This is a genomic window from Nicoletella semolina, from assembly GCF_004345745.1.
GTDB classification, from domain to species: Bacteria; Pseudomonadota; Gammaproteobacteria; order Enterobacterales; family Pasteurellaceae; genus Nicoletella; species Nicoletella semolina.
On record NZ_SLXJ01000007.1, the window covers coordinates 57672 to 106875 of the forward strand.

Genomic DNA, 49204 nt, shown 5'->3' on the forward strand with positions numbered 1-49204 from the left:
AACTGGGGAAATATGCGACTGAGTTGGGTTATGACAGCCTGTCTGCGGTTACGCCATTCTATTATAAATTCAGCTTCCCTGAGATTAAAAATTTCTACGAAACGATAATTCGTGAAACTGGAAATAAGATGATCGTGTATTCTATTCCGTTTTTAACAGGGGTAAATATTGGCGTTAATCAATTTGCTGAATTGTTTGAAAATGAGAAAATCATCGGTGTGAAATTCACGGCTGGTGATTTTTATCTATTAGAACGTTTGCGTAAAGCATTCCCTAACCATCTCATTTATGCTGGATTTGATGAAATGATGTTACCTGCAAGTGTATTAGGGATTGATGGTGCGATTGGTTCAACATTTAATGTAAACGGTGTTCGTGCTCGTCAGATTTTTGAACTTGCTCAACAAGGTAAAATTAAAGAAGCACTTGAAATCCAAAATGTTACCAATGATCTGATTGAAGGTATTTTAGGTAACGGCTTATATCAAACCATTAAAGGTTTGTTAGAAGAAGAAGGCGTAAATGCAGGCTACTGCCGTGAGCCGATGACTAAAGATTTAACACCAGCACAAAAACAAATAGTGAAGGAATTAAAAGCAAAATTCCTTTCTTAGTGAAAATTTTTCTGACTTTTCCCCACCTTTGGGTGGGGATATTCAAATAATAATGAAAAAACTAATGCTGGTGTTGCTGTTAGGAAGCATATTAGAAATAAAACCGCCTACATAGACGGTTTTATTTTATTCATCTCAAAAAACTAATTTAGCACCCAAACTCGTCCAAAATGTTTCATTAAACCAGCTTGATGTCCAGCTTTTTCCCCAATGCCTTGGTATATATCGAAATGCTGACCTTTTACTGCACCTCCAACATCGAGTGCAACCATCAAGCGTAATTCGTGTCGTCCTCTCCAGTTTCCATTATGATCGATGAGCGGCATTTCGACTAACAATACACTACCTGATGGGACAATATTTCTGTCAGAAGCAACTGATGCAAGTGCAACTAATGGTACGCCAGCAGATCCTTTTACATCAAACGTTGCATCAGGTCGGAAATAAACAAATGATTGGTTACGCTCTAATAAACCTTGTAGCTTATTTGGGTTGCGTTCAGCCCATTGTCGAATAGCTTGGACAGACATTTTTTCTTTTTCTATTTCTCCTGCCTCAACTAATAAACGCCCAATAGAAGTATAGCTGTAACCATTTTTATCCCCATAAGCAAAGTGGCGTAAATTGCCGTCGCCAATATGGACAAATCCGCTACCTTGTACTTCCATTAAGAAATTATCAAGTAGCGAGTTACTATAGGCGAGTTCTAATCCTCGCCCATTCAATGCCCCTTGATAGATCTCAGATCGAGAATACTTTTTATTTCCCTGAGGGATTGCATAAATAGGATAACGAAACTCGCCCTGAGGTGTTGTTCTTGCTTCAATAATGGGAACAAAATAACCTGTCATCATTACGTTTTGATAGCCATCTTGTCCTCTCATTTGATTTAGCTGTACGCCATAGCGGGTCAATTCTTGAAGACGACCGCCAGCCGCAAGCCAAGAGGTAATTTTCCCATAAGTTACGGCATATTGATTTGCAAGACGAGTAGAGTAGTGACGAACATTATCTAATTGCGTTAAGAAATCTTGTTGATTAATAATTTGACCTGATTTTGCAATATATGATGTCGCAACCGTTGGCATTGATTGAGGGATAAATTGCCTGCCCGTGTAACTTGCTCCAAATTTTGTTAAGTCGTAACTGTTTTGTGAGGTGTTATTACAACTTGTAATGAATGCAATTGCCGAGAGTAGGGTAGTTTTTTGATAAATTTTCCATTTTTTAGACATTTTCCAAGCCGAAAAAGACATATTTTATATTCCCAATGATGAAGTAAAAACATAAAGACTAACAAACTTTTAATCAAAGCGATATAGGCAAGTAAATAATTTAAAATCAATTTATAGATTGGGCGTGGTTTAAGCGATATTTCTTAAACTTAGCGTAAATGTCCCGCTCGTTGCTATATAACATATTATGTTATTGAGTATAATGCTTTATACTGTGTCTTTTACATACGGAGATTATTATGATTATTGGTATTGTGGGTTGTGGTGGAATTGCTTATGCACACGCGTATGCGATGTCCCATATAAAACAAATTACAGGATTAGCATTGTATGGTAGAGCAGAGAGTATGCTTAAATTAAGTGAATCTGTTTCTTTACCAACTACTTTATGTGATAGCTTAGAACAACTTGCAGAGATATGCGATGCTTTTGTGATATGTACGCCAAACCATTTACACGTTGAACTTGCAAAACAGGTGTTAGCCCATAAAAAAATCCCGTTACTTTGTGAAAAGCCGTTGTCTACCACTTTAGGATCAGCCAATCAATTGGTAGAAATAGCACCGCCAAAAAGTATTATTTCCTTTAACTATCGCTATAACCGTGTAGTTCAAAGAATACTGCAACTGATTGAAAACAATAATTTAGGTAAATTAGTCTTTTTTTCAGTCGATTTTAATCGGAATTCCGCTCTAACACGTCATCACCTCACTTGGAAAGAGTCTTCTCACCAACATAAAAGTAGTGGTGCATTAGGGGATTTATCTTGCCATCTTTTAGATTTATTCTGCCTATTCAGCCAAAGTCAAATAGCTCTTAATAATTTAACTATTGTCAAAGGAACAAGAGTGAAAAGTAAAGAGGGCGTAAATATACAGGTAGATGATAATGGTTATATCTTAGGAACAGCAAATAATGGTACTTTTTTTCGAATTCACGCCAGCAAATCTGAGGCAGAAGAGGATCTTGGGCTGTATCTTAATTTAATCTTTGAAAAAGGGGAAATTAGGTATTCTATTAAAGAAGAAAAAGTTATTCGCTTACTCACCTTTGATCATACCGATGTTGTTACGATTACGTTAGATGAGGAAGCAATACTTACGGATCCACCTAAAGAATTGCCATTTTGGGCGGATTCATTCATATATCTTTACAAAGATTGGGTTGAGGTTCTCACTAATTCTACACCGAGTAAATCATTACCTTATATTTCACAAGGATTACATATTCAAGAGATCATGGAAAAATTCTAGTTAGACTAAGTGAATAATAAAATGTAGTTAAAAAGCAAAAAGGCTGGGGAATCCCAGCCTTTAAAAATTATTGAGTTGATTGAATTGCCGTAAGTGCGATAGTGTAAACAATATCATCAACCAACGCACCACGAGATAAGTCATTCACTGGCTTACGCATACCTTGTAGCATTGGACCAATGGAGATTAAATCTGCTGAGCGTTGTACCGCTTTATAAGTGGTATTACCTGTATTTAAATCTGGGAAAATAAACACAGTGGCTTTTCCTGCAACTGGTGAGTTTGGTGCTTTAGAGCGAGCCACATCTTCCATAATTGCCGCATCGTACTGTAATGGACCATCAATAATTAAATCTGGGCGTTTTTCTTTTGCTAAACGAGTAGCTTCAGCTACTTTTTCAACATCTGCACCAGAACCTGATGTCCCTGTTGAGTACGAAATCATTGCAACACGAGGATCGATACCGAATGATTTAGCCGAATCTGCAGATTGAATCGCAATTTCAGCTAACTGTTCTGCTGTTGGATCAGGATTTACCGCACAGTCTCCATATACAAGCACTTGATCTGGCAGTAGCATAAAGAACACAGACGAAATAATTGAATTACCTGGTGCGGTCTTAATGATTTGCATTGGGGGACGGATAGTATTTGCCGTGGTATGTACAGCACCAGATACCAAGCCATCAACCTCATTGGCTTCTAGCATCATTGTGCCAAGCACAACTGTATCTAATAATTGCTCACGAGCAACCACTTCAGTCATTCCTTTATTTTTACGCAATTCAACCAAACGAGCGACATAGTTTTCACGCACATCCGCAGGATCAATAATGGTAATGCCAGCTCCCAATACAACGCCTTGAGCTTCTGCAACACGATGAACATCAGCTGGCGGAGCAAGTAACACACATTCAGCAATACCACGTTCGGCACAAAGTGCAGCTGCTTTGATTGTACGAGGCTCATCGCCTTCTGGTAAAACAATACGTTTTTTCGCTTGGCGAGCTAATTCAGTTAATTGATAACGGAATGCTGCAGGAGAAAGTCGGCGAGCTCTAACCGCACCTTTTGAAATTGTTTCGATAAAGCCTTCATAAAACTGCTCTGACACATAATGTTTGATCGCATCAATGCGTTCTTTATCATCAATTGGTACTTCCAAACTGAAGCTTTGAAGACTCAATGAAGTTTGCCAAGTATTGCCCTCTACACGGAAAATTGGCAATCCTGTTTCAAATGCTTGTTGGCATAATTTTGAAATTTGAGCATCAATTTTATAACCACCTGTCAGTAACAATGCACCAATTTCCACTCCATTCATCGCAGCTAACGCTGCCGCAACAATAACATCAGGACGATCGGCAGAAGCCACCAACAGGCTGCCCGCTTTGAAATGATCGACCATATTTGGTAGACTTCTCGCACAGAAAGTAATGCTACGAATACGGCGTTTATACACTTCACCTTCATTAATGATTGCAGCGTGTAGATGTTTAACTAAATCAATTGCACGAGTAGCAATTAAGTCTGATTTCCAAGGGATACACGCCAGCAGTTTGATTGGACCTTTGGTGAATAAATTTTCAATTTCTGCAATATTATTTGTACTATGCTGGAAAGAGTCAAAAATCTCAGTGAGATCTGGGCGAGTACGACCAGACTCATCAACTGGGGCATTAAATTTATTGATGACGGCACCTAATAAATTTGGATTGTTTTTTCCGCCGAACTGAGAAGCTGCTGCATCAATACGTTCTTTCAATTGCGATGGTTTATCCGCAGCAGGGGCGGCAACAAGAATAATTTCTGCATCAAGTGTTTGAGCTATTTCATAGTTAATGCTACTCGCATAAGAATTTTTACGAGTGGGAATTAACCCTTCAATAACTACTATATCGCAGTTTTTAGCAAGTTGCTGATGACGCTCAACGACTTTCTCCAGCAATACATCTGTTTGATTTTGACCAATTAAGGCTTCTGCAACGCTCAACATAAATGGCTCACCAACTTCCGTTATTTGAGAAGTACGAATGATAGTTGTTGAACGATCTAAGTTATCTTCTCCACTAATTGGTTGAGCGATCGGTTTTAAAAAACCAACTTTAGCCCCTTTTTGTTCCAAAGAATGCACTAAGCCAAGGCTGACACTGGTTAAACCGACACCAGTGCTAATTGGAATTAAAATAATTGTTCTGGACATTGTAAAATTTCCAAATAAAAGATAAATACAACAAGCGGTGCATATTGAGAAAATTTTTGCAAAATTTTGACTAAAAACTACCGCTTGTAAAAGCTAAAAACCTGCCAGTTGGCAGGTTCTTCATTAAAGAACAAGACGAGCAGTATCTTGTGCAATGACTAATTCTTCATTTGTTGGGATAACAAATGCTGGGAAACGTGAATCTTCCGCTGTGATTTTTCCAGATTTACCAAAACGTGCTGCAAGGTTTGCTTGCTCATCAACCTGAATACCAAATAATTTTAGATGTTTTAAAGTTAATTCACGCACTGGACCCGCATTTTCACCAATACCGCCAGTAAAGGTAATTGCATCTAGATCGCCAATGATTGCCATATATGAACCAATATATTTTGCTAAGCGATAAGCGAAGCTATCCATTGCACGTTTAGCTGCAGGATCGGAAGCATAATTGTCTTCTGCAAAGCGACAGTCACTAGTAACCTCAGTTAAACCTAATAAACCTGATTTTTTGACTAAAATATCTTCGATCTCTTTTACTGATTTACCGCAAGAATTGTGCAAATGGAAAATGATTGCGGGATCTAAATCGCCTGAACGGGTTCCCATTACTAAGCCTTCTAACGGGGTAAAGCCCATTGATGTGTCAATAGATTGCCCATTTTTAATAGCTGCAACAGAAGCTCCATTCCCTAAATGGCAGTTGATTATATTGGTTTTTTCTACGGGTTTACCCAAAATTTTTGCAGCTTCCTGAGTAATATATAAATGACTTGTACCATGGAAACCATAGCGACGAATGCCTTCTTGTTTATAAAGTGAGTAGGGGAGAGCATATAAATACGCTTGTTCTGGCATTGTTTGATGGAAGGCTGTATCAAAGACAGCTACATTTTTATCTTTTAAATGAGGGAATGTTTTAAGTGCTTCTTGGATACCAAGCAAATTTGCAGGATTATGAAGTGGAGCAAATGATGCAACATCACTAATGCCTTTAATTACTTCATCAGTAATAACAACAGATTGCGTATATTTTTCACCACCGTGTACCACACGATGACCAATCGCTGAAATATTATCTTTTAATTCTTGTGTAAGAACATTTGAAACAATGAAATTAAGTGCCTCGCTGTGTGCGGCACCATTTCCTAAGTCTGCACTGCCTTTTTCGCCATTCAGCTTCCACTTAATACGAGCGTCAGGTAGACTCAACGCTTCAGCTAAACCAGAGAGATATTCATCACCATTTTGAGGATCAATGATAGCAAATTTTAATGAAGAACTACCGCAATTAAGGATAAGAATTAAATTTTTGGACATAATCAAGCACCTTGAGGGTTAAAAAATAGACGATGCGTAAATCCACGCATTTCTTGCTAAGGATACACTTTTCGAGCGATAAAATAAATTCTTTATTGGAGAAAAAAGAAGCTATTCATTAAAAAAGTTGAAAAATTATCAAAAATTTTGATCTAGATAAGAAACTGAAGAAATCAGACTCGTAGGATTTATTTACAATGAAAAATATGAAGCAAACGAGTGGTGAATTTCAGCAAAAATTTTGCAAAAAACTGCCTAAAATTCACCGCTATCTATTAAAGACCTATAAAGACCTATTGTCCCAATGATTTTTGGATTTTTTTATCGGTGTTATATTGAGACAAGCTATAAATAGCCCAAATGGTCGCAGGAAGCCAGCCGATAATAGTGATCTGTAGAACAAGACACAAAATGCCTGATAATGGACGATTAATTGTAAAAAAAGTTAACCAAGGCAAAATAAAAGCAATTAATAATCTCATAAAAATCTCCAAATAATATCTGCACAAACAATTTATAATAATACAACGCTGAAATCAATTTTATTTTAATAATTTCGCATAATGCATATTATGTTAAATATAATTTTATAAACTAAGACTACATAACGATATATAATCAATGTTACAACGCTGACATTATGGCTGCATCAATAACGTTTTATTTGGCTCAAATGGCTCTTCTCGAACAAATTTTGGAACAAGGTAACCTGAAGTGATTTGCTGTAACTCTTTATAAATCGAAAATGCTTTTTGTTCATCAACCAGAAAATGATGTGCCCCTTCCACTTTATCTAAAGCGTGTAAATAATAAGGCAGAATGCCGTAATCAAATAGCTTATCACTTAGCTGTTTCAGTGTTTGAGCATTATCATTCACGCCTTTGAGTAATACGGATTGATTCAATACTACCACACCAGCTTGCTTTAATTCTATCATTTTTTGCTTAAAATAAGCATCAATTTCGTTAGCATGGTTAATGTGCGTAATAAATACAATATTCAGCGATGATTTTTCAAAAATTGTACATAATTTGTGTGTAACCCGATTTGGAATAACAACAGGCAGACGGCTATGGATACGCAAGGTTTTTATGTGCGAAATTTGTTCAAGCTGTGCGACTAACCAATCTAATTCTTCATCTTTTGCCATTAATGGGTCACCGCCAGAAAAAATGACCTCTTCTAGTTCTGGGTGTGATGCAATATACGATAAACTCTGTTGCCAAACAGTTTTACCATTTTTGATTTCATTGTAGGGAAAATGGCGGCGAAAGCAGTAACGACAATTAATCGCACAGCTATTTTTTACCATAAATAATAAGCGATTATGATATTTATGGAGGATATTCGGTGCTGGAGAATGCTGTTCTTCTAAGGGATCTTTTGTAAAGCCTTCAGCTTGTATGAATTCATCTTTAGCTGACATTGCCTGCAGTACAAGCGGGTCATTGCGTGATTTTTTTTGCATTTTTTCAGCAAACGGGCGAGGTACTCGCATAGAAAATAATTGGCGAGCTAAAATATCTTGCTCAAACGCTGAAACATCAAGTTCAAGATACTCTAGTAGTGCTTTTGGATCAGTAAATGCCTCGGCTAAATCTTGTAACCACTCTGCTCTTTCGCTACTTTCTAATCCTTTATCGTTTACTTGTTTTTCTCTGCCTTCTAGTTTTTCGTCATTTCTTACCATATTAATAGATTTTATCCTTTCTTTTTCAAACGAAAAAATTATACCTAAAAAGTAAAAAGTTGCTTAAAGATATTTTTTCAAATTGTGTGAATTGATGTATCATACCCATCTTTTTTATATACCTGCCTTATGGCAATTAATCTATTTGTTGAGGATAAAATGGCTAATTACAGCACTAATGATTTCAAACCTGGTTTAAAATTTATTCAAGATGGCGAGCCTTGCGTCATTGTTGAAAACGAATTCGTAAAACCTGGGAAAGGGCAAGCATTCACTCGGACTAAAATTCGTAAACTTATTTCAGGTAAAGTCTTAGAAATTAACTTTAAATCAGGCTCTTCTGTGGAAGCGGCTGATGTCGTAGATTACAACTATACCTACTCTTATAAAGACGAAGATTTTTGGTATTTTATGCACCCAGAAACCTTTGAGCAGATTTCTGTAGACGAAAAAGCACTAGGTGATAATGCTAAATGGTTGGTTGATCAAGCTGAGTGTATTGTTACATTATGGAATGGTTCTGCCATTGCGGTAACACCACCAAATTTTGTTGAATTAGAAGTAACCGAAACTGATCCTGGTTTGAAAGGTGATACTGCAGGAACAGGGGGTAAACCTGCAACATTAAGCACAGGTGCAGTTGTTCGTGTACCATTGTTTGTGCAAATTGGCGAGGTTATTCGTGTAGATACACGTTCTGGTGAATACGTTTCTCGTGTTAAATAATTGATTTTTTGTTGTAAACAGATAAATGAATAAATATTGCCTGAAAGAGAACTTTATCGTGAAAATATTCTCTCAATGAGGTACAATTTTGATAATTTTTATTACAACGATAACAGAGGAAGTATTATGTCAGTTAGTATTCTTGATGAACTTGAAGGTAAAATCAAACAAGCTGTTGAAACAATTCAACTTTTACAGCTTGAGGTGGAAGAATTAAAAGAAAAGAATGGTGAGGCAAATCGCCAAAATGATTCTCTGCGTAAAGAATATGAACAACTAAAAACAGAACATCAAGCATTCCAAGATCGATTACGTTCGTTATTAGGTCAAATTGATAACGTTTAAATCTAATAAACGGCTAATGTCTTAGCCGTTTTTTCATTAAATATATTTCTGTATATATTCCATACTTAAATTATAGAGCTGTTTACATTACAGATATGGCGAAACTTTATTTCTATTATTCATCGATGAATGCGGGGAAATCCACTACCCTGCTCCAATCTTCCTATAACTATCAAGAACGAGGAATGAATACGTTAGTTTACACCGCCGCAATTGATGATCGTTATGGCGTGGGTAAAGTAACGTCTCGCATCGGCATTTCACAAAATGCTCAATTATTTCGAGTAGAAACAGATTTATTTAGCGAAATCTCTGCTATTGCCTCAGAAAAATCGTTACACTGTATTCTTATTGACGAAGCACAATTTCTAACGAAAGAACAAGTCTATCAACTAACTGAAGTTGTAGACAAACATCATATTCCCGTACTTTGCTATGGGCTACGAACTGATTTCCAAGCTGAACTTTTTGAAGGCAGCCATTATTTGCTAGCTTGGGCTGATCAGCTCGAAGAGCTAAAAACTATCTGTTATTGTGGGCGTAAAGCAAATTTTGTTATTCGCACTAACGAAAATGGCGAGGCTGTCAAAGCGGGCGATCAAATCCAAATTGGTGGAAATGATACCTACCTTTCAGTTTGTCGCACGCACTATAAAGAAAAACTCAATTTATAACGTTCTTTTCGTTCAATTTGACGTACAGCATAGAGATGAATCATGCATAATTATAAGTACGATAGACAAAAGCCGTAACTAAAATGGTCAGCATAATAAGAATCTGTATTAGTCGCTTTTTTGTTAATTTTTCTATAGACATCAGTAAAACCTACTTAAAAATTTAATTCCTAAATACACCTAAAACTGCTAGACTTTGAGTTAAGTCAAATTTTATAGCGTATGTCAACTTTTATGAAAATTGTATCGGATTTAAAAACAAATGGAAGAACAGTTTGCACTATACACTGTCAAAATTGTAGCATTAGTCAATTATGTTTGCCGTTTACCCTTAATGAACACGAACTTATGCAATTAGACAACATTATTGAGCGTAAGAAACCTGTTCAGAAATCGCAAATTATTTTCAAATCGGGTGATGAATTAAATGCTATTTATGCTGTTCGTTCTGGAACGATTAAAAGTTATACTTTAAGCGAAAGTGGTGAGGAACAAATTACCGCTTTTCATTTGCCAGGCGATGTTATTGGGTTTGACGCTATTATGGATATGAGGCATATCAGCTTTGCTCAAGCTCTTGAAACAGCAATGATTTGTGAAATTCCATTTGATATCTTAGATGATCTTGCGGGGAAAATGCCTAAAATCCGCCATCAAATTATGCGTCTAATGAGTAACGAAATTAAAAGCGATCAAGAGATGATTCTTTTGCTGTCTAAGATGAATGCAGAAGAAAAACTAGCCGCATTTATTTATAATTTATCTCAACGCTACGCTGCTAGAGGATTCTCTGCTCGTGAATTCCGTTTAACAATGACAAGAGGCGACATTGGTAACTATCTTGGTCTTACCATCGAAACCATTAGCCGTCTTTTAGGGCGTTTTCAAAAAAGTAATATGATTTCGGTACAAGGAAAATATATTACAATCAACGATATGAATGAGCTTAGCGAGATAGCTGGTGTAACTAAATCTACCAGCCCTATCGCTTATACGAACGCAGAGTAATTCATATACAAAACACACAATGACATTTTAAGCGGTCGATTTGCATAAAAAATTTGTTAATCGACCGCTTAAATTTTTGACAATATGCCTTTAGAACAATTTCTCTTTTCTCCCTCTATTTATACCGATTTACCGATGTAGCTGTTCAAACGTATTGAAATAAGTGGGAAATGTTTTGGCAGTACATTTTGGATCTAAAATAGTTACTGGAGTATTAGATAATGCAACCAGTGAGAAACACATTGCTATTCGATGATCGTTATACGTTTCGATTTCTGCGTGTTGAAATTTGTCTAAGTCAAGCGGCTGAATTCGGATAAAATCTTCGCCTTCTTCAACTTCTGCCCCCACTTTTCGCAGCTCTGTTGCCATTGCACTCAAGCGATCTGTTTCCTTTACTCGCCAATTGTAAATATTGCGAATGACTGTTTCTCCCTCTGCAAATAAAGCTGTTGTGGCAATCGTCATCGCCGCATCAGGAATATGATTCATATCCATATCAATCCCTTTTAAACTACCCTGCTCTGCTTGAATAAAATCCTCTCCCCAAGTGATTTTTGCCCCCATTTTTTCTAACACATCAGCAAACAAGCGGTCTCCTTGAATAGAATTTTTACCAATCCCTGTTACCTTTACCTTCCCTTTTATCGCTCCAGCCGCAAGAAAATAGGAAGCAGATGAAGCATCACCCTCCACTAAATATTTTTCAGGGGAGATATAACATTGATTTCCCCTAACAAAAAAAGTTTGATAATTTTTGTTTTCTACTTCAATCCCAAAATCTTTCATCATCGCCAGCGTAATATCAATATAAGGCTTAGAGACTAACTCACCTATGATTTCTATTTCCATATCTCCATTAGCAAGTGGGGCGGACATTAATAATGCGGTTAAAAATTGACTTGAAATAGAACCATCAATTTTCACTTTACCGCCATTTAGTCCTGTATTACGAATAGCAATCGGCGGATAACCTTCATTTTCTAAGTATTCAATATTTGCCCCAATTTGGCGAAGTGCATCAACTAAATGCTTAATTGGGCGTTCCTTCATTCGAGGTTCACCTGTCAAAACCACTTCTGCCTCGCACTCCCCTTTTAGACACAACGCCGCTGCTAATGGACGCATTGCCGTTCCTGCATTTCCTAAAAAAATGGACAGCCCATCTTGTAATTGAAATGCACCGCCCATTCCTTCCACTTCACAAACTGTTTTATCTTCTGACAAGCGATAATTTACCCCAAGATGTTTTAACGCATTCAACATATGGCGAATGTCATCACTCTCCAATAAATTTGTTACTTTCGTTGTGCCTTGTGCCAATGCCGCCAGCAGCAAAGCTCGATTTGATAAACTTTTTGAACCTGGTAAATTAATTTCGCCCTCTATATGAGTAATGGGCTGTAACGTGATTTTATTCATTGTACATAACCTTTAAATTTAAATGAGAGCATACTATCACAACCTTTTTTTCTCCGCATCAATGACTTAACTCATCAGCAATCACTTCGGCTTGTTTTAGTACAAATTCCACCGCTTCTAGCTGTTTGTCAGGTGGATATTTGAAGAGTCTTAACGCTCGGCGTATTTCAATTCGCATTTTGGCACGCACGGATTCTTTAAATTGCCAGTCAATGGTAATCGCCTCAAGCCACAAGGCTTGATGACGGCTGTTTTTCACTTTTTCTAAAAACTGCTCCGACAAAATCTCAATATTCGGCTGATCTCGGTTAAGCAACGCAAATAAATCCACTGCACCATCTGCTTTTACCGCTTGATTCAGCAATGCCACCAATTTAATCTGGCGGTCGGCAGGGTTAGCGGTCGAATTTGGCTCACGTTTTGCAAGCATTGCGTCCCTACCGATCAGGTTGAATTAATATCTAAGTCAGCACCTTAATCAATGCTTTAAAGAATCGATCGTTTTCCTCTGGCAAGCCAATACTGACTCGTAAATGGTTTGGCATTCCATAACCTGCAATTGGTCGGACAATCACGCCTTCACGCAACAATGCATCATAAATTGGCGTGGCTGGGCATTTAAAATCGATGGTGATGAAATTGCCTTTCGATGGGATATATTCTAGCCCTTGAGCTTGGCAGAATGTTTCGTAGCGAGCCATTTCCAAGCGGTTGTTTTCGGCGACTTTTTCGATAAAAGCATCGTCATTCATCACCGCCACCGCTGCCGTAAGAGCAAGGCTATTGCAGTTAAATGGCTGACGAACTCGGTTAAGCAATTCGGCTATTTCTGGGTTAGATACCGCATAACCTATGCGAAGCCCTGCCAATCCATAAGCCTTTGATAATGAGCGAGAAACAATTAAATTTGGATATTTTTGCAAAAGTTTGAAAGAATCTAACCGCTCATTTGCTTGGGTAAATTCAGTATAAGCCTCATCTAGCACCACAATCACGTTGTTTGGCACATTGGCAAGGAAGAGATCTATTTCGCTCTCTGTAAGGAAATTACCTGTTGGATTATTTGGGTTAGCAATAAAAATAAGTTTAGTTTTTTCATTGATTGCAGCCAAAAAAGCATCAAGATCGTGTCCCCAATTTTTCGCAGGAACTTCACGAGCAGTCGCATTAATTGCTTTGGTTACTAATGGATAAACAATGAAAGCGTATTGTGAATAGATAATTTCGTCTTTCTCGCTGACGAAAGTGTGGGCGAATAGTTCGAGTAAATCGTTTGAGCCGTTGCCAAGCGTAATTTGATTAGGCTGAACACCAAATCTACGAGAAATCGTGGATTTCAGTTCGAAACCGTTGGCATCTGGGTAGCGAGTAAGTTCATTCAGTTGTTGAATGATGGCTTGTTTGGCACTGTCTGGGAAACCAAATGGATTTTCATTTGAGGCAAGTTTTATAATATTTTGAATGCCAAGCTCTCGTTCGAGTTCTTCGATAGGCTTTCCTGCTTGATAGGGAGAAAGCGATTTGACGCCTTCACTAACAAGTTGGCTAAATTGCATATAGGTTGCTCCTAAAATAATAATACTATTTAACGTAAACGCTAGGTTTGGCGTCCTTATTGATTTTGTGCAAACTTATCCATAAAGGCAATTAACGCTTGTACACCTTCTATTGGCATTGCGTTGTAAATAGACGCACGCATTCCGCCTAACACTTTATGCCCTTTCAAGGCTTGTAAGCCACAAGCGGTCGCTTCTGCCACAAATTTTGCATCAAGCTCATCATTTCCTGTACTGAAAGTGACGTTCATTAATGAACGATTTTGCCTTGTAACGCGGTTATGGTAAAAATGGCTTTGATCAAGATAGTCATACAGCAATTTTGCTTTCTGTTGGTTACGCTGTTCAATGGTTTTTATTCCGCCTTCTGCAAGCCAATATTTAAACACGAGCGAGCAGAGATACCAAGCAAACGTAGGCGGTGTATTAATCATTGAATCACTTTGAGCTTGCACGGCATAATTCCAAATTGATGGCGTATCTTGACGAGCATTGCCAATCAAATCTTCACGCACGATAACGATTGTTATCCCAGAAGGACCGATATTTTTTTGCGCACCTGCATAAATTAAACCAAATTGGCTAATGTCAATTTCTCGAGAAAGAATATTAGATGACATATCCGCAACGAGTACCGCATTCCCAACATTCGGTACATCAAATAACTCAATGCCACTGATTGTCTCATTTGGGCAATAATGCACATAATCATAATTTTCAGCGATATCACTAAAATCTAAATTAACAATCCCCTGCTCTGCCCCTTGCGTTAAAAGATTAACTTCATCAATTGTACAGAAATTGCGTGCTTCTTTTGCCGCCGTTGCCGACCAGTGTCCACTGGTAAGATAAAGGGCCCTCCCTTTTTTTCCAATTAAATTCATCGGAATTGCCGCAAATTGTCCTCTCGCACCACCTTGCAGAAACAATATTTTGTAATTATCGGGTATCTGATATAAAGACCGAAAATTGCGATCTGCTTGAGCAGCCAATTCAACAAATGGCTTTCCTCGATGGCTTACCTCCATAACCGATGAGCCTAATCCCTGCCAGTTAAGCAATTCAGATTGTGCCTGTTCAAGTACCTGAGGGGGTAACATTGCAGGTCCTGCACTAAAATTATAGGTTTGTGTCATTGCATTTGCCTCATTGTGATTTTTTATTGTTGTAAAAATAATGGTGAATGAATAGAAATCTAACTAGCGATCATTATTGCTTCAATATCTGCAATTTCTTTTGGTGCTGCACTGGTTAGATTTTTGTTGCCGTACTCGGTGATTAACAGATTATCTTCAATTCGAATACCAATGCCTTTATATTGTTCTGGCACATCAGCATCTCGTGGAATATACAATCCAGGTTCAACCGTAAGAACCATACCAATTTCCAATGGGCGATCTCTATCCGAACCATATTCGCCCACATCGTGTACATCTAGTCCTAGCCAATGCCCGAGTCCGTGCATATAAAACGCTTTATAAGCTTTTTCGTCAATTAATGTTTGCACATCGCCTTTAAGAATCCCTAGATTTACTAAACCTTCAGTCATTATTGCAACCGCTTTATCGTTGGCTATTTTTATCGAACTTTGTGGTACAAGCAGTTTGGTTGCCTCTTTCGACGCACTTAAAACTAATTGATATAACTCTCGTTGTGGCTGACTAAATTTTCCATTTATGGGAAATGTGCGTGTAATATCGCCTGCATACATTGCAAATTCGGCTCCAGCGTCAATCAGTACTAAATCGCCATCACGCAACACTTGGTCATTTTCATTGTAGTGCAGAATACACGCATTCTCACCGCCTGCAACAATCTGATTATAAGAGGCAAAACGAGCACCAAAACGTGAAAATTCGTGCTGAATTTCCCCTTCAATTTCCATTTCGTAGCGGTTTGGACGAGTTTGTTTCATTGCACGAAGATGAGCTAGTGCTGAAATTTGACACGCCTGCTGAATAAGTGCTATCTCTTGTTCTGATTTAAACAATCGCATTTCTGATAAAATAGGCTGCCAATCAATAAGATGAACAGGCGATGTTTGACGATTATCTCGCATAGTATCAAACGTTTTAAATACAATCTCATCACCCCAAGTTTGCAATCCTCTTGCATAATAACAAGCGGTCAGATTAGCCACTTTTTTTGCAAATATTGTTTGAATGTCAGTGATATCATAGGCTTCATCAACATTCAATTGCCTAGGTGCTTGCTCAACCCCTAATCGGCGACCATTCCACGTTTCCATTAAAGGATCTTTTTTACGTAAAAATAATACCGTTTCACATTGCCCTGTCCGCTTTATCAGTAATAATGCAGATTGTGGCTCGGCAAAACCTGTGAGATACCAAAAGTAACTATCAGGACGAAAGAGGTAGTCACAATCATTGTTACGACGTTTTTCAGTTTCAGTAAAGACGATAAGTGCTGAATTATCCTGCATTTGTTCAAATAAACGTGAACGGCGTGCAGAAAATTCAGACAGTGGCATTTTTTGTAAGTAAGCGAGATCCATAAATTTTCCTTTTGAACAAAAATTGTTACGATTTTAACATAAAAGCATAGACAAGCGAGTACAACACAAGCAGAATAATTCAATAATTTAGCGAGGAGATAATAATGATTACGATAGACACATTATGCCAGCTTGTGGCGAAATTGCGTGATCCAAATGGTGGCTGCCCTTGGGATATTGCTCAAACATTCGATTCAATGCTGCCACACTTATTAGAAGAAACATACGAAGTTGCTGAAGCGATACATACTCAAAATGCCTCTGCTCTGCGTGAAGAACTTGGCGACTTACTCTTGCAAGTCATCTTCTTAAGTCAGTTAGCACAAGAAGAAGGCGATTTTACCTTTCAGGACGTATTAGAGGATCTACATACGAAATTGATTGATCGTCACCCGCACGTGTTTGGTGACAAAAAAGCCAGTAATAGCGAAGAGGCTTTAGCTAATTGGGAAGCTCAAAAAGCCGCACAAAAAGCAAAATCTGGACAATCGTCTATTTTAGATGATTTGCCTTTTGCATTGCCTGCTTTGACACGAGCAAATAAATTACAAAAACGTTGTGCTAAAGTCGGCTTTGATTGGCAAGAGCCACAAGCTGTATTTAATAAAGTTGCGGAAGAATTAGACGAAGTGGCTCAAGAGATGAAACAAACGCCTGTTGAGAGAGAAAAATTAGAGGAAGAATTAGGAGATTTATTTTTTGCAAGTGTGAATTTGTGCAGGCACTATAAAATTGATGCCGAAAGTTGCTTACGTCAAGCAAATGTAAAATTTGAAAATCGTTTCCGTCAGATAGAAAAAAAGGTTGCAACCCAAGGAAAAACCTTATCTGAATGTACACTTGCCGAGTTAGATTTATATTGGGAACAGATAAAAAATGTGGAAAAAAATAGCAAAGTTGGATAGAGTATTGTCGATTTTTGTTTATTTATGTAAATGGCTGAGTAAGGAGTCATAATGCAAAAAATTTTACTTGTTGATGATGATATTGAATTAACTGAACTGCTTGCTGAGTTACTTTCATTAGAAGGATTTGATGTTCATACCGTACATAATGGCGAAGAAGCTCTCAATGAACTAGAGCATCAGAGTTACGATCTAATTTTGCTTGATGTGATGATGCCTGTACTAAATGGTATTGAGACGCTCAAACAAGTTCGTAAAAAATACTGTACACCTATTCTGATGTTAAGTGCAAGAGACGATGAAATCGATAGAATATTGGGTTTAGAATTAGGTGCTGACGACTACCTACCAAAGCCTTTCAATGATCGTGAGTTAGTCGCTCGCATTAAAGCGATTTTACGACGCACTAAAATAGGTAAAGTGATCGTTGAGACCACGGAATCTGAAGATGATCACAAACCACTTTATTTTGGTGGCGTTGAATTACATTCAGGTCGCCAGCAGGCGATTTTTGAGGAGAGAGATTTAGATCTCACAGGAACGGAATTTGCATTGTTGCAAATGCTTGTTCGCCACGCAGGTCAGATTCTTTCTCGAGAATTGCTCAGTTTCGAAATTTTAGGTAAACAACTCACCCCTTATGATCGTGCAATTGATATGCATATTTCAAATCTGCGTAAAAAACTACCTGAACGCAACGATAACTTACCTTGGTTTAAAACATTGCGTGGTCGTGGTTATTTATTGGTTACAGAAAAATAATCTCAGCCTCTCTTTATCACATAATCCCCCAATAAGGGGGATTTTCGTTTGTCTGTTAAGTATTTATCTATCAAATTATGAGAAAACGATTTAATCAATTAAAAACGCTCCGTAACTATTTAGCTTACCAAATATTTGTTTCTTTCTTTGGGACAATTGCAATTGTCCTTGGTATCGCCTTGCTGCTCCCTAATTTTGACACACGATCATTTAATTCCATTGAAGATGATCAACGTTTTTTCTTTACAAACGAAAGTCTTTATACACAACAAGAATATAACCTTGATGAAGTTTTTCAGCGTAATCTTTCAGTTACTACACTAAATGGTTTTGAGGTCATTTTACTTGAAAAGCAAACAGGATTAGTGAGCGGAATCAGCGGTAATCAGTTAAAAGCTTTACAAGCTTTTATATTTAAAGCGGATAATCCTTATGCCCCTTTGCAACGCCGTTTTGATGCGATTGAAATTTATGGTCCTTTTCTAGTTGAGTCCTCTACCAATCACTACTTACAATACTTTATCAAAAAGGTTGATCCACAACGTGAATTTATTAACTCGATGTTTGATTCACCATGGCTGATGTTATTAATTCTATTACTCGTTAGCACCCCTCTACTCCTTTGGTTATCGTGGCGGATTGCAAAACCTGTTAAAGCCCTACGTTTGACTGCAAATGCGGTCGCAACAGGGAATTTAACAATCAATCCCGATCTCGAAACTCGAGGGATTAATGAATTGCGAGAAGTCGGCAAAAGTTTTAATCGAATGATTACCTCTCTTGAAAAATTAACAAGTTATCAGCAAGGCTTGTTATCAAATATTTCTCACGAACTAAAAACACCACTGACACGAATGCAGCTAGCCGTTTCACTACTTCGCCGTCGCAATGGTGAATCAAACGAACTTATTCGTATTGAAAATGAAATTCAAAAATTAGATACGATGATTCACGATTTATTAATACTCTCACGCCAACAAGTAAATCAACATTTAGAAAGAGAAATTTTTAGTATTAATAAAATTTGGGAAGATGTATTGGAAGATGCAAAGTTTGAATTAGAACAAAATAATATTCACTTTTATATTCAGCAGCGTATTTCCTATCCTGAACGCCATTTTATTAATGGCAACGTTGGATTGCTCGCCAGTGCAGTTGAAAACGTCATTCGTAATGCTCAAAAGTATGCTTATCAATGTGTAAAAGTAATGATGTATATTGATAAATCAGAATTATTAATACTGATTGATGATGACGGTATTGGCGTTCCTGAAGATCAATATGAAGAAATTTTCCGCCCATTTTATCGAGTAGAAGCCGATAGAGCGAGACAGACAGGGGGAACAGGACTAGGACTTGCTATTGTGTTAAATGCAGTAAAACAACATAAAGGTACTGCAATCGCAGAAAAAAGCCCTCTTGGTGGACTAAGAATTAAGCTACAGCTTCCACTGTGGGTTGAATAACGCTTGGTTAATCCACATAGGTAATACAAGCAGTCAGAATCCGCTTAAAATTTGCAAATGGTTTCAATACATATAGCAAGGAAAAATGATGGAAAAAAATAGACTTACCAATTTAGAGTTAGAACAGATCTTAAATACAAAACTTAACAGCCAAGCGATCAGTGATTACGCACCAAATGGTTTACAAGTGGAGGGAAAGCGTGAAATACGACACATTGTAACGGGAGTAACTGCAAGTCTACCTCTTATTCAATATGCCATTGAGCAAAAAGCTGATGCAATTTTGGTACACCATGGCTATTTTTGGAAAAACGAAAATCCGTGCATTCGTGGAATGAAAGGAAAACGCATTCAGCAATTAATCAAGAATGAGATCAACTTATTTGCCTATCACCTCCCTTTGGATATACACCCCGAATTAGGTAATAATGCTCAATTGGCACAGCAGATAGGCGTTAAAAATCTACAAAATTTAGAAGATAAATCTCTTTCTATTCCTATCTATGGCGAGCTAGATACTCCAATTTCGGCTCAAGAACTCGCACTCCGTTTGGAAAAATGTTTACGCCGTCAGCCTATTTTATGCCACGAATTTATTAAGGACTTTCCTCAAAAGCCGATTAAAACAGTGGGAATTTGCACAGGCGGTGGACAAAACTACATTGATTTAGCAGCTCTAAAAGGGCTTGATGCGTTTATTAGCGGAGAAATTTCCGAACAAACTACGCATTCTGCGAGGGAGCAAGGTATTTACTACTTCGCTTGCGGTCATCACGCTACTGAACGAGATGGCGTCAAAGCATTGGGAGAATGGATTTCAGATCATTATCCTGTTACGGTTGAATTTATGGACATTGATAATCCTGCATAAAATACGCTTGAATTAGATTAAACTAAAAAAGAAAAAGTAGGGACACGATGCTTCTGTCCCTCGTTTAGAATATCATTAAATAGCTTCGAGTAGGGCTAATACAACAATCCCCTCTTTAGTTCTTAAATAGTGTAGCTGGTAATTCTCTACACTATATATAAATTCGCTATTCTCTAGGGCTTGAGTATTATCATCATTGCTTTTTGCTAATTGTGGCAGTAATTCGATTATCGTTTGCTGAAGTGTTGGGGCTTTTTTCTTTAAACGATTAAAGCTATCCAACGCATTTTTATAGAATACAATAGCTGATTTTCGCCACGTTGTGCCTGTCGTACTATCTTCTAACTCGACATTTCTACGAGCGAGTGCGTCTCGTGTTTGATCCGCTTCTGCCCAATTTTTTTCTTCTCTCGCTTGATTACGCCGAGCAATTAATGCCTCAATTTCTGCAATTTCTGCACTGTCTACCGCTCCCTGTAAAAATTTGTCTGGTTCTTGAGTGAGCAAACCTAATACCTCTGCAAGCTGCTTTAAACGAGTGGCAAGGTAATTCGCCTGATTTAGATCACTTTGCTTTAATTTATTGATTTCACGAGCTAATTCAAACAGCACTGCCAATGCTGCTGGCGTATTAAAATCATCATTCATTGCCGCTTTAAATGCTTGCACATAGTTATCCTCTGGCACTATCGATAATGAGAAATCGCAACCTCGTAACGCTGTATAAAGACGAGTGAGTGCAGAACGTGCTAAATCTAAATTTTCGACACTGTAATCCAACAAACTGCGGTAATGTGCTGTAAGAAAAAAGTAACGTAAACTCTCAGCATCATATAACCCTAACATATGGCGAATACTGAAATAATTGCCTAAAGATTTAGACATTTTTTCTTTATCAAGCGTTAGCATACCTGTATGTAGCCAGTAATTAACATAGTTTTTACCGTTGGCACAGCAAGACTGGGCAATTTCATTTTCGTGATGCGGAAACATCAAATCGGAACCGCCACCGTGAAGATCAAAATGGTGTCCCAATTCCTTACTATTCATCGCAGAACACTCAATATGCCACCCTGGGCGACCTTTCCCCCAAGGCGAGTCCCAGCTTGGTTCATTTTCTTTTGACATTTTCCATAACACAAAATCCATTGGGTTACGTTTTACACTCTTCACCTCAACACGACTTCCTGCTTGAAGTTGTTCTAAATTTTGACGAGAAAGCCCGCCATATTCAGGATAAGACTCAACACTAAACATCACATCACCATCTTCTGCAATATAAGCGTGTCCATTGTCAATCAGCTTTTGAACAAGATCGACAATATCTGGAATATGCTGAGTTGCACGAGGCTCAACATCAGGGCGTAAAATATTCAACGAATCAAAATCTTTGTGCATTTCTGCAATCATTTTTTCAACTAATTGCTCACAACTTTCATTATTTTTTAATGCACGTTTGATAATTTTATCGTCCACATCAGTAATATTACGCACATAACGCACGTTATAACCTAAATAACGCAAGTATCGAACAATCACATCAAATGATACAAAGGTTCTCCCGTGTCCAAAATGACACAAATCATATACAGTTACCCCACAGACATACATTCCCACTTGCTTAGGATTGAGCGGTTTAAATTCTTGCTTTTCACGTTTTAGGGTATTGTAAATCTTAAGCATAGTATCCTCTGTTCACTGAATTAAAATTGGTTGCAATATAACAAAAAATAAAAAGAGTTTGCAGAAAAAATGGATTATCTCACCGCTTGTTATCTCTTTTATTTCTTTGGATTTAGAATTTTGTCATTATTTGCTTTGGCACGATAAAAATAGCTGGCACCACAACAATTGCCATCAGCCAAAAACTGGCTTCTGGAAAATGAGGGTAAATTAAACCTGATAAAAAGGTAAATAATGCCATAAACACACAACTGGCGGAACCAAAATAAAGTGCTTGTAATTTAGCTATATGCTCTGCTAGCTGCGTTGCAATGTAACGAATCATTGCATAATGCCCCATTCCATACGAAATAGCGTGTAGAAGTTGTATGATGACTAACAATTTAAAATCACTTGTTGAGGACAGCATTACCCAACGTATAATCGTTCCAACTGCACAAACTAAAAATAATGAATGCAATTTCCACATTTTAAACATTCGATTAGCGATAAAGAAGAAAAATATTTCAGCACACACAGCAACACCCCAAAGCAAACTAGCTTCTTGGGTAGATGTGCCAGCATCTTTCCAATAAATTGTGCTATAGGCGTAATAAGCAGCGTGAGAGGATTGAATGAGCGAAATCGCAATCATCATTTTCAATGTTGTCGGCTGTTTAAATAACTGCCAATAACTCACTGTATTTGTTAGCTCTGATTTTGCTGAAGATGAAAATGTTTGTGAAGGGTTTAATGTTGTCCCAATACCCAAAAAAACTAGCCAGCCAGTAATAATCAAAATCACACTCGCTTCACCAAACCACCCAATAAGATAACCTGTGCTAACGCTTCCCACGACAAATGCAAGAGAGCCAAATAAACGTGTTTTTCCATAATCTAATCCGATCTGTTTTTGCCAAGTCGAGGAAATCGCATCAATAAGTGGCATTGCTCCGCCATTAAAAATATGAAATAACGCAATAGTTGGTAGTAATATCCAGCTATTTTCAACGCCCCACATCATTATCACTAGAATTAGAATGGTCAGCCAAGTTAAAATACGGCTTATAGGAATAAATTGAAAATGTGAAACTCGCTGTGAAAACAACATTGCCCCAATGAAACGAAATATATAGCCAAGGGCAATAATTAACCCTATAAGTTCTGCATTATATCCGTGATGATTTAGCCAAATAGGAAAGAAAGGTAGTAACACCCCATAAGCACAATAAAAACCAAAAAATTGAAAAGAAGACCATTGAAAAGGGGTCAGCTTTATCATAATGATACCTCCATTTCTTCTGCTCGAAGAATAGCTGCCTGCATTGCCTGCTCAACCATTTCAGTTAATTTATATTGCTCAAAAACAGCTATAGCTTTAGCCGTTGTTCCTCCTTTTGAGGTAACATTTTCTCGTAAAGTTGTAAAAGAATGCTCTTTATTCACGGCGACCATTTTTGCAGTCCCTAATGCTACAGATTGCACTAATAAACGGGCATCAGCCTCACTTATGCCTATCTTAATTGCGGCTTGCTGCATCGCTTCCATAAAGTAAAAAAAGTAGGCAGGGCTTGAGCCTGTCAAGGCGATAATCTGATTAATTTTTGCTTCCTCATCAAGCCAATAATATCGCCCTACTGCAGAAAAAAGCTGTTCTACAAATTGACAAGCGGTCTGATCAAGCCCTTTTTTTGCAAAAATTCCTGTCATTCCTTCACCAATTAGTGCTGGCGTATTTGGCATTGTACGAATAATTATCTTTGCAGTTGGTAAGAGAGACTCTAAACGTGCGATCGAGATGCCTGCCGCAATCGAAATCACCCATTTTTGTGAAAAGTCAAGTTGTGAAAAATCGCTACAAACTTCTGCTATCATCTGTGGCTTGACCGCAAGCACAACCACATCAGCCTGCTCTACAGCTTGACGATTTGACAATCCAACCATAACACCTAATTTTGCGAAGTCAGCGCGGCGTTGTAAGTTATTTTTATTGTTTGCAATAATTTTCTGTGCTGGATAACCACTACGAATTAACCCTGAAATTATCGCAAAAGCCATATTCCCTGCCCCAATAAAAGCAATGGTTTTGTGTGGCATAATGTCTACCTTTAAATAAGAACTAAAAACCTCGTTGCATTCTACCGTATCCAAGGTTTATTTATAAATTATTTTTACCCTTCAAAAGGGTCTACCCCTAACAATCGGTATTAAACCAACTAATTAGAGGTAGGCAGTTTTTCTTGATATAAATCAAAAAAAGAAGGGATTTAATACACTGAAATCCCTTACTAGTTTAATTACTCTGCAATTGCGTTATTGAATTGCTGAGCGAGAGGTATTTTTTTCAATTTTTATCGCATTTTTACCTTGAGGTAGTATCTCAATTCCCATTGGTGGATTTTCTAGAGCAATAGCCAGTACTTCATCAATCGTTTCCACTGCATAAATGGTCAAGGCCTGTTTTGCATTATCAGGGATATCCTCCAGATCTTTTTCATTTTCTTTTGGAATAATAACTGTTGAAATGCCTCCTCGGTGAGCTGCTAAGAGTTTCTCTTTCAATCCGCCAATCGGCAAAACTTTCCCTCGCAAGCTGATCTCACCTGTCATTGCAACCTCCTTACGCACAGGATTGCCCGTCAAGCTGGAGATTAATGCTGTACACATTGCAATACCTGCACTCGGTCCATCTTTTGGTGTTGCTCCGTCAGGAACGTGAACGTGAATATCCCGTTTTTCGTAAAAATCAATATCAATGCCTAATTTTTCTGCACGAGAACGCACTACAACCATTGCCGCTTGAATAGACTCTTTCATTACATCGCCAAGGGAACCTGTGTAAGAGAATTTCCCTTTACCTACAACAGAAGCCGTTTCGATCGTAAGCAGATCACCTCCGACTTCAGTCCACGCTAACCCTGTAACTTCACCAATGCGGTTTTGGCTATCCATTTTTCCATAATCAAAACGGCGTACACCAAGATAATCGTGTAAATTTTCATCATTCACGATAATAGATTTTAATTTTTTATCGACCACTAATGCTTTTACTGCTTTGCGGCAGATTTTAGCAATTTCTCTTTCCAGATTACGCACACCAGCTTCTCGGGTATAGTAACGGATAATCGCTTGTACCGCAGAATCTTCAATGCTCAATTCCCCCACTTTTAAGCCATTGCTTTCTTGCTGTTTTGCGATCAAATGCTCTTTAGCGATGTGCATTTTTTCATCTTCAGTGTAACCAGAGAGACGAATAACTTCCATTCTATCCAATAATGCAGGCGGCATATTCATTGAATTTGAAGTTGCCACAAACATCACATCTGAAAGATCATAATCTACTTCTAAATAATGGTCATTAAAGGCTTTATTTTGTTCTGGGTCTAACACTTCTAACAATGCTGATGCAGGATCCCCTCGCATATCCTGTGCCATCTTATCGATTTCATCTAGCAAGAAAAGCGGATTTTTTACACCAGCCTTTGCCATTTTCATCATTAGTTGTCCTGGCATTGCTCCAATGTAAGTGCGACGATGCCCTCGAATTTCAGCCTCATCACGCACACCACCTAATGCCATTCTGACATAGCTACGCCCTGTGGCATTGGCAATAGATTGTCCAAGCGAAGTTTTGCCAACTCCTGGAGGACCGACTAAGCAAAGAATTGGACCCTTGAGTTTATTTAAACGACTTTGTACAGCAAGGTATTCTAAAATACGTTCTTTTACCCTTTCTAGCCCGTAATGATCAGCGTCTAGTATTGCCTGTGCTTTTTGCAAATCTTTTTTAACAACAGACCGCTTATGCCAAGGTAGTTGTAAAACCCAATCAATATAGGTACGAATAACTGCCGCTTCAGAAGACCCTTGTGGCATTGTTTTGAGTTTTCTAAACTCGCCATCTATTTTTTCTTTTACTTCTTTAGGCAATTTGACCACTTCAATTTTTGCTTTAAGCTTTTCTAATTCAGCTTCTTCAACTTCTTCACCACCTAGCTCTTTTTTAATCGCTTTGATTTGCTCGTTTAAATAGTAATCACGTTGATTTTTTTCCATTTGTTGTTTAACACGACCACGAATTCGATTTTCCGTTTCTAAGGTATCTAACTCCGTTGCCATAGTGAGCAATAAGGTTTCAAATCGAGCTTTCAGATTGGTCTGCTCCAGTAACGCTTGTTTTTCTTTCACTGGTGCAATTAAATTGGCAGCAATAGTATCAGCCAAACGTTCCTCAAAAGTGATTTTCCGCAATTTAGGTAAAATCTCTGCTGGAATTTTTTTATTATTTTTCACATAATTTTCAAATTCGATGAGCGTTGTTTTCGCTAACACGGCTAATTCAGAGTCCTCATTCCTATAATCCGATATAAGAGGTATGGCTTTCACCCAAAAGCCCGACTCATCGTCACTAATTTGATCTATTTTTGCCCTGATTTGTCCTTCAACCAGCACTTTTACTGTCCCGTCTGGTAAATTTAGCATTTGAATAATATTAGCAACAACACCAACATCATAAATATCATCAATTGATGGATCTTCTTTATTTGGATCTTTTTGCGTAACTAAAAAAAGCTGCTTATTCATCTCCATTGCAGCCCGCAATGCCTCAATTGACTTATCTCGCCCTACAAATAATGGCATCACCATAAACGGGAATACGACGACATCTCGTAGTGGTAGTAACGGTAATTCAAGCGTTTTCTTTCTTCTTGCCATTTTAATTGTTCTCCTAATTATGATTCCCTAATTGCAATGGTATCCACTTGGCAGACTGTATTTATTGCTGTACTTTATTACAGAGTCCTCCAATTATGGGGGCTGATTTTTGAAATACAAGGAAAAAATACGAGATAAAGAAAAGCATTCAAAATATATGCAATAAATGCTATATTTGCCGACCATCTAGATGGTTAAAACCAGCAAATAATTAAAATAAACAACAGAAGAACAAACAGAAAATGGCAAACTACTCCGATATTACACTCGCCATCGCAGGCACTTGCCAAGCGGCCGCTTTAGTGCAAAATTTTGCAAAAAAAGGCACCACCGACAGAGAAATGCTTAAACAATCTCTTTCCAGCTTACTCATCACCCAACCTGATTCCACTCTTGGTGTTTTTGACCATCAGATTCAACATTTACAACTTGGCTTAGAGACAACGCTCACCCAATTTGGCGGCGTAAAAGGTAAATTTGACGCAGAAATTGGACGTTACTGGATAGGAATTTTAGTTTTAAGCCAAAAACTTGAAAAAACACCTGCGGCTAAAAATACACTTGCACAACGCCTTGAGCAACTCAAGCGTCAGCTTCCACTTTATGATAATGAAATCCTTCACGAGCAAATGATCGCCAACATTGCGTCCATTTACAGTGATATTATTAGCCCTTTGGGTCGCCGCATTCAAGTGATCGGCAATCAAGATAATCTAGCTCGTATTGAAATTCAAAATCGAATTCGAGCCGCTCTTTTAGCAGGTATTCGTTCAGGTATTCTTTGGCAACAAGTGGGTGGTTCTCGCTGGCAATTTCTCTTCTCACGTAAGAAAATTTTCATTCAGACTCAGCAATTTTACCGTTCACTCTAGCTTTATTGCTCAGGCTACGACTATTTACGCTAATTTTTATATCATTTATTTGGAGAACTTTAATGGAACTAATAGCACTTACCGCACTTTCCCCTATTGATGGACGTTATCAAGACAAAACAACATCACTTCGTGCCATTTTCAGCGAGTTTGGTCTACTCAAATTCCGAGTTACGGTGGAAGTACGTTGGCTACAAAAGTTAGCCTCACACACACAAATCCAAGAAGTTCCAGCTTTATCTGAAATAGCAAACGATTATTTAGATCAGATCATTGAAAATTTTTCTATTGATGATGCTCAGCGTATCAAGACGATTGAGCGAACAACCAACCACGATGTGAAGGCGGTGGAATATTATCTTAAAGAAAAATGTGAAACATTACCTGAACTACAAGCAATCAACGAATTTATTCATTTTGCTTGCACATCTGAAGATATTAATAACACCTCACATGCGTTAATGCTTCAAACCGTGCGTCATCAAGTACTTTTACCCGAATGGAAAAAAATTATTGATGCGGTTACTGATCTCGCAAAACGTTATCAACATATCCCTCTCCTTTCTCGCACACACGGTCAACCAGCCAGCCCAACCACGGTAGGGAAAGAGATGGCAAATGTTGTGTATCGTTTACAACGTCAATATAAACAACTCGAAAATCTTGAGGTTTTGGCTAAAATTAATGGTGCAGTGGGGAACTATAATGCACATTTATCCGCTTATCCTAATGTAGACTGGCATACATTTAGCCGTGAATTTATTGAGTCTTTAGGGGTGAGTTGGAATCCATATACTACACAAATAGAACCTCATGATTATATTGCTGAGTTCTTTGATTGTGTTGCTCGTTTTAATACGGTGTTAATTGATTTTGATCGCGATATGTGGGGCTATATCGCTCTTAACCATTTCAAACAACGCACCGTTGCAGGCGAAATTGGCTCCAGTACAATGCCACACAAAGTCAATCCTATCGACTTTGAAAATTCAGAAGGTAATTTAGGTTTAGCTAATGCTGTAATGAATCATTTGAGTGCAAAATTACCGATTTCTCGCTGGCAACGAGATCTCACTGACAGTACGGTTTTACGCAATTTAGGTGTTGGATTAGGCTACTCTCTCATCGCCTACGCTGCTACATTAAAGGGCATTAGTAAACTAGAGGTCAATGAACAACATCTGCTTGATGAGCTTAACCAAAATTGGGAAGTGCTGGCAGAACCGATTCAAACAGTGATGCGTCGCTACGGCATTGAAAAACCATACGAAAAGCTAAAAGAATTAACTCGAGGTAAACAAGTAACCCCACTAGCAATGCGTGAATTTATTGAACAGCTAAATATTCCAGCCGAAGAAAAAACACGCTTAATAGCAATGACCCCAGTAAATTACATCGGTTATGCAGCAGAATTGGTCGAAAAACTGTAATATTTTTCTCTAAACAGACCGCTTACAGCGGTCTGTTTCTTTGAATATCGATTGGATTTCGGTGTTTTAGGGATTAGTGCGATCGATCCTGACGGTTCGTTACTTGATTATGACCACCACGAAGTACAAGTAAAGCGAGCGTTAATGCAAAGTTCTCGGCAGGTGCTGCTCGCTACTGATCACTTTAAATTTTCTCGCAAAGCCATCGCACGTTTGTGTGATATAAAAGAAGTCGATTAGCTATTTACAGATAAAGAATTACCATTAGAATTACAACAACACATTGCATTTTCACCGTTAAAAGTCTATTTTTGCCATCAATAATGAAAATATCTATCAAAAATAATCAACTAACTGATAAAAAATGGTTTGCCTACGCTCAACTAATGCGTATGGATAAGCCCATTGGTATACTATTGCTACTGTGGCCAACATTGTGGGCAATATTTAGTGCTGCTGATGGTATCCCTCCTCTCTCTGTTTTCACTATCTTTATTTTGGGTGTGATCGTTATGCGAGCTGCTGGTTGTGTCATCAATGATTACGCTGATCGACATATTGATGGTCAAGTTAGACGAACCATATTTCGCCCCTTAGCAACGGGACGTATCAGCCCAAAAGAAGCAAAAATATTATTCATTACTCTCATAGCCATTGCCATTCTGTTAGTGCTACAACTCAATCTTTATACCATAGGATTGTCTATTATTGCAGTCTTACTTACAATGATTTACCCTTTTATGAAGCGTTATACTCATCTGCCACAATTCGTATTGGGTATGGCATTTAGTTGTTCTATACCAATGGCTTTTGGTGCGATTCAACAATCATTACCACTTGAATGTTGGATACTCTTTTTTGCTAATCTCACTTGGACTGTTGCCTACGACACACAATATGCTATGGTCGACCGTGATGATGATTTACTCATAGGTGTGAAATCAACTGCCATTTTATTCGCACAATACGACAATAAAATTATTGCATTACTGCAACTTTCAACATTATTTCTACTGCTTATCTTTGGTCAATTAAAACAGTTTAGTCTTCCTTATTTCATTGTTCTAGGTATCACCGCATCGTTATTTATTTATCAATGCTACCTCACCAAGCAAAGAAACCGACAATCTTGCTTCAACGCATTCCTAAATAATAATTATGTTGGAATGAGTATACTCATTGCAATCCTTGTCGGTATTTATAATTAGTCAAATTTAACAAAATACTGAAAATAACAACATTCTATTCATTTTGCCAGTATAACGAAATTGGTAGACATGATGGATTCAGAATCCCTTGGTAAATAATTATATCGGTTCAACTCCAACCTCAGCCGCCATAGTATCACTTTGTCAAATCCCCTTCGCTCCATATGTTACCTAATACAATCCCTCTGCAATAACAGAGGGATTGATATAAACTAAACTTTGCAATTTATAATCATCAATAAACAGCTATAGTGTATAAATCATAGGGACAATAAAGATCGCTGCAATAGCCGCAATAATGCCATAAATGATCATTGGAATCACAGTTTGCTTAATAATTGAGCCTTCTTTATTTGTAATATTAAGTACAGAACACACTGCAACAATATTATTAATGCAGACCATATTCCCCATTGCACCACCAACAGACTGTAAAGCAAGGATAAGACTAACTGATAAACCTGTTGTTTCCGCAGTTGAAAGCTGAACACTACCAAATGTTAAATTTGATACCGTGTTAGAGCCTGAGAAGAATGCTCCTACAGCCCCTAAATAAGAAGCAAAAATTGTCCAGTATTCCCCTGTTGCTTGAGCAAAACTCTGTCCAATAATTTTCACCATTGAGTTATCGCCGCCAATCAGCATTAAATTCACCATAATTAATGCACCCAATAATGCAAGGAATGGTTTTTTCGTTTGAGAGAAGCTGGTTGCAAAAATATCTTTTGTTTTCGCACCAGATACAGCAAACACTGGAATAGCGATCAATACGGTAACAACAAATGGAATAAGGGCTGGTACATAGAGCAATTTATAGCTTGTACCTACTGATGTACCAAGAATATTTTTTAGGCTGAAAATTAAACCTTGGCTGATTTCAAAGTTCGCAAATGACCCTAAAGACGATGATACCCACTCGGTGGCATTATTCATCATTGCTTTAAATGGCAGTTGTTGGATACGAGTAATAATTAAAATAGCAATTAACAATCCTGTTGGGAATAATGCTTTGGCTACTTCACCTACTGTTACCGCTTTTTGATCCAAAGTATTTTCTACTTTAGCTAAACCAATTCCTTTATTTGCGACCAACACAGAAATAAATAAGCCAATCGCGCCACCAACTAATGATGGGAATTCATAGTTTACTTGTGCAATCAATAAGTAAGGCACGACACACGCAAAAATACTGATATAAATAAACACAATATTTTGACGAATCTCTCTCCATGAGACAATAAAACGTAATGCCATCACTGGAATAATCAATGCAGCAATTGAGTGAATAAATGCAGTAATTGAACCAATTTCAAGAATTTGTTCTTCTGCTAATTTCATTGGTCCAAAACCGAACCAAGTTGGCGTACCAACTGCACCGAAAGACACAGGAACAGAGTTCATAATTAAGGCTAATACTGCTACTTTTAGTGGATTGAAACCTAGCCCAACTAAAATTGGAGCAGCGATTGCGGCAGGTGTACCAAAACCACTCGCTCCCTCAATCATAAATGCAAACGCCCAACCGATAATCATAATTTGGGCGACTGGGTTTGGGTTAATATTCCCAAGCCATTTACGCAACGTATTGGTCGCACCAGAAACTTCAGAGAAACGATTAAATAGAATTGCACCAAAAATGACAGTGATTGGTGTTAATACTGCGCCTAAACCTGATACAATATTTGCCATAACGAGGGTAAAGTCACTACCAAAATAGGTTAACTGTAGTACCAAAATAAGTGCAGCAATAAAGGGTAATGCCACATAAGATGGCAAAGCATTACGTTTTACCATTAAATAAATAAGTAAAACGATTGGAAAAATACTTAAAAATAAAGCCATAGAAAACCTCTTGGAAGCAGGAAACTGAATTAAAGTTAAAATAAAAATTAAATGTGGAGTGAATTGTAGTGCGAAAATAAAATCAGAAAAGAGAAATGTTGAAGTTTTGTGAATTTTATCACATTTTTTTAGAACAATAGCTCAAAAATAAAACGATTTGCTGGTTAAATCTTCCATCAAGATCATCTTTATTTTTTGAGTAAATAATCTTGCTAGCGGTCTTCTTTTAATCTTTTCTTGCAAAAATTTAAATTCAGTTATTAATGATCAATAACACTAAAAAATTTTAACACGATTTCAATACTTTAAAATGACAACGATATTTATTTTTTTCGTCAATTTCAGACCATTTTTCACTTTCCAATCGCCACTGACTTTCATCAAAATCGAAAAAAGTATCTCCTTCAATATTCGCTTGAATTTCCGTGAGATAGAGTTTATTTGCCATTGGCAATACCTGCTTAAATAACTCTCCACCGCCAATAACAACAATTTCTGCAGATTCTTCTACATCTGTTTTTGCAAATTTTTCCGCTAATTCAACCGCTTGTTCTAAACTTGCTGCACTGCTTGCTCCATCAACAGAAAAACCTGTGCGAGAAAGAATAATATTTGGACGCTGTGGCAGTAAACGCCCAATAGACTCATAGGTTTTACGTCCCATAATAACAGGCTTTCTAACCGTATTCGCTCTAAACCACGCTAAATCAGTCGGCAAATGCCACGGCATCTGGTTATCTCGCCCAATCACTTTATTTAACGTTCGTGCCACAATTAAACTTATTTGCACTATACAACCCTCTTTGCTTACTTTATTTTGAAAATAGAATGATTTTAGCAGATAATGATATCTAATATCCTCCACTATACTGAAAATTATGTCAAAAACTCGTGTAATTAAACTCGGCACAAGCACCCTCACCAATGGTTCAAAAAGCCTTAGCCGTCCAGATATGTTAGAAATTGTCAAACAAGTTGCTAAATTACACCAACAAGGTGAACGCATTATTATTGTTAGCTCTGGAGCAGTTGCTGCAGGGCGAGATTACCTAGAGCATCGGGAACTACCTGCAACTTTAGCTAGCAAACAGCTTCTTGCAGCCGTAGGGCAAAGTCAGCTAATCCAAGTATGGGAAAGTTTATTTTCGATTTATGGCATTAAAATCGGACAAATGCTAATTACTCGAGCAGATATTGAGAACAAAGAACATTTTCTTAACGCTAGAGATACTCTAACTGCTCTGCTTGATCAAGGCATTATTCCAATCATCAATGAAAATGATGCGGTTGCCACCGCTGAATTTCGTATTGGAGACAATGATAACCTTTCAGCATTGGTCGCTATTTTGGCACAAGCCGAACAGCTCATCTTATTGACCGATCAAAAAGCCTTATTCGATAGCGATCCACGCAAAAATCCAAATGCAAAACAAATTCCTATTGTTGAAAAAATCACGCCAGCGATTCATCAAATGGCAGGAGGAAGTGGCACGCTATTAGGTACTGGTGGAATGAGTACCAAAATAGCCGCAGCCGATATTGCCACACGTTCAGGCGTTGAAACATTTATTGCCTCTGGAAACCACCCAAATATCATCATAGAACTGGCACAAGGTTTGGAAATAGGCACACGTTTTCTCGCACAAGCAGATAAATTGGAAGCGAAAAAACAATGGCTATTTGGTGCTCCACCTGCTGGCAAAATGGTCATTGATAAAGGTGCAGAAAATGCACTTCTGCATCAACAAAAATCGCTGCTACCTGCAGGTATTTTACAAATTGTCGGTCAGTTTACTCGTGGTGAGGTAGTAAAAATCCTAAACCTCGAAGGAAAAGTGTTGGCACTAGGAATCACACGTTACAACAACGATGCTCTAGATCTGATTAAAGGCAAAAAATCAAATGAAATTGAAACGATTTTAGGTTATGAATTTGGTGCAGTCGCCGTTCACCGTAATGAAATGGTGGTGTATTAATGGAATTCAGTTGGGAAATACTTTCACTACTCTTTTTGGTCGCATTGTTTGCAGGATTTATTGATTCAATTGCAGGAGGCGGAGGTTTAATTACGATTCCAACTCTACTCTCGCTTGGATTGTCCCCTGCGATTGCTCTTGGTACAAATAAACTACAGGCTTGCGGTGGCTCATTTGCTGCCTCGCTCTATTTTATACGCAAAAAAATCGTCAGCCCCAAACAAATCTGGCTATTCATTTTATTAACCTTTATTGGTGCAGCACTGGGGACAATTTCAGTGCAAATTTTAGAAACGGAAATATTAAATGCAATTCTCCCCTTCTTGATACTTTGCATTGCACTCTATTTTTTATTTAGTCCACGTCTGAAAGACGAAGATAGCCGACAACGAATCAATGACTCGACATTTGCATTTGGTATTGCATTCAGTATTGGTTTTTATGATGGTTTATTCGGTCCTGCCACAGGTTCATTTTTTACCCTTGCTTTTCTGCTGCTACTCGGCTACAACTTAACAAAAAGTGTCGCTCACGCTAAAGTATTGAATTTCACATCAAATCTAGCCTCGCTGCTTTTTTTCATTTTGGGCGGAGCAATTATATGGAAAATCGGATTAATTATGATGGCGGGACAACTGATTGGTGGTTCTTTGGGAGCAAAAATGGTGGTAACAAAAGGTAAAAAAATCATTCGTCCATTGATTGTTACCATATCACTCCTAATGACTGCTAAAATGTTCTTTCAGCAAGGTTATTTCTCATTCTAGGCAATTTTATTTACTTATGAACCAACAAAAACGTATTGAAATTCTCACACGGTTACGCAACGCAAATCCGCACCCAACCACAGAACTACAGTATAGTTCTCCGTTTGAGCTACTAATTGCTGTCATTTTATCAGCTCAAGCGACTGATGTTGGGGTAAATAAAGCAACAGCAAAACTTTACCCTATCGCTAACACTCCACAAGCAATCCTTGATTTAGGCGTTGATGGATTAAAAGAATATATCAAAACCATTGGTTTATTTAATAGTAAGGCGGAAAATATTATTAAGACCTGCCGTGATCTGATTGAAAAACATAATGGCGAAGTGCCTCAAACACGAGAAGAGTTAGAAGCCCTTGCAGGCGTCGGACGAAAAACAGCAAATGTTGTCCTTAATACCGCTTTTGGACACCCCACAATAGCTGTTGATACGCATATTTTTCGAGTTGCAAATCGTACTAATTTTGCTGCAGGGAAAGATGTTGTAAAGGTGGAAGAAAAATTATTAAAAGTGGTGCCGAATGAATTTAAAGTTGATGTCCATCATTGGTTAATCTTACACGGACGCTATACCTGTATCGCCAGAAAACCCCGCTGTGGCTCTTGTATCATCGAAGATTTATGTGAATATAAAGAAAAAACAGAGCTATAAACGCTCTGTGATCAACCTAAAAATAAGCCATTAATTTTTTTAAGCGGTCAAAATATAACATTTTTTTGCAAAAATAGCAGTATTTCTGACCGCTTGAACACATTACCGCATTTTTCTATTTAAACTTCTTTCGTTACTTCTAATTGAGACTGAATGCGAGCAAGCTCTTCATCACGCAAAACTCTACGAAGAATTTTACCCACATTACTTTTTGGTAATTCATCTCTAAACTCAATCTCTTTCGGAATTTTATAACCCGTTAAATGTTTTTTGCAGTGCTGGCGAATTTCTTCACGGGTTAAAGTTTCATCTTTTTTCGTTACATAAAGCTTAACACTCTCTCCAGATACTTCACTTGGCATACCAACAACAACAGCCTCATTCACCTTCGGATTTAATGCCACTACATCTTCAATCTCATTAGGATAAACATTAAATCCAGAGACAATAATCATATCTTTCTTACGATCTACAATGCGAAGATTGAGATCATGCCCCATTTCCACAATATCGCCTGTCGCCAACCAACCGTCTTTGATCGTCTCTGCGGTCTCTTCAGGTCGTTGCCAATAACCGCTCATCACTTGTGGACCCTTAACCCATAGCTCACCACGTTCACCAATAGGTAAATCATTACCTGCCTCATCAACAATACGAATATCGGTATTTGGCATCGGTACACCAATAGATCCTGAATATTCTGTTACATCGTTACGAGTTGCTGCAATCAAGGGAGAACATTCTGTCATTCCGTAACCCTCAATAATATGATTACCTGTTACCTCGTGCCAACGACTTGCAACCGAACGTTGGATCGCCGCACCACCGCCAACTGACAGTCTCAACTTTGAAAAATCAACCTCTTTAAATTGGTTATTATTTAATAGTGCATTAAATAGGGTATTGACCCCTGTAATTGCCATTACTTGATATTTTTTTAACTCTTTAACAAAACTCGGAATATCTCTTGGATTGGTAATCAACAACCCTGTTAGCCCCAATTCAATAAATAATAGGCAATTTACCGTTAAGGCAAAAATGTGATACAAAGGCAAAGCGATAACACCAATACGCTCATTTTGCCCTTTAATTAACGGATAGGCGACCCATTTTGCTTGAAAAATATTCGCAATAATATTCTGATGACTTAGCATCGCTCCTTTCGCTACCCCTGTTGTACCACCAGTATATTGCAAAAAGGCTAAATCTTCACGATTGACCGTAGGTTTAACATATTGGCGTTGTTTACCAACACTCAAGGCTTCACGAAAGCTAACAGCGTGAGGCAGTTTATATTTTGGTACTAACTTTTTAACATATTTGACCACAAAATTCACCAAAGTCCGTTTACCAAATGCTAGCTGATCGCCCATTCGAGTTAAAATAACGTGTTCTACTGCTGTATTAAAGACTATTTTTTCTAAAGTAGCGGCAAAATTAGAAACGATAACAATCGCTTTCGCACCGCTATCATTTAACTGGTTTTCCAATTCTCGAGGAGTATAAAGCGGATTGACATTAACAACTATAAGCCCTGCTCGCAACGCACCAAATAATGCAATTGGGTATTGTAATAAGTTTGGCATCATCAATGCAATGCGATCACCTTTCTCAAGATGAAGCTCATTTTGTAAATAAGCAGCAAAAGCACGGCTACGCTCCTCTAACTTACGATAAGTTAATACCTGTCCCATATTAATATAGGCAGGAATATCAGGATTACGCTGTACTGCTTGCTCAAACATCTCAACGAGAGAATCATATTGATCAACATTCAGTGTACGTTTTGCTCCCTCTGGATAATTATCAAACCAAATCTTTTCCATTCTGCACTCCTAAATTCTATATAAAAATTGCGGTATATATGCCTGCTGTGAAGTATGATTTAAAAATAGTTTTATACCTGCAAATGTGAATAATGTTGTAATAACTATTGCCATTGCAGTGATCAGCTCATTGGTGATAAAAGATGAAAAAATAAAAGTGGAAGCTAACAAGGAAAATAAGGGTATACCATATAGTAGAAAAACACTGTTCAATACACTTTTTTCTGCAAGACCAATCGCAATTTTATCGCCAACATTAAGTGTCTCATTTACCTCAAGGTAAAATTCAGGAACGAATTTTTCCCCAGAGAGTGCAGATAGTGATTTTGTGCCACAACTGCCATTTGCACTACAGCCGCCACAAGCCGATTTTGCATAACATTGAACCTTAGCAATACCATCACGATACTCAACTACAACAGCCTGCTCAACCATCATTTTACATTTCTCCTACTACCCTCTACGAGCGGTGGCTTTTTTTTAAAATTTTTGCACTCTTTTTACAATCAATATTCTGACAATATCGCACTTAATAAATGAAATCAAAGAAAAAACCATAAGAAAGGCTAGAATTATCTTCTAGCCTTTGTTTATTGACAAGTCATTAATTAAACTTACAAATAGAATTTTTCAACAAAGTTTAATTTTTCATCTAATTTCAACACTAATGGCTGACCTGTTGGAATTTCAAAATCCATAATATCTTCATCAGAAATACCAATAATATGTTTTGCTAATGCACGCAATGAGTTACCGTGTGCAGTTACTAAAACACGCTTGCCTGATAACAATGCAGGAGCGATTTGATCTTCCCAAAATGGCAATACACGCTCTAAAGTTACTTTAAGATTTTCACCATCTGGCACAACATCAGCAGGCAAATGTGCATAACGTCGGTCATTATGTGCAGAGTTTGGATCATTTGGATCAAGTAATGGCGGTAATGTATCGTAAGAACGACGCCAAATATGTACTTGTTCATCACCATACTTCTCTGCAGTCGCTTTTTTATCTAACCCTTGTAATTCACCGTAATGACGCTCATTTAAACGCCAATTCTTCACTTGAGGAATCCATAATTGGTTAGACTCTTCAAGCACAATGTTACAAGTTTTAATCGCACGAGTGAGTACAGAAGTAAATGCAATATCAAATTCGTAGCCAGCTTCAAGCAATTTTTTACCTGCTGCTTTAGCTTCTTCAACACCACGCTCTGTTAAATTTACATCACGCCAACCTGTAAATAAATTCTTTGCATTCCATTCACTAAAACCGTGGCGAATAAATACCAATTCCATATGTTCTCCCTAGAAGTTAATAAATAAATCAGGTGCTTTATAACAAAAAAGCAAGAATATTAAAAGTTAAACCTTCATTTACATTTATTTAGATAGCATTTTTACTCTTCTAACATCTCAAGCAATTCTTTTGGTTGCACATAACCTGCAATTAATTCCCCTTGCTCAGTGACAATATTTGGCGTCCCTGTTACTCCAAATTTGATCCCCAATTCATAATGTTTTTTTACTAAATTTGGTGTTTTAAGTGTTTTAGGTACATTACCATTTTCTGCTTCATTTAAAGCAAAAACTCTATCTTGGGCATTCCAAATTGCTTCCATCTGCCCTGCAACTTTAGAGCTTGGTCCTGAGCGTGGAAACGCAAGATAACGAATAGTAATACCCAAGTCATTGTACTGTTTAATTTTTGTATGAAGCAAATGACAGTAATGGCAAGTAATATCCATAAATACCGTAACAACGTGCTTTTCATTTTTAGCAGGGTAAATAATCATCTCATTACGCAAGCCATTCAATTCTTCCATCAATGCTTGATTAGTGAGATCAACCGCTTTTCCGTCTTTTAACTCAAAAATCTTTCCTTGCACAATATAACGACCATCTTCGCTAATTTGCAAAACGCCTTGATCGGAAATCGCTGTTTTAAAATTGGCTAAAGGTGAATCTGAAATTCTAACATTAGTTGCCCCAATTTTTTCAAGTTGTTTTTTCAAAGCAGCATCATCAGCATTTGCTACACCACCAAATAAAGCCAATACAGTTACAAGGGGTAAGTTACGTTTAAATTTTTGCATTTTTTTCCTTATTATTGCAGTTTAAGTTTTGTTTCGATAAATTTTGCTCGGTTTAAAAAAGATTTTCGTTCTTTTCCTTCCATTCCAGATCCTGTTGGTAATTTCACTGTCATCGGATTTACTGGGTGTCCGTTTATATGGAATTCATAATGTAAATGTGGTCCAGTTGAACGTCCTGTATTACCCGAATAAGCAATGCGATCGCCTTTTTTAATAGCTTGCCCAACTTTAACCAGCGAACGGCTCAAGTGCATATAAACGGTTGTATATTGCGTACCATGTCGTATTTTTAAATAACGTCCTGCCCCATTTGCTTGATAAGCGATATGAATCACAACACCATCAGCAGGTGCAATCACAGGCGTACCTACAGGCAGAGCAAAATCAACTCCTTTATGAGGAGCAATACGCCTCGTTACAGGGTGTTTACGCCGTGGGTTAAAAGGCGATGATATTTTAGCTTTTGATAACAATGGATAACGAGAAAATCCCTTCCCTAGGGTTTCACCTAGACGATTATAGTATTGCCCATTTTTAGCTTGAATAGCATAATAGCTCTTATTTCCTGTAATAATATGAATTGCTTCCACATTCCCCAAATCTGTTACTTTACCATCAACATACTCACGCTTAACAAGAATCGCAAATTTATCGCCAGACTTCAATTTATTCATTGCAACTTGCCATTGTAGTCCTCTCGTTAATTGCTGAATCTGCCGGTTTGAAAGCCCAACTGCTTTTAAACTGGCAGATAAACTCCCTTTAATCGTTCCTTGAAGCACATCATCTCGCCACTCACTTTTTTTGACAATCGTCTCAACGGCAAATTTATTATCGGCTTTTCTCTCGAAAATTTTCTCTTCTTTTTCCGAAACAAGCCAATTTATATACTCCAAATTTCCATTAGGATCTAAAACCCAATAAAATTGCTGACCTGCCTGTAATTTTTTTAATTCAGGGAATTGCTGCTCTAATGCAGATGAATACACTACAGAAATACCCGATTGAGAAAGCACATCTTTTAACTTATCACCTTGAACAACAACATAACTAAATTGGTTTTGGATACGAATCGCTTCATCAACCACTTCTAAAAAAGTACTTAAGGCATCTTCTGCTTCTGCAGATAAACTAGATAAATCAACCTCTTCAGCCTCATCATCAGAACCGAATAACTCGTCTTCATAAGAAGTCGCTTCCTCGTTAATTCCAACATTACCTGCATTCGTATTCTTTAGATTTTCCTGATCTGATTTTAAAGAAGATTTATCTATATTTTGTGCTATTTTGAAGGTAAGAAGATAGGATTGAACACTATCTAAGGAAATTTTTGCAATTGATAAAATTTTTGAATTTGAATCAGAGTGAAGAGGCGATATTAGCGTAATATTACTCTCTGTAACCTGTGAACCATATATCTCATTTTTAGCTTTATACACAAGAAAAGCACCGACAAAAATAGACAACAAGGCAACAAAAAAAATCATTCTTTTTAGGCGATTTCTTCTGCGTCTTCGATCCCGAGCAAAAATAATATGTTGCAAAATATATCCTTAAATCCTTTATCTATTATCGCAGATTCCATACTGAAAGTGGTAGACAAATGAAAAACAAAAAAATTCCTGTTTTCCCTTGTCAATTCTCAAAAAAAACGCTAATTTCTTCTTAGTGTCTATAACATATTATTTATAAAATGACTGAAACTCATTCTAACGCAATACTAGAGCCACTTGTTCGCCTAGATAATATTCAACTCTGTTTTAACGAAAAAATAGTCTTAGATAATATTAATCTAAAAATCTACCCCAATTCAATTACCACGATTGTAGGACCAAATGGAGGTGGAAAATCAACCATACTCAAGGTACTTCTTAAACTAATAAAACCAAATCAAGGCAGTGTTTATCATCAAAAAGGCTTAAAAATAGGTTATGTACCACAAAAATTACACCTTGATTATTCGATGCCGATCACTGTCAAAAAATTTCTCTCTTTGAAACCAAATACAACTGAATCTAGAATTGATGAAATATTATCACTTTTTACTATTAAGTCTCTTTCGAGCAATCCAATGCAAAAATTGTCGGGCGGAGAACTCCAACGAGTTTTATTAGCTAGAGCTATTCTAGATCAACCGCAGCTACTCGTATTAGATGAACCAATGCAAGGAGTGGATATTACAGGGCAGAGCGAACTCTATCAACTATTAAATCACACTCGCCATTGGCTAAACTGTGCTATTTTAATGGTTTCACACGATTTAAATATTGTAATGGCAAATACGGATGAAGTACTATGTGTTAATCGGCATATTTGTTGTGCAGGCACACCCGAATCGATTTCTAGTGAACCGAATTTTATTCATTTCTTTGGTGATCAATTTGCAAAGCATGTTGCATTTTATACCCACCAACACAATCACCACCACGATTTAAGCGGTCAGATTTGCCGTGGAAGATGCAATCATTAAAGATGATATTATAAAGAGGTTGTAAAAAAGTTATGTTCGATATTCTCTTTCCTGCTTGGCTTGCAGGCACGTTACTTGCTTTTATCACCGCACCACTAGGTGCATTTGTCGTGTGGCGTAAAATGGCATATTTTGGTGACACTCTTGCCCATTCAGCTTTACTCGGCGTTGCATTAGGCATATTTCTACAGATTGATCCTTACCTCTCCGTAATTGGAATCACTATTCTTCTTGCTTTGGCTTTAGTTTGGATTGAACAACGTTCAAGTCATAGCGTCGATACTATCTTGGGTATCATTGCTCACTGTAGCCTATCTTTAGGCATCATCACGCTGAGCTTATTAGACAACGTCAGAGTTGATTTGATGTCTTATTTGTTTGGCGATCTTCTTGCAATTGGATTTAGCGATGTCGCATTAATCGCTATAGGTGTTATCGTTATCGGCTGTATTCTAGTTCTTTTTTGGCAAAAACTTCTCTCAATCACAATTAGCCCAGAACTCGCCTATACAGAAGGACTTAACATCTCTAAACTACGCTTATTATTGATGGTGCTAACTGCATTAACCATTGCACTTAGTATGAAATTTGTAGGAGCATTGATTATTACCTCTCTACTCATTATCCCTGCTGCTACAGCACGTCGATTTTCTCAAACTCCAGAGGCAATGGTTAGTTATGCGATCTTTTTTAGCTTTCTCTCCATTAGTGGCGGTTTATTTCTCTCTGCCATAAAAGATACTCCAGCAGGTCCTTCCGTTGTCATCTGTTCGGGTACATTGTTTCTACTTTCACTCGCTAAAAAAATCTAGCTGCTTGATTGCACGGGCGTATTGTATACGCCCCTAGCTCCTTTCAACCGTTTCTTTTGACTGCGTCTTTTCTGAAAAAATTGACTGATTTGCTGACGGCATTGGGCATTTAATACTCCTCCTCGGATTTTTAATATGTGATTCATTTTATAATCTTCAAATAAATGAAAACGTGATCCAATTGCCCCCGTTTTATAATCACTTGTACCAAACACCAACCGCCCAATACGACTATGCAAAATTGCCCCTGCACACATAGGACAAGGTTCAAGGGTAACGTAAAGCGTAGTTTCTAATAAACGGTAATTACCCAGTCGCTGACCTGCTTGGCGGATAGCTTGTATTTCTGCATGAGCAGTCGGATCATTCATTAAAATTGAGCTATTCCAACCCTCTCCAATAACTTGTCCAAGTTTATCTACAAGTACCGCACCTATTGGAATATCGCCTTGAATTTCAGCTCTTTTTGCCAAACTCAAAGCATATTTCATAAAATATAAGTCTCGATCAGATAACTCAAGATCACAACTCTGTTCATTTGTCTGAATAAACATATCAACTTTACTATTCATTTTTATTATGCCATCACTGATTTTATCCCTATTTCATTGATGGCGAAAAAACAGAATAAAAAGCCCCATCACTGGGGCATTTTATTAATCACGACGAGGGCGTTTCTCATTAAAACGTTTTTCTTTAAATCCACCACGATCATCACGACGATTACCTGATCCAAAGCGGTCATTCCCTCGTGAATTTTTGCGGCGATCATCACGTCCACGACGATCGTCAAATGATTGACTATTGTTTTCAGCTGCTCCCAATAATGTCATCTGCATTTGCTTATTCAATACTCTAGCTTTTTGTGCAAAATGTTGTATTAACTGAGTTGGCATTCCTTGTGGCAGTTCAATAGTTGAATAAGTGTCGTGCAATTTAATGTGTCCAATATAGCGACTACTAATATCGCCTTCATTTGCAATTGCTCCCACAATATGACGTACTTCAACGCCATCTTCACGACCAATTTCAATACGATATAAATCCATCGCCACGCCATTATTATCACGATGTTCACGACCACCACGGCGTTCCATTGAACGAGGGTTTTCACGCCCACCTCGCTCACTACGCCCTCTCTCCACTCGACCTCTATCGCCACGGATTGGACGAATTTCAGGATCTGGAGGAAGAATCAATTTTTGTTTTTCTTGCAACAACATCATCATTGCGGCGGCTAACTCTTCGTGATCTTGATCAGCCGTAAATAAATCTTCCAATAACTCTCGATATTTTTCTAAATCGTGATGTTCTAACTGTTTAGAAATTCGAGCTTTAAATTTCTCACGACGTTTTTCCATTAACACTTGATGATTTGGTATTGGTACTTCATCAATCGGCTTTTTCATTAAATGCTCAATATTTTTAAGCAAACGGCGTTCTCTAGATTCCACAAACAATAAGGCACGTCCAGAACGTCCTGCACGCCCTGTCCGTCCAATACGGTGAACATAGCTTTCTGAATCAAGCGGAATATCATAATTCACCACAAGACTGATACGCTCTACATCTAGTCCTCGTGCTGCAACATCAGTTGCCACTAAAATATCAAGACGCCCTGATTTTAAGCGTTCGAGAGTTTGTTCTCTTGCTTGTTGAGTCATATCGCCATTTAATGCTGCTGCACTATAACCATTACGTTCAAGCAATTCGGTAATATCAACGGTTCCTGTTTTAGTACGAGTAAAAATAATCGCTGCATCAAAATCTTCTACTTCCAAGAAACGTAACAATGCATCATTTTTACGAAAACCATTTACTAACCAATAGCTCTGGGTAATATCTGGTGCTGAGCGTTGTGTTGCTTGAATTTTCACTTCTTGAGGATTTTTCATAAAACGACGAGTAATTCGACGAATTGGCTCTGGCATCGTCGCAGAAAAAAGTGCCGTTTGATGATTTTCTGGCAATTCAGCCATCACAGTTTCAACATCATCGATAAACCCCATTCGTAACATTTCATCTGCTTCATCTAATACAATAGATTTCAATGCAGAAAGATCCAATGTACCACGGCGAATATGATCCAAAATACGCCCAGGGGTACCCACTACGATTTGAGCCCCATTTTTTAATGCTCGTAGCTGAATGTCATAACGCTGACCGCCATAGACTGTAACAATACGCACACGCATATTTTTGGTAAATTGCTCGCAGGCATCTGCCACTTGAATAGCTAATTCACGGGTCGGTGCCATCACCAGCATTTGTGGATAACGCTGTTCAGGATCAATTTGAGCTAATAAAGGTAAAGAAAAGGCTGCAGTTTTCCCACTCCCTGTTTGTGCCATACCTAACACATCACGCCCTGCTAAAAGATGAGGAATAGTTTCTTGCTGAATAGGTGATGGATTAACAAATCCCATTTCATTAACGGCATCAAGAAGTGATTGAGGTAAGCCAAGATCGGCGAAAGTGGTTTTAATTTCAGTTGTCATAAAGTTCCAAATATCAGAAAGTAGAACGCTTTTAAGCCATTCTACAGTTTAAAATATATTGTTGAGTATTTAGGTAAAGTAAATATTGATTAATATCAAGAATGATGAACTTACAGTGTCAGTACAAGCGGTTAGTTATACAAAAAATTTTACAATTTAAACGCTGTATCGCCCTAATTTTTCCCAACAATCACGGGAGTTGTTTGATTAGTACGTAATTGTAATAATTCAAACAGAGCAAAACGGTACTCAACAAAGTTATAAACTTGATTTGCAACGGTTAGACGAAACAAGCTATGAGCTTCTTTCGTTTGATTCATTTTGAGTGCTTGTTTTGCAAGGTAAAAATAAGTTTCAGTTAAAATTTCTGCATATTGAACCGTATTCACTTCTGTCCGTGCATTCATTTTTAACTGAAGGCTTTCTAATGTGAGATTACCTAATAGATAATCTACTAATGTAGTTCCCCAAAAGCCTTTTGATAACAATTTAGAACGAATCGCTAAATTCGTTATCGCAGCATCTGGATTCAATTCTAATTCATTAAAATATAACCATAACGCTCGATAAGGATCACTTTTATCTGCTCGATAAAAAGATACTAAATCACGTTCAGCTTCTGTATAACGCCCACTATAATAAAATGCCAAACCTCTATTTAAACGAGTGTAATCATAACTAGGCTCTAGATCTAACACAGTATTAAAGGCATCAATTGCACCGTCATAATCTTCCTCAAGCAATAAATATAATCCTAAATAATTATAAGCCGCTGCCATTCTCGAATTCAAGGCAATCGCTTGAGTAAAATCATAGCGAGCTAATGACCAAAGCCCTAGATTATCGTAAATTATGCCTCTTTCGAAAAGTAACTCCGCACGCTCTTTTGTCGTTAATCTTGCTCTATCTAACATCTGTGTTAGCCTTACAATCATCACTTCTTGCTTAAAATGTATCTTAGGATTTAATTCTGCCAAAGCTAAATTATTTGGCGAAATCATTTCCGCAATACGATGAGTACAGCCTGTTAATAAAAAGATAGTAAGGAAATTAATTAAATAGAAACGAAAACTAAACAACTTAAAACGTTGTAACATTCACCAAGACCTTTAAAAAGGAAATTTTACATCAAATGCAGGAACACATCGCTGCGTTCACTGCATAAAATAAAGTATAAATTGCTATACTTCAAATTAATTAGGCTTCAACAGAAGGTTGCACTTCATCAATTTCAGCCAATTCTGGCACAACATTCAGATCTTTCATCGTTAAGCGGATACGACCTTGACGATCAATTTCCACGACTTTAACTTGAACATCTTGTCCCACAGCTAAATAGTCTGACACACGCTCAACACGCTCATTGGCAATTTGTGAGATGTGAACTAGCCCTTCTTTACTGCCTAGAATTGAAACAAATGCACCAAAATCAACCACTCGAGTTACTTTCCCTGTATAAAGTGTATTGACTTCTACTTCAGCAACGATCTCTTCAATACGTCCCATTACTGCTTTAGCCGCATTATTATCTGTTGCTGCAATTTTAACCGTACCATCGTCATCAATATCAATTGATGTCCCTGTTTCCTCAGTTAAAGAACGAATAGTTGCACCACCTTTACCAATAACATCTTTAATCTTCTTCGGATCAATTTTCATCGTATAAATACGAGGCGCAAAATCAGAAATATCTTCACGAGCAGTTGGAAGAGCTTGCTCCATTACACTTAAAATATGCAGACGAGCACCTTTTGCTTGAGCAAGGGCAATCTGCATAATTTCAGGCGTAATACCTTCAATTTTAATATCCATTTGCAATGCAGTAATACCTTCACGAGTACCCGCAACTTTAAAGTCCATATCTCCCAAATGATCTTCATCACCTAAAATATCAGACAACACAACAAATTTATCATCTTCCTTAACCAAGCCCATTGCAATACCTGCAACCGCTGATTTAATTGGCACGCCAGCGTCCATTAATGCTAAAGACGCACCACAAACTGATGCCATTGAAGAAGAACCATTCGATTCGGTAATCTCAGATACTACACGCACGACGTATGGAAATTCATCAGCACTTGGCATTACGGCCAATACACCACGTTTTGCCAAACGACCGTGTCCAATTTCTCGGCGTTTCGGTGATCCAATGCGTCCTGTTTCTCCAACAGAGTACGGAGGGAAATTATAATGAAACAAAAATCTATCTGATTTTTCACCTGTTAATTCATCAATCGTTTGAGCATCACGTTCTGTGCCTAATGTTGCTACTGCTAGAGCTTGTGTTTCACCACGAGTGAATAATGCAGAGCCGTGCGTACGAGGCAACACACCTGTACAAATATCCAATGCACGTACAGTATCTACCGTACGCCCATCAATGCGAGGTTCACCCGCAATAATACGACTACGCACAATTTGGCTTTCTAATGTGCTGATAATATCACCAATCTTCCCTTCATTCAGAGCTTCATCTTTTGCTATGAGTGTTGCAATCGTTTCTGCTCGAATAGCATCAATCTGTGCATAACGAGCCTGTTTTTCTGTAATACGATAAGCATCGCCAAGACGAGCTTCGGCAATCTCTTTCACTTGATTAATTAATGCTGTATTTTCCTCTGGAGCTTTCCAATCCCAACGAGGCTTACCTGCTTCTTTTACAAATTCTTTAATATTTTCAATCACCACTTGCTGTTGCTGATGACCAAAGACCACCGCAGATAACATCTGTTCTTCGCTTAAAATATCCGCTTCTGACTCAACCATTAAGACGGCTTTATCGGTTCCTGCAACCACCAAATCCAAACGGCTTATTTTTTGTTCAGAAACTGTTGGGTTTAGCACAAGTTGATCGTTAATAAAGCCAACACGAGCCGCACCAATCGGACCATTAAATGGCACCCCTGATAAAGAAAGTGCCGCAGATGCACCAATCATTGCAACTAAATCAGGGCTAATCTGTGGATTTACAGAGACCACTGTCGCAATCACTTGAATCTCATTGAAAAAACCTTCAGGGAAGAGAGGGCGAACAGGTCGGTCAATTAAACGTGCAACTAACGTTTCACCCTCAGATGGGCGACCTTCACGCTTGAAAAAACCACCAGGAATACGACCTGCTGCATAAGTACGCTCTTGATAATCTACCGTCAAAGGGAAAAAATCTTGCCCTTCTTTTACATCATTTTTTGCTACCACGGTAACAAATACCGTCGTGTCGTCCATACTTGCCATTACCGCTGCCGTTGCTTGGCGTGCGATCGCACCTGTTTCTAACGTTACAGTATGCTGACCATATTTAAACTGTTTCACAATTGGAGTCATTCGCTCATTCCTTAATCATTTTAAATTTTACTATTTTATCTCTTAAAATTGCGACTAGTAAAAATACTCTACTGCCTTAAACCATCAAATATAGTTCAACTATTAATCGTTAGGCACAAAATATTTTTAATAGCCGCTTCTTAAATCCACAGAGATAAAACTAGTGCATTATACAGATATTTCATAAAAATGTGTTGATTATTTGTGATTTAAGCGGATTAATCAAATAGCCATCTATGATTAAGCTTCAATAGAAATCAAAAATCCCCCCAAGCCGAAACTTGAGGGGACTGGATTATCATAAATAGATAAGAACGTTCTTTTTACTTTTTAGCTGTCTTTCCCTTTACTAAAAGAGAAAAGAGGAAAAAAAGAAAGCCACGCAACACCCTACCACTCGTAGTTTATCCCCGCTCCTCCACTCACATCGCCTCCGCTTAACGCAAAACCTGCCCTCGCAGAAAAACCTTCATTCACTCGATAAC

42 protein-coding genes and 3 pseudogenes (1 of these 45 running past the window's edge) are annotated in these 49204 nt (G+C 37.8%); 19 read left to right on the forward strand and 26 right to left on the reverse strand.

The genetic code is table 11. The annotated features are described in order from the left end of the window. Positions 1-614, forward strand: the 3' portion of a protein-coding gene (gene nanA, locus EV693_RS05725) for an N-acetylneuraminate lyase (protein ID WP_132501413.1). Its footprint begins 268 nt before the window's first position; only the last 614 of its 882 coding nucleotides appear in the window; its start codon lies beyond the left edge, outside the window; its stop codon occupies positions 612-614. Between the two features lie 143 nt (positions 615-757). Here the strand turns inward: nanA and mltA are convergent, their stop codons facing one another. Beyond that, a complete protein-coding gene (gene mltA, locus EV693_RS05730; RefSeq protein WP_207906483.1) occupies positions 758-1849 on the reverse strand; it encodes a murein transglycosylase A in 1092 nt (363 codons plus the stop codon). A gap of 239 nt (positions 1850-2088) precedes the next feature. Between mltA and EV693_RS05735 the strand changes: the two genes are divergently transcribed. Then, entirely contained in the window at positions 2089-3102 is a 1014-nt protein-coding gene (locus EV693_RS05735; RefSeq protein ID WP_132501415.1) for a Gfo/Idh/MocA family protein, read from the forward strand. A 67-nt stretch (positions 3103-3169) separates the two neighbouring features. Here the strand turns inward: EV693_RS05735 and pta are convergent, their stop codons facing one another. The 4 genes from pta to epmB all read right to left on the reverse strand — a co-directional run bounded on the left by pta (position 3170) and on the right by epmB (position 8316). After that, positions 3170-5305: a phosphate acetyltransferase gene (pta, locus tag EV693_RS05740; protein ID WP_132501416.1), complete on the reverse strand. Its 2136-nt coding sequence runs from the start codon at positions 5303-5305 to the stop codon at positions 3170-3172. Between the two features lie 123 nt (positions 5306-5428). Continuing rightward, on the reverse strand, positions 5429-6625 hold the full coding sequence (locus EV693_RS05745; protein ID WP_132501417.1) for an acetate kinase: 1197 nt from the start codon (positions 6623-6625) through the stop codon (positions 5429-5431). A gap of 293 nt (positions 6626-6918) precedes the next feature. Further along, the gene (locus EV693_RS05750) at positions 6919-7107 is read right to left on the reverse strand and encodes a YqaE/Pmp3 family membrane protein (RefSeq protein ID WP_132501418.1); all 189 of its coding nucleotides are present in this window, start codon (positions 7105-7107) and stop codon (positions 6919-6921) included. A 156-nt stretch (positions 7108-7263) separates the two neighbouring features. Beyond that, positions 7264-8316 (reverse strand): EF-P beta-lysylation protein EpmB, encoded by a 1053-nt coding sequence (gene epmB, locus EV693_RS05755; protein ID WP_132501419.1) that lies wholly within the window; start codon positions 8314-8316, stop codon positions 7264-7266. A gap of 159 nt (positions 8317-8475) precedes the next feature. Here epmB and efp point away from each other — a divergent pair, with 159 nt between their 5' ends. From efp to EV693_RS05775, 4 genes are all read left to right on the forward strand, one after another. Next, positions 8476-9042, forward strand: coding sequence for an elongation factor P (gene efp, locus EV693_RS05760; protein ID WP_132501420.1), 567 nt, complete (start codon positions 8476-8478; stop codon positions 9040-9042). A gap of 126 nt (positions 9043-9168) precedes the next feature. Continuing rightward, positions 9169-9387 carry a cell division protein ZapB gene (zapB, locus tag EV693_RS05765; RefSeq protein ID WP_132501421.1) on the forward strand — a complete coding sequence of 73 codons (219 nt, stop codon included), beginning with the start codon at positions 9169-9171 and terminating at the stop codon, positions 9385-9387. Positions 9388-9482: 95 nt separating this feature from the next. Further along, positions 9483-10061, forward strand: a complete 579-nt coding sequence (locus tag EV693_RS05770) for a thymidine kinase (protein ID WP_132501422.1) — start codon at positions 9483-9485, stop codon at positions 10059-10061. A gap of 234 nt (positions 10062-10295) precedes the next feature. Further along, positions 10296-11069 carry an FNR family transcription factor gene (locus tag EV693_RS05775; protein ID WP_132501423.1) on the forward strand — a complete coding sequence of 258 codons (774 nt, stop codon included), beginning with the start codon at positions 10296-10298 and terminating at the stop codon, positions 11067-11069. 129 nt (positions 11070-11198) lie between these two features. Here the strand turns inward: EV693_RS05775 and aroA are convergent, their stop codons facing one another. The 5 genes and pseudogenes from aroA to pepP all read right to left on the reverse strand — a co-directional run bounded on the left by aroA (position 11199) and on the right by pepP (position 16562). After that, a complete protein-coding gene (gene aroA / locus EV693_RS05780) occupies positions 11199-12491 on the reverse strand; it encodes a 3-phosphoshikimate 1-carboxyvinyltransferase (RefSeq protein ID WP_132501424.1) in 1293 nt (430 codons plus the stop codon). 58 nt (positions 12492-12549) lie between these two features. Continuing rightward, positions 12550-12924, reverse strand: a pseudogene (locus tag EV693_RS05785) (type I restriction enzyme endonuclease domain-containing protein); the annotation flags it as partial. 28 nt (positions 12925-12952) lie between these two features. After that, positions 12953-14047 (reverse strand): histidinol-phosphate transaminase, encoded by a 1095-nt coding sequence (gene hisC, locus EV693_RS05790; RefSeq protein WP_132501425.1) that lies wholly within the window; start codon positions 14045-14047, stop codon positions 12953-12955. A gap of 56 nt (positions 14048-14103) precedes the next feature. After that, a complete protein-coding gene (serC, locus tag EV693_RS05795; RefSeq protein ID WP_132501426.1) occupies positions 14104-15183 on the reverse strand; it encodes a 3-phosphoserine/phosphohydroxythreonine transaminase in 1080 nt (359 codons plus the stop codon). A gap of 59 nt (positions 15184-15242) precedes the next feature. Then, positions 15243-16562, reverse strand: coding sequence for a Xaa-Pro aminopeptidase (pepP, locus tag EV693_RS05800; protein ID WP_132501427.1), 1320 nt, complete (start codon positions 16560-16562; stop codon positions 15243-15245). Positions 16563-16666: 104 nt separating this feature from the next. Between pepP and mazG the strand changes: the two genes are divergently transcribed. From mazG to EV693_RS05820, 4 genes are all read left to right on the forward strand, one after another. Further along, on the forward strand, positions 16667-17467 hold the full coding sequence (mazG, locus tag EV693_RS05805; RefSeq protein ID WP_132501428.1) for a nucleoside triphosphate pyrophosphohydrolase: 801 nt from the start codon (positions 16667-16669) through the stop codon (positions 17465-17467). Between the two features lie 51 nt (positions 17468-17518). Continuing rightward, positions 17519-18229, forward strand: a complete 711-nt coding sequence (locus EV693_RS05810) for a response regulator (protein ID WP_132501429.1) — start codon at positions 17519-17521, stop codon at positions 18227-18229. Between the two features lie 77 nt (positions 18230-18306). Further along, on the forward strand, positions 18307-19695 hold the full coding sequence (gene cpxA, locus EV693_RS05815) for an envelope stress sensor histidine kinase CpxA (protein ID WP_132501430.1): 1389 nt from the start codon (positions 18307-18309) through the stop codon (positions 19693-19695). A gap of 88 nt (positions 19696-19783) precedes the next feature. Further along, the gene (locus tag EV693_RS05820) at positions 19784-20566 is read left to right on the forward strand and encodes a Nif3-like dinuclear metal center hexameric protein (protein WP_132501431.1); all 783 of its coding nucleotides are present in this window, start codon (positions 19784-19786) and stop codon (positions 20564-20566) included. Positions 20567-20872: 306 nt separating this feature from the next. On the opposite strand, the pseudogene cysS reads toward EV693_RS05820, so the two are convergent. The 4 genes and pseudogenes from cysS to lon form a co-directional block, all read right to left on the reverse strand. Beyond that, positions 20873-22249 (reverse strand): annotated as a pseudogene (cysS, locus tag EV693_RS05825) (cysteine--tRNA ligase); the annotation flags it as partial. Positions 22250-22361: 112 nt separating this feature from the next. Next, positions 22362-23510 (reverse strand): 3-phenylpropionate MFS transporter, encoded by a 1149-nt coding sequence (locus EV693_RS05830; protein WP_132501433.1) that lies wholly within the window; start codon positions 23508-23510, stop codon positions 22362-22364. After that, complete coding sequence (proC, locus tag EV693_RS05835) at positions 23507-24325, reverse strand: pyrroline-5-carboxylate reductase (protein ID WP_132501434.1); 819 nt, start codon at positions 24323-24325, stop codon at positions 23507-23509. The genes EV693_RS05830 and proC overlap by 4 nt, the downstream gene beginning before the upstream one ends. Before the next feature lie 216 nt (positions 24326-24541). Then, positions 24542-26944 (reverse strand): endopeptidase La, encoded by a 2403-nt coding sequence (gene lon, locus EV693_RS05840; RefSeq protein ID WP_132501435.1) that lies wholly within the window; start codon positions 26942-26944, stop codon positions 24542-24544. 242 nt (positions 26945-27186) lie between these two features. Between lon and hflD the strand changes: the two genes are divergently transcribed. From hflD to ubiA, 4 genes and pseudogenes are all read left to right on the forward strand, one after another. Then, the gene (hflD, locus tag EV693_RS05845; RefSeq protein WP_132501436.1) at positions 27187-27816 is read left to right on the forward strand and encodes a high frequency lysogenization protein HflD; all 630 of its coding nucleotides are present in this window, start codon (positions 27187-27189) and stop codon (positions 27814-27816) included. 62 nt (positions 27817-27878) lie between these two features. Then, positions 27879-29246: an adenylosuccinate lyase gene (gene purB / locus EV693_RS05850; protein ID WP_132501437.1), complete on the forward strand. Its 1368-nt coding sequence runs from the start codon at positions 27879-27881 to the stop codon at positions 29244-29246. Positions 29247-29273: 27 nt separating this feature from the next. After that, positions 29274-29570: pseudogene (locus EV693_RS05855) on the forward strand (hypothetical protein); the annotation flags it as partial. Beyond that, entirely contained in the window at positions 29570-30454 is an 885-nt protein-coding gene (gene ubiA / locus EV693_RS05860) for a 4-hydroxybenzoate octaprenyltransferase (protein WP_132501439.1), read from the forward strand. The pseudogene EV693_RS05855 and the gene ubiA, both read left to right, overlap by 1 nt. A gap of 246 nt (positions 30455-30700) precedes the next feature. On the opposite strand, the gene EV693_RS05865 is transcribed toward ubiA, so the two are convergent. Both EV693_RS05865 and EV693_RS05870 read right to left on the reverse strand, forming a co-directional pair. Further along, positions 30701-32296 (reverse strand): L-lactate permease, encoded by a 1596-nt coding sequence (locus tag EV693_RS05865; RefSeq protein WP_132501440.1) that lies wholly within the window; start codon positions 32294-32296, stop codon positions 30701-30703. A gap of 286 nt (positions 32297-32582) precedes the next feature. Next, complete coding sequence (locus tag EV693_RS05870) at positions 32583-33086, reverse strand: dihydrofolate reductase (RefSeq protein WP_132501441.1); 504 nt, start codon at positions 33084-33086, stop codon at positions 32583-32585. 88 nt (positions 33087-33174) lie between these two features. On the opposite strand from EV693_RS05870, the gene proB reads away from it, so the two are divergent. From proB to nth, 3 genes are read left to right on the forward strand one after another with little or no spacing between them, the layout of a single operon-like run. Next, positions 33175-34272, forward strand: a complete 1098-nt coding sequence (proB, locus tag EV693_RS05875; RefSeq protein WP_132501442.1) for a glutamate 5-kinase — start codon at positions 33175-33177, stop codon at positions 34270-34272. Continuing rightward, positions 34272-35039 (forward strand): TSUP family transporter, encoded by a 768-nt coding sequence (locus EV693_RS05880; protein ID WP_132501443.1) that lies wholly within the window; start codon positions 34272-34274, stop codon positions 35037-35039. Before proB ends, EV693_RS05880 begins: the two co-directional genes overlap by 1 nt. 16 nt (positions 35040-35055) lie before the next feature. Then, the gene (nth, locus tag EV693_RS05885; RefSeq protein WP_132501444.1) at positions 35056-35691 is read left to right on the forward strand and encodes an endonuclease III; all 636 of its coding nucleotides are present in this window, start codon (positions 35056-35058) and stop codon (positions 35689-35691) included. Between the two features lie 119 nt (positions 35692-35810). On the opposite strand, the gene fadD is transcribed toward nth, so the two are convergent. From fadD to mepM, 5 genes are all read right to left on the reverse strand, one after another. After that, entirely contained in the window at positions 35811-37517 is a 1707-nt protein-coding gene (fadD, locus tag EV693_RS05890; protein WP_132501445.1) for a long-chain-fatty-acid--CoA ligase FadD, read from the reverse strand. Positions 37518-37526: 9 nt separating this feature from the next. Then, on the reverse strand, positions 37527-37955 hold the full coding sequence (locus EV693_RS05895; protein ID WP_132501446.1) for a SoxR reducing system RseC family protein: 429 nt from the start codon (positions 37953-37955) through the stop codon (positions 37527-37529). Positions 37956-38131: 176 nt separating this feature from the next. After that, the gene (locus EV693_RS05900) at positions 38132-38815 is read right to left on the reverse strand and encodes a 2,3-diphosphoglycerate-dependent phosphoglycerate mutase (protein ID WP_132501447.1); all 684 of its coding nucleotides are present in this window, start codon (positions 38813-38815) and stop codon (positions 38132-38134) included. Between the two features lie 101 nt (positions 38816-38916). Beyond that, positions 38917-39612 (reverse strand): bifunctional protein-disulfide isomerase/oxidoreductase DsbC, encoded by a 696-nt coding sequence (dsbC, locus tag EV693_RS05905; RefSeq protein ID WP_132501448.1) that lies wholly within the window; start codon positions 39610-39612, stop codon positions 38917-38919. An 11-nt stretch (positions 39613-39623) separates the two neighbouring features. After that, positions 39624-41156 (reverse strand): murein DD-endopeptidase MepM, encoded by a 1533-nt coding sequence (gene mepM / locus EV693_RS05910; RefSeq protein ID WP_132501449.1) that lies wholly within the window; start codon positions 41154-41156, stop codon positions 39624-39626. Between the two features lie 149 nt (positions 41157-41305). Here mepM and znuC point away from each other — a divergent pair, with 149 nt between their 5' ends. Continuing rightward, positions 41306-42082 carry a zinc ABC transporter ATP-binding protein ZnuC gene (gene znuC, locus EV693_RS05915; protein ID WP_132501450.1) on the forward strand — a complete coding sequence of 259 codons (777 nt, stop codon included), beginning with the start codon at positions 41306-41308 and terminating at the stop codon, positions 42080-42082. A 32-nt stretch (positions 42083-42114) separates the two neighbouring features. Next, positions 42115-42894, forward strand: a complete 780-nt coding sequence (gene znuB, locus EV693_RS05920) for a zinc ABC transporter permease subunit ZnuB (protein WP_132501451.1) — start codon at positions 42115-42117, stop codon at positions 42892-42894. Here znuB and tadA read toward each other — a convergent pair. The 5 genes from tadA to EV693_RS09765 form a co-directional block, all read right to left on the reverse strand. After that, complete coding sequence (gene tadA, locus EV693_RS05925; RefSeq protein ID WP_132501458.1) at positions 42891-43448, reverse strand: tRNA adenosine(34) deaminase TadA; 558 nt, start codon at positions 43446-43448, stop codon at positions 42891-42893. The two genes, znuB and tadA, sit on opposite strands and share 4 nt — an antisense overlap. A gap of 102 nt (positions 43449-43550) precedes the next feature. After that, a complete protein-coding gene (locus tag EV693_RS05930; protein ID WP_132501452.1) occupies positions 43551-45392 on the reverse strand; it encodes a DEAD/DEAH box helicase in 1842 nt (613 codons plus the stop codon). Positions 45393-45565: 173 nt separating this feature from the next. Beyond that, positions 45566-46489 (reverse strand): lipoprotein NlpI, encoded by a 924-nt coding sequence (gene nlpI / locus EV693_RS05935; protein ID WP_132501453.1) that lies wholly within the window; start codon positions 46487-46489, stop codon positions 45566-45568. Positions 46490-46589: 100 nt separating this feature from the next. Then, positions 46590-48719 (reverse strand): polyribonucleotide nucleotidyltransferase, encoded by a 2130-nt coding sequence (gene pnp, locus EV693_RS05940; RefSeq protein ID WP_132501454.1) that lies wholly within the window; start codon positions 48717-48719, stop codon positions 46590-46592. Positions 48720-49109: 390 nt separating this feature from the next. Next, complete coding sequence (locus EV693_RS09765; RefSeq protein ID WP_424991510.1) at positions 49110-49196, reverse strand: hypothetical protein; 87 nt, start codon at positions 49194-49196, stop codon at positions 49110-49112. Positions 49197-49204: the final 8 nt, after the last annotated feature.

What these genes read in the sequence shown, in the direction of transcription:
- mltA (WP_207906483.1), bottom strand. Translation starts at nt 1,849, where the DNA reads ATGTCTAAAAAATGGAAAATTTATCAAAAAACTACCCTACTCTCGGCA.
- EV693_RS05735 (WP_132501415.1), top strand. Translation starts at nt 2,089, where the DNA reads ATGATTATTGGTATTGTGGGTTGTGGTGGAATTGCTTATGCACACGCG.
- pta (WP_132501416.1), bottom strand. Translation starts at nt 5,305, where the DNA reads ATGTCCAGAACAATTATTTTAATTCCAATTAGCACTGGTGTCGGTTTA.
- EV693_RS05745 (WP_132501417.1), bottom strand. Translation starts at nt 6,625, where the DNA reads ATGTCCAAAAATTTAATTCTTATCCTTAATTGCGGTAGTTCTTCATTA.
- EV693_RS05750 (WP_132501418.1), bottom strand. Translation starts at nt 7,107, where the DNA reads ATGAGATTATTAATTGCTTTTATTTTGCCTTGGTTAACTTTTTTTACA.
- epmB (WP_132501419.1), bottom strand. Translation starts at nt 8,316, where the DNA reads ATGGTAAGAAATGACGAAAAACTAGAAGGCAGAGAAAAACAAGTAAAC.
- efp (WP_132501420.1), top strand. Translation starts at nt 8,476, where the DNA reads ATGGCTAATTACAGCACTAATGATTTCAAACCTGGTTTAAAATTTATT.
- zapB (WP_132501421.1), top strand. Translation starts at nt 9,169, where the DNA reads ATGTCAGTTAGTATTCTTGATGAACTTGAAGGTAAAATCAAACAAGCT.
- EV693_RS05770 (WP_132501422.1), top strand. Translation starts at nt 9,483, where the DNA reads ATGGCGAAACTTTATTTCTATTATTCATCGATGAATGCGGGGAAATCC.
- EV693_RS05775 (WP_132501423.1), top strand. Translation starts at nt 10,296, where the DNA reads ATGAAAATTGTATCGGATTTAAAAACAAATGGAAGAACAGTTTGCACT.
- aroA (WP_132501424.1), bottom strand. Translation starts at nt 12,491, where the DNA reads ATGAATAAAATCACGTTACAGCCCATTACTCATATAGAGGGCGAAATT.
- hisC (WP_132501425.1), bottom strand. Translation starts at nt 14,047, where the DNA reads ATGCAATTTAGCCAACTTGTTAGTGAAGGCGTCAAATCGCTTTCTCCC.
- serC (WP_132501426.1), bottom strand. Translation starts at nt 15,183, where the DNA reads ATGACACAAACCTATAATTTTAGTGCAGGACCTGCAATGTTACCCCCT.
- pepP (WP_132501427.1), bottom strand. Translation starts at nt 16,562, where the DNA reads ATGGATCTCGCTTACTTACAAAAAATGCCACTGTCTGAATTTTCTGCA.
- mazG (WP_132501428.1), top strand. Translation starts at nt 16,667, where the DNA reads ATGATTACGATAGACACATTATGCCAGCTTGTGGCGAAATTGCGTGAT.
- EV693_RS05810 (WP_132501429.1), top strand. Translation starts at nt 17,519, where the DNA reads ATGCAAAAAATTTTACTTGTTGATGATGATATTGAATTAACTGAACTG.
- cpxA (WP_132501430.1), top strand. Translation starts at nt 18,307, where the DNA reads ATGAGAAAACGATTTAATCAATTAAAAACGCTCCGTAACTATTTAGCT.
- EV693_RS05820 (WP_132501431.1), top strand. Translation starts at nt 19,784, where the DNA reads ATGGAAAAAAATAGACTTACCAATTTAGAGTTAGAACAGATCTTAAAT.
- EV693_RS05830 (WP_132501433.1), bottom strand. Translation starts at nt 23,510, where the DNA reads ATGATAAAGCTGACCCCTTTTCAATGGTCTTCTTTTCAATTTTTTGGT.
- proC (WP_132501434.1), bottom strand. Translation starts at nt 24,325, where the DNA reads ATGCCACACAAAACCATTGCTTTTATTGGGGCAGGGAATATGGCTTTT.
- lon (WP_132501435.1), bottom strand. Translation starts at nt 26,944, where the DNA reads ATGGCAAGAAGAAAGAAAACGCTTGAATTACCGTTACTACCACTACGA.
- hflD (WP_132501436.1), top strand. Translation starts at nt 27,187, where the DNA reads ATGGCAAACTACTCCGATATTACACTCGCCATCGCAGGCACTTGCCAA.
- purB (WP_132501437.1), top strand. Translation starts at nt 27,879, where the DNA reads ATGGAACTAATAGCACTTACCGCACTTTCCCCTATTGATGGACGTTAT.
- ubiA (WP_132501439.1), top strand. Translation starts at nt 29,570, where the DNA reads ATGAAAATATCTATCAAAAATAATCAACTAACTGATAAAAAATGGTTT.
- EV693_RS05865 (WP_132501440.1), bottom strand. Translation starts at nt 32,296, where the DNA reads ATGGCTTTATTTTTAAGTATTTTTCCAATCGTTTTACTTATTTATTTA.
- proB (WP_132501442.1), top strand. Translation starts at nt 33,175, where the DNA reads ATGTCAAAAACTCGTGTAATTAAACTCGGCACAAGCACCCTCACCAAT.
- EV693_RS05880 (WP_132501443.1), top strand. Translation starts at nt 34,272, where the DNA reads ATGGAATTCAGTTGGGAAATACTTTCACTACTCTTTTTGGTCGCATTG.
- nth (WP_132501444.1), top strand. Translation starts at nt 35,056, where the DNA reads ATGAACCAACAAAAACGTATTGAAATTCTCACACGGTTACGCAACGCA.
- fadD (WP_132501445.1), bottom strand. Translation starts at nt 37,517, where the DNA reads ATGGAAAAGATTTGGTTTGATAATTATCCAGAGGGAGCAAAACGTACA.
- EV693_RS05895 (WP_132501446.1), bottom strand. Translation starts at nt 37,955, where the DNA reads ATGATGGTTGAGCAGGCTGTTGTAGTTGAGTATCGTGATGGTATTGCT.
- EV693_RS05900 (WP_132501447.1), bottom strand. Translation starts at nt 38,815, where the DNA reads ATGGAATTGGTATTTATTCGCCACGGTTTTAGTGAATGGAATGCAAAG.
- dsbC (WP_132501448.1), bottom strand. Translation starts at nt 39,612, where the DNA reads ATGCAAAAATTTAAACGTAACTTACCCCTTGTAACTGTATTGGCTTTA.
- znuC (WP_132501450.1), top strand. Translation starts at nt 41,306, where the DNA reads ATGACTGAAACTCATTCTAACGCAATACTAGAGCCACTTGTTCGCCTA.
- znuB (WP_132501451.1), top strand. Translation starts at nt 42,115, where the DNA reads ATGTTCGATATTCTCTTTCCTGCTTGGCTTGCAGGCACGTTACTTGCT.
- tadA (WP_132501458.1), bottom strand. Translation starts at nt 43,448, where the DNA reads ATGTTTATTCAGACAAATGAACAGAGTTGTGATCTTGAGTTATCTGAT.
- EV693_RS05930 (WP_132501452.1), bottom strand. Translation starts at nt 45,392, where the DNA reads ATGACAACTGAAATTAAAACCACTTTCGCCGATCTTGGCTTACCTCAA.
- nlpI (WP_132501453.1), bottom strand. Translation starts at nt 46,489, where the DNA reads ATGTTACAACGTTTTAAGTTGTTTAGTTTTCGTTTCTATTTAATTAAT.
- pnp (WP_132501454.1), bottom strand. Translation starts at nt 48,719, where the DNA reads ATGACTCCAATTGTGAAACAGTTTAAATATGGTCAGCATACTGTAACG.